At 60.3% G+C, this 56,030-nt stretch carries 55 protein-coding genes and 2 pseudogenes (2 of these 57 running past the window's edge); 33 read left to right on the top strand and 24 right to left on the bottom strand.

All coding sequences use genetic code 11. From position 1 onward, the window contains the following. The 6 genes in view from odhB to sucC are tightly spaced (at most 10 nt apart) and all read right to left on the bottom strand, a layout consistent with a single transcriptional unit that may run on beyond the window. A protein-coding gene (odhB, locus tag IMCC21224_RS05790; RefSeq protein ID WP_047994541.1) for a 2-oxoglutarate dehydrogenase complex dihydrolipoyllysine-residue succinyltransferase crosses the window boundary here: on the bottom strand, window positions 1-1,411 show its 5' portion. The gene continues 101 nt to the left of window position 1, outside the view; 1,411 of the gene's 1,512 nt are visible here — the first part of the coding sequence; it begins with the start codon at window positions 1,409-1,411; its stop codon lies beyond the left edge, outside the window. 3 nt (window positions 1,412-1,414) lie between these two features. After that, entirely contained in the window at window positions 1,415-4,387 is a 2,973-nt protein-coding gene (locus tag IMCC21224_RS05795; protein WP_047994542.1) for a 2-oxoglutarate dehydrogenase E1 component, read from the bottom strand. Continuing rightward, window positions 4,384-4,908, bottom strand: coding sequence for a DUF805 domain-containing protein (locus IMCC21224_RS05800; RefSeq protein ID WP_047994543.1), 525 nt, complete (start codon window positions 4,906-4,908; stop codon window positions 4,384-4,386). The genes IMCC21224_RS05795 and IMCC21224_RS05800 overlap by 4 nt, the downstream gene beginning before the upstream one ends. A 1-nt stretch (window position 4,909) precedes the next feature. Next, window positions 4,910-5,797: a succinate--CoA ligase subunit alpha gene (sucD, locus tag IMCC21224_RS05805; RefSeq protein WP_047994544.1), complete on the bottom strand. Its 888-nt coding sequence runs from the start codon at window positions 5,795-5,797 to the stop codon at window positions 4,910-4,912. A gap of 10 nt (window positions 5,798-5,807) precedes the next feature. Next, entirely contained in the window at window positions 5,808-6,227 is a 420-nt protein-coding gene (locus tag IMCC21224_RS05810) for a hypothetical protein (protein WP_047994545.1), read from the bottom strand. 4 nt (window positions 6,228-6,231) lie between these two features. After that, window positions 6,232-7,425 carry an ADP-forming succinate--CoA ligase subunit beta gene (gene sucC / locus IMCC21224_RS05815; RefSeq protein WP_047994546.1) on the bottom strand — a complete coding sequence of 398 codons (1,194 nt, stop codon included), beginning with the start codon at window positions 7,423-7,425 and terminating at the stop codon, window positions 6,232-6,234. Between the two features lie 262 nt (window positions 7,426-7,687). Here sucC and IMCC21224_RS26395 point away from each other — a divergent pair, with 262 nt between their 5' ends. Next, window positions 7,688-8,752: a glycosyltransferase family 2 protein gene (locus IMCC21224_RS26395; protein ID WP_053078906.1), complete on the top strand. Its 1,065-nt coding sequence runs from the start codon at window positions 7,688-7,690 to the stop codon at window positions 8,750-8,752. Between the two features lie 20 nt (window positions 8,753-8,772). Here the strand turns inward: IMCC21224_RS26395 and mdh are convergent, their stop codons facing one another. Further along, entirely contained in the window at window positions 8,773-9,735 is a 963-nt protein-coding gene (gene mdh, locus IMCC21224_RS05825) for a malate dehydrogenase (protein ID WP_047994547.1), read from the bottom strand. Between the two features lie 167 nt (window positions 9,736-9,902). Between mdh and IMCC21224_RS05830 the strand changes: the two genes are divergently transcribed. Continuing rightward, a complete protein-coding gene (locus tag IMCC21224_RS05830; protein ID WP_047994548.1) occupies window positions 9,903-10,658 on the top strand; it encodes a sulfite exporter TauE/SafE family protein in 756 nt (251 codons plus the stop codon). A 37-nt stretch (window positions 10,659-10,695) separates the two neighbouring features. Here the strand turns inward: IMCC21224_RS05830 and IMCC21224_RS05835 are convergent, their stop codons facing one another. Continuing rightward, a complete protein-coding gene (locus IMCC21224_RS05835) occupies window positions 10,696-11,007 on the bottom strand; it encodes a hypothetical protein (protein WP_047994549.1) in 312 nt (103 codons plus the stop codon). Between the two features lie 266 nt (window positions 11,008-11,273). Between IMCC21224_RS05835 and IMCC21224_RS05840 the strand changes: the two genes are divergently transcribed. The 4 genes from IMCC21224_RS05840 to IMCC21224_RS05855 are packed head-to-tail and all read left to right on the top strand — an operon-like array spanning window position 11,274 to window position 13,921. Further along, window positions 11,274-12,131 carry a CoA ester lyase gene (locus tag IMCC21224_RS05840; protein ID WP_047994550.1) on the top strand — a complete coding sequence of 286 codons (858 nt, stop codon included), beginning with the start codon at window positions 11,274-11,276 and terminating at the stop codon, window positions 12,129-12,131. 3 nt (window positions 12,132-12,134) lie between these two features. Continuing rightward, complete coding sequence (locus tag IMCC21224_RS05845) at window positions 12,135-12,680, top strand: NnrU family protein (RefSeq protein ID WP_047994551.1); 546 nt, start codon at window positions 12,135-12,137, stop codon at window positions 12,678-12,680. Window positions 12,681-12,684: 4 nt separating this feature from the next. After that, entirely contained in the window at window positions 12,685-12,888 is a 204-nt protein-coding gene (locus tag IMCC21224_RS05850; protein WP_047994552.1) for a DUF1737 domain-containing protein, read from the top strand. 1 nt (window position 12,889) lies between these two features. Continuing rightward, the gene (locus IMCC21224_RS05855; protein WP_047994553.1) at window positions 12,890-13,921 is read left to right on the top strand and encodes a MaoC family dehydratase; all 1,032 of its coding nucleotides are present in this window, start codon (window positions 12,890-12,892) and stop codon (window positions 13,919-13,921) included. Window positions 13,922-13,970: 49 nt separating this feature from the next. Here the strand turns inward: IMCC21224_RS05855 and IMCC21224_RS05860 are convergent, their stop codons facing one another. Then, a complete protein-coding gene (locus IMCC21224_RS05860; RefSeq protein WP_047994554.1) occupies window positions 13,971-14,810 on the bottom strand; it encodes an intradiol ring-cleavage dioxygenase in 840 nt (279 codons plus the stop codon). A 283-nt stretch (window positions 14,811-15,093) separates the two neighbouring features. Between IMCC21224_RS05860 and sdhC the strand changes: the two genes are divergently transcribed. From sdhC to IMCC21224_RS05890, 6 genes are read left to right on the top strand one after another with little or no spacing between them, the layout of a single operon-like run. Beyond that, window positions 15,094-15,477 (top strand): succinate dehydrogenase, cytochrome b556 subunit, encoded by a 384-nt coding sequence (gene sdhC / locus IMCC21224_RS05865; RefSeq protein ID WP_047994555.1) that lies wholly within the window; start codon window positions 15,094-15,096, stop codon window positions 15,475-15,477. 10 nt (window positions 15,478-15,487) lie between these two features. Further along, a complete protein-coding gene (sdhD, locus tag IMCC21224_RS05870) occupies window positions 15,488-15,859 on the top strand; it encodes a succinate dehydrogenase, hydrophobic membrane anchor protein (protein WP_047994556.1) in 372 nt (123 codons plus the stop codon). 16 nt (window positions 15,860-15,875) lie between these two features. Further along, a complete protein-coding gene (gene sdhA / locus IMCC21224_RS05875) occupies window positions 15,876-17,678 on the top strand; it encodes a succinate dehydrogenase flavoprotein subunit (protein WP_047994557.1) in 1,803 nt (600 codons plus the stop codon). Further along, window positions 17,678-18,094: a hypothetical protein gene (locus IMCC21224_RS05880; protein WP_047994558.1), complete on the top strand. Its 417-nt coding sequence runs from the start codon at window positions 17,678-17,680 to the stop codon at window positions 18,092-18,094. Before sdhA ends, IMCC21224_RS05880 begins: the two co-directional genes overlap by 1 nt. Further along, window positions 18,073-18,411, top strand: a complete 339-nt coding sequence (locus IMCC21224_RS05885) for a hypothetical protein (RefSeq protein WP_231582021.1) — start codon at window positions 18,073-18,075, stop codon at window positions 18,409-18,411. Before IMCC21224_RS05880 ends, IMCC21224_RS05885 begins: the two co-directional genes overlap by 22 nt. Before the next feature lie 9 nt (window positions 18,412-18,420). Continuing rightward, a complete protein-coding gene (locus IMCC21224_RS05890) occupies window positions 18,421-19,200 on the top strand; it encodes a succinate dehydrogenase iron-sulfur subunit (protein ID WP_047994559.1) in 780 nt (259 codons plus the stop codon). Window positions 19,201-19,551: 351 nt separating this feature from the next. Here IMCC21224_RS05890 and IMCC21224_RS28455 read toward each other — a convergent pair. Then, window positions 19,552-19,744, bottom strand: a pseudogene (locus IMCC21224_RS28455) (IS5/IS1182 family transposase); the annotation flags it as partial. Between the two features lie 425 nt (window positions 19,745-20,169). Here IMCC21224_RS28455 and IMCC21224_RS05900 point away from each other — a divergent pair. Together IMCC21224_RS05900 and dacB are read left to right on the top strand one after the other, a co-directional pair. Continuing rightward, complete coding sequence (locus IMCC21224_RS05900; RefSeq protein WP_047996905.1) at window positions 20,170-20,778, top strand: nicotinate-nucleotide adenylyltransferase; 609 nt, start codon at window positions 20,170-20,172, stop codon at window positions 20,776-20,778. A gap of 258 nt (window positions 20,779-21,036) precedes the next feature. Further along, entirely contained in the window at window positions 21,037-22,536 is a 1,500-nt protein-coding gene (gene dacB, locus IMCC21224_RS05905; RefSeq protein WP_047994560.1) for a D-alanyl-D-alanine carboxypeptidase/D-alanyl-D-alanine-endopeptidase, read from the top strand. Between the two features lie 250 nt (window positions 22,537-22,786). On the opposite strand, the gene IMCC21224_RS05910 is transcribed toward dacB, so the two are convergent. Next, entirely contained in the window at window positions 22,787-23,188 is a 402-nt protein-coding gene (locus tag IMCC21224_RS05910; protein ID WP_047996906.1) for a tellurite resistance TerB family protein, read from the bottom strand. A 153-nt stretch (window positions 23,189-23,341) separates the two neighbouring features. Here IMCC21224_RS05910 and IMCC21224_RS05915 point away from each other — a divergent pair, with 153 nt between their 5' ends. The 3 genes from IMCC21224_RS05915 to IMCC21224_RS05925 all read left to right on the top strand — a co-directional run bounded on the left by IMCC21224_RS05915 (window position 23,342) and on the right by IMCC21224_RS05925 (window position 27,857). Beyond that, window positions 23,342-24,907, top strand: coding sequence for a lysine--tRNA ligase (locus IMCC21224_RS05915; protein WP_047994561.1), 1,566 nt, complete (start codon window positions 23,342-23,344; stop codon window positions 24,905-24,907). A gap of 18 nt (window positions 24,908-24,925) precedes the next feature. After that, the gene (locus IMCC21224_RS05920) at window positions 24,926-25,393 is read left to right on the top strand and encodes a DUF4864 domain-containing protein (protein ID WP_369796008.1); all 468 of its coding nucleotides are present in this window, start codon (window positions 24,926-24,928) and stop codon (window positions 25,391-25,393) included. Between the two features lie 178 nt (window positions 25,394-25,571). After that, window positions 25,572-27,857, top strand: a complete 2,286-nt coding sequence (locus IMCC21224_RS05925; protein ID WP_047994563.1) for a glycosyl hydrolase family 28-related protein — start codon at window positions 25,572-25,574, stop codon at window positions 27,855-27,857. 75 nt (window positions 27,858-27,932) lie between these two features. Here IMCC21224_RS05925 and IMCC21224_RS05930 read toward each other — a convergent pair whose 3' ends face one another. After that, window positions 27,933-28,415: a HugZ family protein gene (locus IMCC21224_RS05930; RefSeq protein ID WP_047994564.1), complete on the bottom strand. Its 483-nt coding sequence runs from the start codon at window positions 28,413-28,415 to the stop codon at window positions 27,933-27,935. A gap of 188 nt (window positions 28,416-28,603) precedes the next feature. On the opposite strand from IMCC21224_RS05930, the gene parA reads away from it, so the two are divergent. The 5 genes from parA to IMCC21224_RS05955 all read left to right on the top strand — a co-directional run bounded on the left by parA (window position 28,604) and on the right by IMCC21224_RS05955 (window position 31,559). Further along, complete coding sequence (gene parA / locus IMCC21224_RS05935; RefSeq protein ID WP_047994565.1) at window positions 28,604-29,245, top strand: ParA family partition ATPase; 642 nt, start codon at window positions 28,604-28,606, stop codon at window positions 29,243-29,245. 28 nt (window positions 29,246-29,273) lie between these two features. Continuing rightward, window positions 29,274-30,116, top strand: a complete 843-nt coding sequence (locus IMCC21224_RS05940; RefSeq protein ID WP_047994566.1) for a DUF6206 family protein — start codon at window positions 29,274-29,276, stop codon at window positions 30,114-30,116. Window positions 30,117-30,170: 54 nt separating this feature from the next. Beyond that, window positions 30,171-30,488 (top strand): antibiotic biosynthesis monooxygenase, encoded by a 318-nt coding sequence (locus IMCC21224_RS05945; protein WP_047996907.1) that lies wholly within the window; start codon window positions 30,171-30,173, stop codon window positions 30,486-30,488. A 66-nt stretch (window positions 30,489-30,554) separates the two neighbouring features. After that, window positions 30,555-30,962 carry a universal stress protein gene (locus IMCC21224_RS05950; RefSeq protein ID WP_047994567.1) on the top strand — a complete coding sequence of 136 codons (408 nt, stop codon included), beginning with the start codon at window positions 30,555-30,557 and terminating at the stop codon, window positions 30,960-30,962. A 48-nt stretch (window positions 30,963-31,010) separates the two neighbouring features. Further along, on the top strand, window positions 31,011-31,559 hold the full coding sequence (locus IMCC21224_RS05955; protein ID WP_047994568.1) for a hemerythrin domain-containing protein: 549 nt from the start codon (window positions 31,011-31,013) through the stop codon (window positions 31,557-31,559). Between the two features lie 110 nt (window positions 31,560-31,669). Here IMCC21224_RS05955 and IMCC21224_RS05960 read toward each other — a convergent pair whose 3' ends face one another. Continuing rightward, window positions 31,670-32,056 (bottom strand): excinuclease ABC subunit B, encoded by a 387-nt coding sequence (locus IMCC21224_RS05960; RefSeq protein ID WP_156178149.1) that lies wholly within the window; start codon window positions 32,054-32,056, stop codon window positions 31,670-31,672. A 99-nt stretch (window positions 32,057-32,155) separates the two neighbouring features. Then, window positions 32,156-34,342, bottom strand: a complete 2,187-nt coding sequence (gene uvrB, locus IMCC21224_RS05965; protein ID WP_047994570.1) for an excinuclease ABC subunit UvrB — start codon at window positions 34,340-34,342, stop codon at window positions 32,156-32,158. Window positions 34,343-34,538: 196 nt separating this feature from the next. On the opposite strand from uvrB, the gene IMCC21224_RS05970 reads away from it, so the two are divergent. The 4 genes from IMCC21224_RS05970 (at window position 34,539) to serA (ending at window position 39,084) form a co-directional block, all read left to right on the top strand. Beyond that, window positions 34,539-34,850, top strand: a complete 312-nt coding sequence (locus IMCC21224_RS05970; protein ID WP_047994571.1) for an ETC complex I subunit — start codon at window positions 34,539-34,541, stop codon at window positions 34,848-34,850. Window positions 34,851-35,056: 206 nt separating this feature from the next. Further along, a complete protein-coding gene (locus IMCC21224_RS05975) occupies window positions 35,057-35,983 on the top strand; it encodes an MYG1 family protein (protein ID WP_047996908.1) in 927 nt (308 codons plus the stop codon). Window positions 35,984-36,230: 247 nt separating this feature from the next. Beyond that, window positions 36,231-37,412 (top strand): phosphoserine transaminase, encoded by a 1,182-nt coding sequence (locus IMCC21224_RS05980; RefSeq protein ID WP_047994572.1) that lies wholly within the window; start codon window positions 36,231-36,233, stop codon window positions 37,410-37,412. Window positions 37,413-37,488: 76 nt separating this feature from the next. Next, window positions 37,489-39,084, top strand: a complete 1,596-nt coding sequence (gene serA, locus IMCC21224_RS05985; protein WP_047994573.1) for a phosphoglycerate dehydrogenase — start codon at window positions 37,489-37,491, stop codon at window positions 39,082-39,084. A gap of 99 nt (window positions 39,085-39,183) precedes the next feature. Here the strand turns inward: serA and IMCC21224_RS05990 are convergent. Beyond that, window positions 39,184-40,223: pseudogene (locus IMCC21224_RS05990) on the bottom strand (cytochrome d ubiquinol oxidase subunit II). Beyond that, window positions 40,198-41,586 (bottom strand): cytochrome ubiquinol oxidase subunit I, encoded by a 1,389-nt coding sequence (locus tag IMCC21224_RS05995; RefSeq protein ID WP_047994574.1) that lies wholly within the window; start codon window positions 41,584-41,586, stop codon window positions 40,198-40,200. Before IMCC21224_RS05995 ends, IMCC21224_RS05990 begins: the two are co-directional and overlap by 26 nt. Window positions 41,587-41,842: 256 nt before the next feature. Between IMCC21224_RS05995 and IMCC21224_RS06000 the strand changes: the two genes are divergently transcribed. Next, window positions 41,843-42,277 (top strand): universal stress protein, encoded by a 435-nt coding sequence (locus IMCC21224_RS06000; RefSeq protein WP_047994575.1) that lies wholly within the window; start codon window positions 41,843-41,845, stop codon window positions 42,275-42,277. Window positions 42,278-42,317: 40 nt separating this feature from the next. Beyond that, window positions 42,318-43,883, top strand: a complete 1,566-nt coding sequence (locus tag IMCC21224_RS06005) for a sodium:alanine symporter family protein (RefSeq protein ID WP_047994576.1) — start codon at window positions 42,318-42,320, stop codon at window positions 43,881-43,883. Window positions 43,884-43,982: 99 nt separating this feature from the next. Here IMCC21224_RS06005 and IMCC21224_RS06010 read toward each other — a convergent pair whose 3' ends face one another. The 4 genes from IMCC21224_RS06010 to puuE all read right to left on the bottom strand — a co-directional run bounded on the left by IMCC21224_RS06010 (window position 43,983) and on the right by puuE (window position 48,187). Then, window positions 43,983-45,338 (bottom strand): uracil-xanthine permease family protein, encoded by a 1,356-nt coding sequence (locus IMCC21224_RS06010; protein ID WP_047994577.1) that lies wholly within the window; start codon window positions 45,336-45,338, stop codon window positions 43,983-43,985. A gap of 65 nt (window positions 45,339-45,403) precedes the next feature. Continuing rightward, window positions 45,404-45,901 carry an ureidoglycolate lyase gene (locus tag IMCC21224_RS06015; protein ID WP_047994578.1) on the bottom strand — a complete coding sequence of 166 codons (498 nt, stop codon included), beginning with the start codon at window positions 45,899-45,901 and terminating at the stop codon, window positions 45,404-45,406. 37 nt (window positions 45,902-45,938) lie between these two features. Beyond that, window positions 45,939-46,754, bottom strand: coding sequence for a bifunctional allantoicase/(S)-ureidoglycine aminohydrolase (locus tag IMCC21224_RS06020; protein ID WP_047996909.1), 816 nt, complete (start codon window positions 46,752-46,754; stop codon window positions 45,939-45,941). A 17-nt stretch (window positions 46,755-46,771) separates the two neighbouring features. Then, the gene (gene puuE / locus IMCC21224_RS06025; RefSeq protein ID WP_047994579.1) at window positions 46,772-48,187 is read right to left on the bottom strand and encodes an allantoinase PuuE; all 1,416 of its coding nucleotides are present in this window, start codon (window positions 48,185-48,187) and stop codon (window positions 46,772-46,774) included. A 154-nt stretch (window positions 48,188-48,341) separates the two neighbouring features. Here puuE and uraH point away from each other — a divergent pair, with 154 nt between their 5' ends. The 4 genes from uraH to IMCC21224_RS06045 all read left to right on the top strand — a co-directional run bounded on the left by uraH (window position 48,342) and on the right by IMCC21224_RS06045 (window position 51,436). Further along, entirely contained in the window at window positions 48,342-48,701 is a 360-nt protein-coding gene (uraH, locus tag IMCC21224_RS06030; RefSeq protein ID WP_047994580.1) for a hydroxyisourate hydrolase, read from the top strand. 95 nt (window positions 48,702-48,796) lie between these two features. After that, a complete protein-coding gene (smpB, locus tag IMCC21224_RS06035; protein ID WP_047994581.1) occupies window positions 48,797-49,270 on the top strand; it encodes an SsrA-binding protein SmpB in 474 nt (157 codons plus the stop codon). Between the two features lie 109 nt (window positions 49,271-49,379). Beyond that, on the top strand, window positions 49,380-50,252 hold the full coding sequence (gene sseA, locus IMCC21224_RS06040; protein WP_047994582.1) for a 3-mercaptopyruvate sulfurtransferase: 873 nt from the start codon (window positions 49,380-49,382) through the stop codon (window positions 50,250-50,252). Beyond that, window positions 50,252-51,436 carry an amino acid aminotransferase gene (locus tag IMCC21224_RS06045; protein ID WP_047994583.1) on the top strand — a complete coding sequence of 395 codons (1,185 nt, stop codon included), beginning with the start codon at window positions 50,252-50,254 and terminating at the stop codon, window positions 51,434-51,436. The genes sseA and IMCC21224_RS06045 overlap by 1 nt, the downstream gene beginning before the upstream one ends. A gap of 164 nt (window positions 51,437-51,600) precedes the next feature. Here IMCC21224_RS06045 and IMCC21224_RS06050 read toward each other — a convergent pair whose 3' ends face one another. Genes IMCC21224_RS06050 through IMCC21224_RS06065 form a run of 4 tightly spaced genes read right to left on the bottom strand, consistent with a single transcriptional unit; the run spans window position 51,601 to window position 55,514 of the window. Next, a complete protein-coding gene (locus tag IMCC21224_RS06050; RefSeq protein WP_197089170.1) occupies window positions 51,601-52,506 on the bottom strand; it encodes a metal ABC transporter permease in 906 nt (301 codons plus the stop codon). Continuing rightward, window positions 52,506-53,711, bottom strand: a complete 1,206-nt coding sequence (locus IMCC21224_RS06055; protein WP_047994585.1) for a metal ABC transporter permease — start codon at window positions 53,709-53,711, stop codon at window positions 52,506-52,508. The genes IMCC21224_RS06050 and IMCC21224_RS06055 overlap by 1 nt, the downstream gene beginning before the upstream one ends. A gap of 6 nt (window positions 53,712-53,717) precedes the next feature. Beyond that, complete coding sequence (locus tag IMCC21224_RS06060; RefSeq protein WP_047996910.1) at window positions 53,718-54,494, bottom strand: metal ABC transporter ATP-binding protein; 777 nt, start codon at window positions 54,492-54,494, stop codon at window positions 53,718-53,720. Between the two features lie 60 nt (window positions 54,495-54,554). Then, window positions 54,555-55,514 (bottom strand): metal ABC transporter solute-binding protein, Zn/Mn family, encoded by a 960-nt coding sequence (locus IMCC21224_RS06065; protein ID WP_047994586.1) that lies wholly within the window; start codon window positions 55,512-55,514, stop codon window positions 54,555-54,557. Between the two features lie 202 nt (window positions 55,515-55,716). Here IMCC21224_RS06065 and deoC point away from each other — a divergent pair, with 202 nt between their 5' ends. Then, window positions 55,717-56,030: the beginning of a deoxyribose-phosphate aldolase gene (gene deoC / locus IMCC21224_RS06070; protein WP_047994587.1), read on the top strand. Its footprint extends 691 nt past the window's final position; the window shows 314 of its 1,005 coding nt (coding positions 1-314); it begins with the start codon at window positions 55,717-55,719; the stop codon falls past the right edge of the window.

A 56,030-nucleotide genomic window follows, 5' to 3' on the forward strand; every position in this document is an offset into this window, starting at 1 on the left:
ACAGGGCCAGATACATCATCGGACGGATCACCACCTGACCCTTGATCGCCATTGGACGGTCCTGGATCTTGTGCATGCCCAGAATGCCCGACTGCGGCGGGTTCAGGATCGGCGAAGACATGAGCGAGCCATAGACGCCACCGTTCGAGATGGTGAAGGTGCCGCCCTGCATTTCGGCCATAGACAGTTTGCCGTCGCGGGCTTTTGCACCCATCTCGGCAATTGCCTTTTCGATGCCGGCAAAGGACATCGCGTCAGCATCGCGGATCACCGGCACAACCAACCCGGTGGGTGTGCCCGCAGCGATGCCCATGTGGACAAAGTTCTTGTACACCACGTCGGTGCCGTCAATCTCGGCATTGACTTCGGGGACTTCGTTCAGGGCGTGGATACAGGCCTTGGTAAAGAACGACATGAACCCCAGCTTGACGCCGTGCTTCTTGAGGAACAGATCCTTGTATTCGTTGCGCAGGGCCATAACCTCGGTCATATCCACCTCGTTGTAGGTGGTGAGCATGGCTGCGGTGTTCTGACTTTCCTTGAGCCGCTTGGCGATGGTCTGGCGCAGGCGCGTCATCTTGACCCGCTCTTCGCGCTCGGTGTCACTTGCGGCGACAGGGGCACGCGGGGTGGGCGCGCTCGCCGCAGGCGGCGGGGCCGAAGCCGCGGACACTGCACGGGCGACGTCATCCTTCATCACCCGGCCATCACGGCCCGAGCCAGTGACCTGATCCCGCGAAAGACCTGCCTCGGCCATGGCCTTTTTCGCCGAGGGGGCGTCTTCGACATCCCGGCCCGTGGAGGCCGACGGGGCGGGTACCTCAACAGACTTAGGAGCGGGAGCAGTCGTGCCGCCCGAGCCCGAGATAACTCCCAGCTTGCCGTTGGCCTGCACTGTGGCGCCTTCGGCTGCGCTGATCTTGGTCAGGACGCCCGCGACCGGCGCCGGAACCTCGACCGAAACCTTGTCGGTTTCCAGCTCGCACAGCATTTCGTCCTGCGCGACGGTGTCACCCTCTTTCTTGAACCAGTTCGATACCGTGGCTTCGGAAACGGATTCACCCAAGGTCGGCACCATCACGTCGGTTTCGGCGGCGTCGTCATTGGCCGATTTTGGGGTGTCTTCTGCTTTGGCCGGGGCTTTGGCTGCTTTGGCCGGGGCCGCGGCGCTGTCGCCTTCGGCAATATTGGCAAGCAGGGCATCAACGCCGACAGTTTCGCCTTCGGCGGCGACGATATCGGCAAGGGTTCCCGCAATGGGCGAAGGCACCTCGACCGTAACCTTGTCGGTTTCCAGTTCGCACAGCATTTCGTCGACCGCGACGGCATCACCGGGTTTCTTGAACCAGGTGGCCACAGTCGCCTCGGTCACGGATTCGCCGAGTGTGGGGACTCGTACTTCGGTTGTCATCGCTTAATTCCCTTTGATCGTCAGTGCCTCGTCGACGAGTGCAGATTGCTGTGATTTGTGCATGCTGGCCAGACCCGTCGCGGGCGAGGCAGAGGTGTCGCGGCCGACGTAACGCGCGCGCGGATACTGCGCCTTGATCCGGCCCAGAACCCATTCCAGGTTCGGCTCCATAAAGGTCCAGCCGCCCTGGTTCTTTGGCTCTTCCTGGCACCAGATCATCTCGGCCTGGGTAAAGCGTTCCAATTCCTTGACTGCAGAGATCGCGGGGAAGGGATAAAACTGCTCGAACCGCAGGATGTAAACATCTTCCAGGCCGCGTTCGTCACGTTCTTCGAGCAGGTCGTAATAGACCTTGCCCGAACACATAACGACCCGCTTGATTTTGTCGTCAGCCACCAGTTTGGTTTCAGAATTGCCCTGCTGGGCGTCATCCCACAGCACCCGATGGAAGCTGGATCCGGTCTGGAATTCCTCAGCCTTGCTGACGGCCAGTTTGTGGCGCAGCAGCGATTTCGGGGTCATCAGGATCAGCGGTTTTCGATAGCTGCGGTGCAACTGGCGGCGCAGAATGTGGAAATAGTTCGCGGGCGTGGTGCAGTTGGCGACAATCCAGTTGTCCTGACCGCACATTTGCAGGAACCGTTCCAGTCGGGCAGACGAGTGTTCCGGCCCCTGACCTTCAAACCCATGCGGCAGCAGGCAGACAAGCCCGGACATCCGCAGCCACTTGCTTTCTCCAGAGGACACGAACTGGTCGAACATGATCTGCGCGCCGTTGGCAAAATCGCCGAACTGCGCTTCCCACAAGGTCAGCGCGTTGGGTTCGGCCAATGAGTAGCCATATTCAAACCCAAGTACGGCATATTCCGACAGCGCGCTGTCGATAACTTCGTAGCGCGCCTGACCTTCGCGGATGTGGTTCAGCGGATAATACCGTTCCTCGGTCACCTGATTGATCAGGCCCGAATGACGCTGGCTGAATGTGCCGCGTGTCGAATCCTGCCCCGAAAGACGCACCGGATACCCTTCGGTCAGTAGGGATCCAAACGCCAGAGACTCGGCTGTGGCCCAGTCAAAGCCTGTCCCGTTTTCAAACATCGCGGCGCGGGTTTCGAGCAGGCGACCCACCGTTTTATGCAGCGGGAATCCGTCGGGCGGAGAGGTCAGCGCGGTCCCGATCTGGGCCATTGTACTGGGCTCGATCGACGTTTTGCCACGCTGATACTTGCCTTGTTTCTGCCGGTCGAGATGCGACCAGCGGCCATCGAGCCAGTCGGCCTTGTTCGGCTTGTATGTCTTGCCAGCCTCAAATTCCTCGTTCAGCATGGACTGGAACGCGGCTTTCATATCCTCGATTTCGCCCTCGGGGATAAGCCCGTCCCGGACCAGCCGTTCTGTATAGAGCGTCAGCGTGGTCTTTTGTTTTTTGATCTTGGTGTACATCAGCGGGTTGGTGAACATGGGCTCATCGCCCTCGTTGTGACCGAACCGGCGGTAGCAGAAGATGTCGAGCACGACGTCTTTTCTGAACTTCTGGCGGAATTCGGTCGCGACCTTGGCAGCATGCACAACCGCCTCGGGGTCATCACCGTTGACGTGGAAAATCGGTGCCTCGACCACCAGCGCGTTGTCGGTGGGGTAGGGGCTGGAACGGCTGAAATGCGGTGCGGTGGTAAAGCCGATCTGGTTGTTTACCACGATATGCATGGTGCCGCCGGTGCGGTGGCCGCGCAGACCTGACAGGGCAAAGCATTCCGCCACGATGCCCTGACCGGCAAAGGCGGCGTCGCCGTGCAGCAGGATCGGCATGACAGAGGTGCGTTCGGCGTCGCTAAACTGGTCCTGCTTGGCGCGAACCTTGCCCAGCACTACCGGGTTCACAGCTTCGAGGTGCGACGGGTTGGCAGTCAGCGACAAATGCACCTTGTTGCTGTCAAATTCCCGGTCCGAAGAGGCCCCGAGATGGTATTTCACATCGCCCGATCCATCGACATCGTCCGGCTTGTAGCTGCCGCCCTGAAATTCATTAAAGATCGCGCGGTAGGGTTTCTGCATCACGTTGGCCAGCACCGACAAACGGCCACGGTGCGGCATCCCGATGATGATTTCCCTCACACCCAGGCTACCGCCGCGCTTGATCACCTGCTCCATAGCCGGGATCAGCGATTCACCGCCATCAAGGCCGAACCGTTTGGTGCCCATGTATTTCACGTGCAGGAATTTCTCGAACCCTTCGGCCTCGACCATCTTGTTGAGGATCGCCTTGCGGCCTTCGCGGGTGAATTTGACCTCTTTGCCGTAGCCTTCGATCCGTTCCTTGAGCCAGGCTGATTCCTCGGGGTTCGAGATATGCATGTATTGCAGCGCAAAGGTGCCGCAATATGTGCGTTTCACGATATCGAGGATTTGGCGCAGCGTAGCGATCTGCAGGCCCAGAACGTTGTCGATAAAGATCGGGCGATCCATATCGGTTTCGGAAAAACCGTAGGACCGGTGGTCAAGTTCGGGATGCGGCGCTGCTTCGTGCATGCCCAACGGATCGAGATCGGCAGCCAGATGACCGCGAATCCGGTAGGCGCGGATGATCATCAGCGCGCGGATACTGTCCAGCACGGCGCGCTTGACCTGTTCGTCATTGAGGCTGACGCCCTGTTCGGCGGCTTTGGCTGCGATCTTCTGACCGGCGGCTTTGGCTTCGACCGGGGGCGAGGGCATGGGCCATTCGCCTGTTAGCGCCGCGGTCAAGTCATCGCTGGGCTGCGGCGGCCAGTCACGGCGCGCCCATGAGGGGCCAGCGGCCTCAGTCCGGACCGAGGCAGTATCGTCGCCCATCGCCTTGAAAAACGCCTGCCAGCTTTCGTCTACCGCGCCGGGGTCGTTGGCATAGCGGGCGTACATCTGTTCGAGGTACTCGGCATTGTGCCCCTGCATGAAGGAGGAGGCGTGGAACTGGTCGTTGGGGGACTGGTCGGTCATTGTGTCACCTCGTTGGGGTTGGGACCGTATCGATTGGGACCGGGTTGTGATGGCAGCAGCAGCTGCGCCATCGTGTTCGAGAAATACATCAGCGTAACGCTAATCGCCGCCAGCCCGAGGACGGCCAACAGTGAGACGAGCAATTGGGAGAAGAACATCGCCGACAGCATCGCCGCCGCGTTGACGAGACCGCCCAAGGTCGGAAAGAGCCACAGGATCAACAGGAAGGTGAGGAAAATCGCCGCGGGCTTGAGCGGATCGAACATCAGCGTGCCGCTTTGTCCGACATCGTGCAGTCGACGCACGCCCGCCGCAGTAACGGGCAGATAGAACAGTGCGGTCGTGACATACAGTGCTTCGGGCACGGACTCTACCGACAGCACCGTGATCAGCATCGTTGCGACCGTGGCACAAGCCAGTATCGCTGTGGCCAGAGACCAAAGGTAGCCCGCGCGCGCAGTCCGGCCAAAAAGGTCGAATGATCTCCTGGATTCTCGGACAATCGCGCGCGCAGGGGTCATATCAGCCGAGCTCGATCGCCTTGAGCACAGCCTCACCCAGACCGGCAGGGCTTTCGGCGACGACAATCCCGGCGGCTTTCATCGCTTCGATCTTGCTTTCCGCGTCGCCTTTGCCACCGGCAACAATTGCGCCGGCGTGGCCCATGCGGCGACCCGGAGGAGCGGTGCGCCCGGCGATGAAACCGGCGGTCGGCTTCCAGCGGCCTTTTTTCTTTTCATCGGCCAGGAATTGCGCGGCCTCTTCTTCAGCTGAGCCGCCGATTTCGCCAATCATGATGATCGAATGGGTTTCAGGATCGGCCAGGAACATTTCCAGCACGTCGATATGTTCTGTACCTTTGATCGGATCGCCGCCGATACCAACGGCGGTCGACTGACCCAGACCGCTGTCAGAGGTTTGTTTGACCGCTTCGTAGGTCAGTGTCCCCGACCGGGACACAACCCCAACCGAGCCGCGTTTGTGAATATGGCCGGGCATGATGCCGATCTTGCAGGCGTCGGGCGTGATGACACCGGGGCAGTTCGGGCCGATCAACCGGGATTTGGAATTCTCCAGCGCCTTTTTGACCTTCATCATGTCCAGAACCGGAATACCTTCGGTAATGCAGATGATCAGTGCCATCTCGGCGTCGATGGCTTCAAGGATTGAGTCAGCCGCAAAGGGCGGCGGGACATAGATCACGGACGCGTTGGCGCCGGTGACATCCATCGCCTCGTGGACCGAGTTAAAGACCGGCAGGTCAAGATGCGTGGTGCCGCCCTTGCCGGGGGTCACACCGCCGACCATCTTGGTGCCATAGGCGATTGCCTGTTCAGAGTGGAACGTGCCCTGCGAGCCGGTGAGGCCCTGACAGATCACTTTGGTGTTTTCGTCGATGAGTACGGACATTTTGCTTTCCCTAATTCCGGAACCGCTCAGCTAGAACGGCTTCTTCGGCGCCGGTCAGGCGCATGATTTTGTCATTTCGATCGCGATGGATGCGGCCAAGACTCTCGATACCATCTGAACCTTCGACATAGCGGTAGGGCCCTAGATCGTCCGTGGTAAGCGGGTGGACGATGTGGGTTTCAATTTCTGCCAGCGAAAGGCGGTACGCGTCCTTTTTCCTGGAGGGATCGCGGACCTGTGGAATGGTAACAGCTTCAAAGGTGGTCAGGGTTGCGATCCCATGCAGCGCGCTCTTTGTTTCGTGATCGCCGAGCCAGATATAGACCGTCGCACCGGCATCGTCGGACACCAGCGCGGCGGACTTCATCCGAGGAACGACAGCAACACCGTCCCTCAGAGCCTCAGCTTTCACTTTCAAAACGAGCGCCACTACCTTAGCCCTTCACAGCCTTTACGATCTTCTGCGCACCATCCTTCAGGTCGTCCGCTGCGATCACGTCGAGGCCGGAGGTGCGGATGATTTCCTTGCCCTTTTCGACGTTGGTACCCTCGAGGCGGACAACCAGCGGAACCTTCAGGCCGACCTCTTTGACCGCGGCAATCACGCCTTCGGCGATGACGTCGCAGCGCATGATGCCGCCGAAGATGTTGACCAGGATGCCTTTGACTTGCGGGTCGGATGTGATGATCTTGAACGCCTCGGTCACTTTTTCCTTGGTGGCACCGCCACCGACGTCAAGGAAGTTGGCCGGCTCTGCGCCGTACAGCTTGATGATGTCCATCGTCGCCATGGCCAGACCTGCGCCGTTGACCATGCAGCCAATTTCGCCGTCCAGAGCGATGTAGTTGAGGTCGTATTTCGACGCCTCCAACTCCTTGGCATCCTCTTCGGTGGTGTCGCGCAGCTCGGCGATGTCGGCGTGACGATAAATCGCGTTGCCGTCAAAGCTGACCTTGGCATCAAGCACCTTGAGGTCGCCGCTGTCGGTGACGATCAGCGGGTTGATTTCAAGCATCTCCATGTCTTTTTCTATGAAGGCCTTGTACAGCAATTCCATCAAACCGACGCATTGCTTCATCGCCTTGCCGCTCAGGCCAAGGCTAAAGGCGATGCGGCGACCGTGGAAGGACTGATAGCCGGTCGCGGGATCGACAGAGAAGCTCAGGATCTTTTCAGGGGTGCTGGCCGCAACTTCTTCGATGTCCATGCCGCCCTCAGTCGAGCAGACAAACGACACGCGGCTGGTCTGACGATCCACGAGCAGAGCGAGGTAGAGCTCGGTTTCGATGCCCGAGCCGTCTTCGATATAGATGCGGTTGACCTGTTTGCCCGCCGGGCCGGTCTGATGTGTGACCAACGTGCGACCCAGCATCTTCTTGGCCTCTTGCGCGGCCTCTTCGACCGATTTGGTCAGGCGAACACCGCCCTTTTCGCCGGCGTCGGCCTCTTTAAAGGAACCCTTGCCGCGGCCGCCGGCGTGGATCTGCGCCTTGACCACCCAGAGCGGGCCGTCGAGCGCGCCTGCTGCGGTCTTGGCATCTTCGGCCTTGAGGACCACGCGGCCATCGGACACCGGGGCGCCGTAGCTGCGCAGCAGGGCTTTTGCCTGATACTCGTGGATGTTCATGAAACACTGTCCCGTCTTGCTGCGATTGCGTTCAGGTATAGGCACAGGCGCGATACCGTTTTAAGTCAAATGTTGCAGCAGGGTGGGTTTTGAGCGCATTTTCCGACATTTGTGATCACACGTTTGAATGCTGTGATCACAAAAAATGCACCACCCCTGTGCTTTGCTTGCAAAGTACCTTGAAAGGGAGATTCGCGCTGATGTTGTCAGCCTGTGGGTACAGCGTTAGACACATCCTGACATCAGGCAAGGAAAAACCAAGATGCAGCTTCTGGAACCGATGAGTGCCGAACGGCTGGCCCCCGGTGCCGTGCCGGTGGTGGTACTGTTGCATAACGAACTGAACATCCTGCCCGAATTTCTGGCGCATTACAGACAGATCTGTGATCCGGCGTTTCTGATCGTGGATGATCACTCGACCGACGGCAGCACCGAATATTTGACTGATCAGCCCGATGTGACAGTGTTTCGTCCGCGATCCGGGTCCACATTTGGCGCGCACAAGGCCGAGTGGCGCGGGGAGCTGTTGGATCATTACGGCACTGGAAAATGGTGTCTGGTGCCGGACTTGGATGAACATTTCCTGTGGGCGGGAATGGAGCATCAGACTCTTGCCGATTATATCGCTGCGGTCGAGGCAGAGGGGGCTAGGGCGGTGGCGACTTTGATGCTGGATATGTATGCTGACGCGCCGCTAAGCGCACACATGCACCCGGCAGAATCGGATATTTTGCTGCGTGAACGCTTTCCGCTGTTTGACGGTCCGGCGCCGTTTCCTGATGGATATTTTCGCAGGCCCCCGTCCGCCCGGCGGCGGGCTTTTCCGACGCCGCAGATCAGCTTTAGCGGTGGGGTGCGCAACCGGCTGTTCCATTTCCATCCCGAGCAGATCACAGCATTGCAACTTTGGGCGGCGCGGTTCCTTGGGTTGGATGGACCAGTGACGCCGGGGCTGGCAGATTTGCCCGGGTTGTGGATCGCCCGCCGGTTGCTGCGCGGGATGCTGAAGGGATCACTCAACACCACCAAACTGGGGTTGATCCGCTGGCAAAAGGGACTGCGGTTCAATGGGGGCGCGCACAAGCTGTCAGGGGTGGTGCCCCTGTCCGAGAGCATTGCGGTGTTTCTGCACTATCCGTTCACACGTGGCCGCGCCGGGGTCGAATACATTGCCGCACGTGGGCAACACGCCGAGGGGGCGCGGGCCTACAAGTCGTTGCTGGAGGGGGAAGGCCTGGATCATTCGCCGGTTTGTGCGACAACCCGCCGCTACGATGGGGTGGCGTCGCTGGCCGGGCTGATCCGGGATGTGCCGCCGGGGCGCTAAGGCCCCGGCAACGACTTGCGTCAGGCGAGCGAGGGATCAATGCCCTTGCACGCTTCGACCAGACCTTTGACGGCGTTGACCGAGCTGTCAAACATCGCCTGTTCGTCTTTGGTCATCTTGATGTCGGCGATGCGTTCGATGCCACCAGCACCGATCACAGTCGGCACACCGACGTAAAAGCCCTTGAGCCCGAATTCGCCATCACACCATGCAGCGCAGGGCAGCAGGCGTTTCTGGTCCTTGAGGTAAGCTTCGGCCATCTCAATGGCGCTGGTCGCAGGGGCGTAGAACGCCGATCCGGTTTTCAGCAGGCCGACGATCTCGGCACCGCCGTCACGGGTGCGCTGAACGATTGCATCCAGTTTCTCTTGGGTGGTCCAGCCCATGGCAATCAGATCTGGCAGGGGGATGCCGGCGACGGTGGAATACCGGGTCAGCGGCACCATGGTATCGCCGTGGCCGCCCAGAACAAACGCGGTTACGTCTTTCATCGAGACGTTGAATTCGACCGACAGGAAGTGGCGGAAGCGGGCGCTGTCAAGCACACCGGCCATGCCGCAGACTTTGTTGTGGGGCAGGCCGCTGAATTCGCGCAGCGCCCAGACCATCGCATCAAGCGGGTTGGTGATGCAGATCACAAAGGCGTCCGGCGCGTTCGCGGCGATGCCTTCGCCGACGGATTTCATCACCTTGAGGTTGATGCCCAGAAGGTCGTCGCGGCTCATCCCGGGTTTGCGCGGCACGCCGGCTGTCACGATGCAGACGTCGGCGCCGGCGATGTCGGCGTAATCGTTGGCACCCTTGAGCGAGGCGTCAAAGCCCTCGGACGGGCCGGATTCGGCGATGTCCAGCGCTTTGCCCTGGGGCGTGCCTTCGGCAATATCGAATAGGATGATGTCACCCAGTTCCTTGAGTGCTGCGAGGTGGGCAAGCGTGCCACCGATCTGTCCCGCGCCAATCAGGGCGATTTTGGGTCTGGCCATGGGTCTCTCTCCGGTCTGTTGGACTTTTTGCATGGCTAGTGCTTTGACGCGCCGCGCGCAAGTGCGCTGCGATGCGGCACAGCGCAGCAGTCGCACACCAAAAGGGGTGGCGGGGCGATCTGCGTGACGATAAACCTAGGGAGAAAAGGTATTTAGGGGGCGCCGCGATGGAGTTGATAAACTGGGCGACGCTGATGGTGGCGATCCCCGCAGTGATCTTTGCCGGCGTGTCCAAAGGTGGTTTCGGGTCGGGAGCGGCCTTTGCCGCAGCGTCGATTCTGGCGCTGGTGCTGGAGCCGGGACAGGCGTTGGGCATCATGCTGCCGCTGCTCATGCTGATTGATGCGGCCAGCCTGCGGGCCTATTGGAAGAAATGGAGCTGGCCCGATGCAAAGGTGCTGATACTGGGTATGGTGCCCGGCACGGTATTGGGGGCGCTGTTCTATGCCCGCGCAGATCCCGATTCGATCCGGTTGCTGATCGGGGTGATTTCTCTGGCCTTTGTCGGCTGGCAGATGGCGCAGAAGGCCGGGCTGATGCGGTTGAGCGAACGGCGTCTGGGGCCGCGCGCCGGTCTGCTGGCCGGGGTAGGGATTGGCATCACCAGCTTTATCAGCCATGCGGGCGGGCCGGTGGCGGCGGTTTATCTGCTGGGGCAAAAACTGCCAAAGACCACATATCAGGCGACCACGGTGCTGGTGTTCTGGGCAGTCAACCTATTCAAATTCAGCTTTTATGCCGTGATGGGCATCCTGACGTTCGACACGCTGGGAATCGATCTGGTGCTGGCGCCCTTTGCCATTCTGGGGACGTGGATCGGCATTCGTATCCACAAGATCGTGCCCGAGATGCTGTTCTTTGGGCTGACCTATGTCCTGCTGTCAATCACGGGGGTCAAACTGATCTGGGACGCCATCGGCTAAGCGCGCCGCCCCATGCTGGTGTCCCGTGATGCAGGTGTCAGGCATCATTGCCGGGGATTGGCAACGCTTCGGCCAGCGCCTCGAACGCCTGACCGCTGGCGATAAGGCAGGACTGACCGTCGGTGGCAGTTACGACAATGGTCCAGCTGCCGCTGTCATTTGAGGCAAAGACCTCAACCACTGCATTGTTGCTGCCCAGCCCGACGGATTGGCGGGTTTCGCCGAATTTCTCGCCAAGCCGCGCAATCACAACATCACGCGGGGCGCAATTCGACGTGGATTGCGCCGTAGCAGCACCAGGCAGGGCGGCGCAAAGCGCAAGAAGGTGCAGGGCAGTCATCAGTTTCATGGCGTCACCTTCTGGTTGACGGGCCTGACCTGCATCGCGGCAGGGGGCTGCTGAAATTTTTCAGTGACCGGTGATGCACTTGGAAAAGCGTCCGGCGGTGGCGCATCTGGCAGGCAAAGGCTGTGCGTGATCTCCTTACAAATGGTTAACGTGGCGCGTGGTTACGCCGATAAACATTAACTTGCTGCGGCGCGGCGTAATTCATGTTGCACTTTTCGAAAAAGTCTGCGCAATTCCACGCAACATTATTACGTCAGGAGAGTTTCATGGACACGCAAACACGCCCTTTCCGGTCTGTTCTCTATCTGCCTGCTTCAAACGAGCGGGCGATGGACAAGGCGCGCAAACTGCCGGTGGACGCGATTATCTTTGACCTCGAAGACGCGGTGGCAGCCGACGAAAAGTTGCGCGCCCGCGATGTGCTGGATGATGCGCTGGCGGCGGGCGGCTACGGCATGCGGATGCGAATCGTACGGATCAACGGGCTGGACAGCATATGGGGCAAGGCGGATGCCAATGTTGTGGCCGATATGGACTGCGACGCGGTGCTGCTGCCCAAGGTGGACGGGCCTGAACAAATTGACGCGTTGGCGCAACACACTGGCGATCTGCCGATCTGGGCGATGATGGAGACCCCGCTGGGTATGCTGAATGCCGCAGCAATTGCGGCGCATCCCCTTGTCGCCGGAATGGTCATGGGCACCAACGATCTGGCCAAAGAGCTGAACAGCCGCCCTCGTGCTGATCGTCTGCCGATGATGACCGGCCTCGGGCTGTGCCTGCTGGCCGCCAAGGCGCATGGGGTGGTGATCGTGGATGGCGTCTACAATGCCTTCAAGGACGAAGAGGGTCTGCGCGCCGAATGCAATCTGGGCCGCGACATGGGCTTTGACGGCAAGACGCTGATCCATCCTGCGCAGGTCGATGTGGCCAACGCTGCCTTTGGGCCCAGCGTCGAAGAGATCGAGTTGGCACAGCGCCAGATCGCCGCTTTTGACGCCGCGCAGAGCCGTGGCGAAGGCGTCGCAGTGGTCGATGGCCGCATCGTCGAAAATCTGCACGTTGCCACGGCACGTGTGCTTCTGGCAAAAGCAGCAGCAATAGAAGCCATTGCAGCGGAGTAGACTATGTCCCTTTTGATCATCGGCCTTGCCCTATGGGTGTTGGCACATTTCTTTAAGCGGCTGATGCCAGCGCAGCGCGCAAAAATGGGCAATGCGGGCAAGGGGGGCGTGGCGGCAGTGATACTCGTATCACTGGTGCTGATCATTCTGGGCTATCGCGCTGCGGAATTTGTGGTGGTTTGGTCACCGCCAGGTTTCCTTACGCATCTGAACAACCTGATGATGCTGGGTGCAGTATTCCTGTACGGGATGAGTGCGACGACAGGTCGGTTGCGCGGCAAACTGCGGCATCCGCAGTTATTGGCTGTGACAGTCTGGGCGGTGGCGCATTTGTTGGTCAACGGCGATTTGGCGTCAATCGCGCTGTTCGGCACTATGCTTATCTGGGCGCAGGCCGAAATTGCGCTGATCAACCGCGCCGAACCCTGGCGACGGCCAGAACCCGGTCCCGCGAAAAAGGACATCATTCTGGTGGTGATCACGCTGGTGATGTTCGGCTTGATCGCCGCGATCCACACATGGCTGGGCGTTTCGCCCTTTGGAGGCTGAGACTATGCGACTGTACCGACTGCTGACCGCCGACGACACTTCGGCCTTTTGCCATAAGGTTACCGAGGCGTTGAACAAGGGGTGGGAACTGCACGGCAGCCCGTCTTATGCCTTTGATGCCGCCAACGGGGTGATGCGCTGCGGTCAGGCTGTGATAAAAGAGGCCCCCGGGGCCTACGAGCCGGGCATGAAGTTGGGAGAGCAATAATATGGTCAAGACCAATGCCGGCCGCTTCTTTGAGGACTACCAGATTGGTCAGGTGATCGGCCACGCGGTGCCGCGCACTGTGTCAGGTGGCGAACGGGCGCTGTATCACATGCTTTATCCGGCGCGACATGCGCTCTACTCTTCGGACAGTTTTGCGCAGGCTTGTGGACTTGCGGGCAGCCCGCTGGATGATCTGGCCGCCTTTCATGTGGTGTTCGGCAAGACGGTTCCGGATGTGTCCCTGAACGCGGTTGCCAATCTCGGCTATGCCGAGGGGCGCTGGCTGAAACCGGTCTGGCCCGGCGATACGCTGCGGTCGGTGTCAGAGGTCATCGGGCTCAAGCAGAATTCGAACGGAAAGACCGGCGTGGTCTGGGTCCGCACCGAGGGGCTGAATCAGCACGACGAGGTTGTTCTGCGCTATGTCCGGTGGGTCATGGTCAAAAAACGCGATACCGACGCGCCCGCGCCTGACGCAGTCGTGCCCGATCTGGCGCCTGTGCTGGCAGTGGCGGATCTGGCAATTCCAAAAGGGCTGGATTTTTCCAACTACGACTTTGACCTTGCCGGAGAACCGCATCGCTGGGGCGACTACGAGGTCGGTGAAAAAATCGATCACGTGGATGGTGTCACGGTCGAAGAGGCCGAGCATATGATGGCCACCCGGTTATGGCAGAATACCTCAAAGGTGCATTTCGATGGCACCATGCGCGAGGATGGCAAGCGGTTGATCTATGGCGGGCATGTGATCAGCCTTGCGCGGACGCTGTCGTTCAACGGTCTGGCTAGTGCACAGATGATTGTCGGGTTGAATGCCGGCGCCCATGCCAATCCGTGTTTCGCAGGCGATACCGTCCGCGCCTGGTCCGAGGTTCTGGATAAGGCTGAAACCGATGTTCCCGGTGTGGGGGCAATCCGGCTGCGGCTGGTCGCAACCAAAGGCGGCGCTCCGTTCGATCTGCGCGGCGAAGATGGGAAATACTTACCCTCGGTGCTGCTGGACTTGGATTACTGGGCGCTGATGCCGGTCTGATCCGACGATCCCAAGTCGGGGACGGGCATGACTCCCGCCCCCTAAACCGTCAGGTTTTACCGCCGGGGATGAGGGCGGCCCCCAAGAGGGGGTCTGACGGATTGCGTTCGGATGATCGGCCGCCGCGTCCACCCGGAGGTGGGCCGGGCGGGCGAGCACCCGTCATACCAGTAGATGATCGTGCCATCGGGGCGACGCCGACGACCAGCGCCGCGACATAGCGATCAGCCTGTTCGGCAATCGCAGCAAAGGCACCATACCCCGCCTGTTGTGCGATGGAATCCGATGTGTTGACGGTATCGCGCGCACTGCCCCGACCGCCGTATTCTGCTACAGTGTCGTAAATGTATTGGCTCAGCGCGTCGGGTAGGAAAATCTGACTGGTCAGAATCGTCTCTGTATCCAGAAACACCTTGTAATGCAGATGTGTGGTTCGCCCCTTGTACCAGCCGGGATAGATCGTCTGAAACGTCACCAGTCCGGATGCGTCGGTCATCTGAGTGCCGCGCAAAAATGTCTTTGTACTGGTGTCGGCCAATGTGTCGCTGCCCTGATTGGCAAAGCCGGAATAATTTCCGGCGGCGTCGCAATGCCAGATATCGACGCGCGCCCCCTCAATCGGGACACAATCGGCGCTGACGACCTGTATCTTCATGTCGAGCGGGACGCCGGGCAGATCTTCGGTGATATCAGCGCGGACCAGCTTGGGGTCGATATAGTAGGGGCCTTCGGTCACTTCGGTCTGCACCATGCAGACATTGGCCGTCAACAGGCCCGCGGCCTGCGCTGCGTCTTGTGCCCGGGCAGCTGAGGCCAAGCCCACTGCCGGGCTGACAGCCAACGCCTGAAGCAGGCGGCGGCGGGTGGTGCGGGGGGGTACATTGTCCATGGCGTGTCCTTTGGTGTTTCCCATTTTACGCATCAGCGGCGCATTCCCGTCGCCGTCTTGGCGAATTGACCAACACACGGCGAAAAGAATCACCTTTTCGCCGTTCGGCTAGATGCACAAACTGAGGTCGTGGTTTTTTGTGATCACACGTTGCGACGCGTGATCACAAAAACTTCGCATTTGCAGCATTATTGAAAAAAACCATGCTTCCGCGTTGCCAGATCCCGTGACAGGGGTAAAAAAAGGTTTAGAACCGTTCTCAAGGGAACCGAAAGGACGCACAATGGCCGACGTGAACCGGGGCAATCGCCCGCTCTCTCCACATCTGCAGATCTATCGCCCGCAGCTAACATCGATGACGTCGATCCTGACACGGATCACTGGCAACGCGCTGATCGTGGGAATGCTGCTGTGTGTGTGGTGGTTGCTGGCTGCCGCGACCGGCCCCGATTATTTCGCAGTTGCGGATGCTGTCGTGAACGGATGGTTCGGCAATCTGGTGATGTTCCTGTCGCTCTGGGCGTTGTGGTATCACACGCTGGCCGGCGTGCGGCACCTGATCTGGGATCAGGCTGTCGGGCTCGACCTCGATACCGCCGAAAAACTTGGCTACGCGGTGATCGGCGGATCTGTGATCCTGACCATCCTCACCGTCTTTATCATCTGAGGAACGCATCATGGCTTATCTGACCGACCGCAAACGTGCCGTAGGCTGGGGCTCCGCGAAATCCGGCACCCAGCACCATTGGTTCATGACCGTGTCCGCGGTGGCGCTGCTGATCCTGATCCCGCTGTTCGTCTTTACCTTTGGCAGCATCCTTGGCGGCACCTACGAAGAGGTGACGGCCTATTTCGCACGGCCCTTCCCGGCAATTGTTGCGGCGCTGACCATTCTTGTGTCGTTCAAGCACTTCAACAGCGGCTTTCAGACGCTGATCGAAGATTACGTCCACGGGCCGATGGAAAAGGTCTGCATCATCGGCATGACCTGCCTGTCTTATGGCGCCGCGGCGACGGGCCTCTTTGCCATCGCCAAGCTGGCACTTTGAAATACCGGAGCTGACTATGGCTGAATATACCTACGAGACGCATGAATATGACGTCGTGGTTGTGGGGGCTGGCGGCGCTGGTCTGCGCGCCACGCTCGGCATGGCCGAGCAGGGGCTGCGTACTGCCTGCGTGACCAAGGTGTTCCCGACACGGTCGCACACCGTCGCGGCACAGGGCGGCATTGCCGCGTCGCTGTCCAATATGGGCCCCGATCACTGGCAGTGGCACATGTACGACACCGTCAAAGGGTCGGACTGGCTGGGCGATACTGATGCGATGGAGTACCTCGCCCGTGAGGCGCCCAAGGCGGTTTACGAGCTTGAGCATTACGGCGTGCCGTTTTCGCGCACCGAAGAGGGCAAGATTTATCAGCGTCCCTTTGGCGGTCACACCACCGAGTTCGGTGAAGGCCCGGCGGTGCAGCGCACCTGTGCTGCCGCCGACCGGACCGGCCACGCGATCCTGCATACGTTGTATGGTCAGTCGCTCAAGAACAATGCCGAATTCTACATCGAATATTTCGCCATCGACCTGATCATGACCGACGGTGTCTGCACAGGCGTGGTCTGCTGGAAGCTTGATGACGGCACGATGCATGTATTCAACGCCAAGACGGTTGTGCTGGCAACGGGTGGCTATGGCCGCGCGTATTTCAGTGCGACCTCGGCCCACACCTGCACCGGCGACGGTGGTGGCATGGTGGCGCGGGCTGGTCTGCCGCTTCAGGATATGGAGTTTGTGCAGTTTCACCCGACCGGCATTTACGGCGCCGGCTGCCTGATTACTGAGGGCGCGCGGGGCGAGGGTGGGTATCTCACCAATTCCGAAGGCGAACGGTTCATGGAGCGCTATGCGCCCAACTACAAGGATCTCGCGCCCCGCGATTATGTCTCGCGTTGCATGACGTTGGAGATCCGCGAAGGTCGCGGCGTCGGTAAGGACGGGGATCACATCCACCTGAACCTGTCGCATTTGCCCAAAGAGGCGCTACAACTGCGGCTGCCGGGAATTTCCGAATCCGCACGGGTTTTTGCCGGTGTGGACGTGACCAAAGAACCGATCCCGGTGATCCCGACCGTACATTACAACATGGGTGGCATCCCGACCAACTACTGGGGTGAGGTGCTGAACCCCACCGCTGACGATGCCAACGCAGTGGTGCCGGGCTTGATGGCAGTGGGCGAGGCGGGCTGCGCGAGCGTGCATGGGGCGAACCGCCTTGGGTCCAACTCACTTATCGACCTTGTGGTCTTTGGCCGGGCGGCTGCGATCCGTGCTGGCAAGGTAGTGGACCGGGACGCGCCCGTGCCTTCGACCAACGTGGCTTCGGTCGAAAAAGCATTCGACCGGTTTGACGGCTTGCGCCATGCCAGCGGGTCAATCGGTACCGCCGAACTGCGGCTGGAAATGCAAAAGACCATGCAGCGCGACGCCGCCGTGTTCCGCGAATCCGAGACGCTGTCGCACGGGGTAAAGGAAATGACCGCCATCGCCGGCAAGATGGGCGATATCAAGGTCACTGACCGCAGTCTGGTCTGGAACTCGGACCTGATGGAGACGCTGGAGCTGACCAACCTGATGCCCAACGCTCTGGCCACCATCGTCGGTGCCGAAGCGCGCAAAGAAAGTCGTGGTGCCCATGCGCACGAGGATCACGCCACCCGCGATGACGAAAACTGGCGCGTCCATACCATCAGCCGGGTCGACGGGCCCAATGTCACGCTGTCGCACAGGCCCGTCGTCACCGATCCGCTGACCACCGAGGCCGAAGGCGGCATCGCGCTCAACAGGATCGCGCCCAAAGAGCGGACGTTCTGATGCGCCGGGTGATGTCATCCGCTATCGTCGTGGCGGTTGCACTGTCGGGGGGCGCTGCTTTGGCGCAATCCGACTACGATGTCGCCTCGATCAGTCAACAGCGGGCGATGCTGGTTCAGTGTCAAAAGGACCTTGGCTATGGTGCTGCCGGGCTGACCATCGGAACCGATTTTGGATCGGGGGCGAAAAGGTCGGTTCAACGGCTTCGCGTCGTGCCGAACGCCCAGATCAGCCCGGCGGCGGCGTCTGAGATCAACCAATGCGCCGAATCGTCGGTGATCGGCACCAGCTATGGCCAACCCGCCCCAAAAGTGCGGCGCAAGGTGCCCATGGTCACGGTGGACCTTGTTGGCTGCACCCCCGATGCGCCAGCGCTTTATCGAGGGACGCTGTATTGCAACCGCAACAAATATTGACCTTGCAGCGCGGCATATCGGTGCTTGCGATACTGGCGCTTGTCGGCTGTACCGCGCAGTCTCAGGATCAGATCGCGCGCAATGCGGCACGGTCGTCCGTCAGCCGCGTGCTGGCTGAACGGTTCCCCGGTGTGCCGCTGCAACCGGCGGCTGATTGCGTGATCGACAATGCCAATGCCACGCAGATTCTTGCGCTGGCGGCTGATTCCGTGACCGGACCCAGCCAGAACACCGTCGAGATCGTGACCAACATCGTCTCGCAACCCGAGACCCTGACTTGCCTTGCAGCCGAAGGGCTGCCGGCGCTTTTGCGATAGGAGAGAGACATGGTACAACTGACGCTCCCCAAGAATTCCCGGGTTCAGACCGGCAAGACCTGGCCAAAGCCCGCAGGCGCGACAAACGTCCGCAAGTTCAAAATTTACCGCTGGAACCCGGACGACGGTAAAAACCCGCAGGTCGACAGCTATTTTGTGGATCTGGACACTTGCGGGCCGATGATCCTGGACGCACTGATCAAGATCAAGACTGAGATTGATCCAACCCTGACCTTCCGCCGGTCCTGCCGCGAAGGGATCTGTGGCTCTTGTGCCATGAACATCGGTGGGATCAACACGCTTGCCTGCATCTACGGTATGGACGAGGTCAAAGGCGACATCGCGATCTATCCGCTGCCGCATATGCCAGTGATCAAGGATCTGATTCCTGATCTCACGCATTTCTATGCCCAGCACGCCTCTATCATGCCGTGGTTGGAAACCAAGACCAACCGCCCCGCCAAGGAGTGGAAGCAGTCGATTGAAAGCCGTGAAAAGCTGGACGGATTGTATGAATGTGTGATGTGCGCCTGCTGCTCGACTTCGTGCCCGAGCTACTGGTGGAACGGCGACCGTTACCTCGGGCCGGCAGCGCTGTTGCACGCCTACCGCTGGATCATCGACAGCCGCGATGAGGCAACGGGAGAGCGTCTGGACGAGCTGGAAGATCCGTTCAAACTCTATCGCTGCCACACGATCATGAACTGCGCAAAAACCTGCCCCAAGGGACTGAATCCTGCGCTTGCCATTGCCGAAATCAAAAAGCTGATGGTGGAACGTACCGTCTGACCAGTTCTCTGGGATCTTGCGCCAAAGGGCGTATGGTATCGTGGAAAAAGGCTAACCTTTTTGGTGCCTTTTCCACGATATACCTGCAGATCACTGATCAGCTTACTCTCGGCTGCGGTTGGGCTCATCCGTCCGAGGCGCATTCAGTAGCGAAGCTCGCGCGACTGTAGATTTCCGAGGGCGGCTCTGGGCGGAATCCGCGCCTCACCAGATGTGATGACTGAACAACCGGCCTCCTCGGTCAGCCGGATCTGGGAACTCAGCCAGCGTCCAGACCCGCGAGCGTGGCAGATCAGTCGTGCAAACAGGCTTTTGTACTGCCAATCCGGCGCATCCTGTAAGCAGATACCAAATCAAGGACTGCGCGCCGATGTCGTCGCTGATCTGGCCAGCAGCCACGAACAGGTTGAACGGGCGTCCCTGGCCGTCGCACACCGCGTGCGGCTATGTGTTCATGCCGCTCTTCGCCCGATCAATCAGGTGGCAACGCCCTCTTATTCACGCCCATGCTGGTCGCCGTGCGGAGTGCTTGCAATTCGGCTGCGGCCATTGCCCGGCAGTCGATTGCGGGCAATCAATGGGAAGGGATCTGCCCGTCTTTTCCTCGCCGCGTCAGCTGGCCAATCCAATCCTGCTCCGGAAAGGACACCTGTCCCGGTCCATCACTTGTCCAAGGGCTTGTGGGGGGAGCCAGACACACCATCGCGCGCCATACAATCCGAAAAGGTCGCTCAAATCACCGCTCGATTTTCGATCGATGCTTCACGCCGCACGGCTGAAATCAATGCGCCCGAGCCTGGTAGAGCGGAAAACGTCTTCGACAAAAGCAGGACCATTTCAGGTTGATTTCGATATCTGGATTTGCGGCGCCGTTAGAATTTCGTTGAAATCAGTACAGCTTGCGTGTTTGTGCTCTGGGTGGGCCGTGTGCGCCCAAAAACGCGGATTGGGTGACAGGTGGTTTCAGAGATTCATAAGACCGGATTGTCGCTGCGTGCGGGGCAATGCGTGGGCCTGTTGGGTGGCAGCTTTGATCCGCCACATCAGGGTCACGTATTAATCACCCGTGAGGCGCTGCGTCGGTTCGGCCTTGATCGCGTGGTCTGGCTGGTCAGCCCAGGAAATCCGCTCAAGTCGCAAGGTCCGGCGCCATTGCCGAGCCGGATGACCGCCGCGCGCGCAATCATACAGCACCCGAGGGTCATAATCAGCGATGCCGAGGCAAGGCTTGGCACGCGCTATACTGCCGCCACGTTGCGCGCGTTGCAGGCGGCACATCCTGGGGTGCATTTTGTCTGGCTGATGGGCGCTGACAATCTGGCGCAGTTTCACCGCTGGGATCAGTGGCGCGACATACTGCGCAGCGTGCCGGTCGGGGTCATGGCGCGGCCCGGAGATCGAATATCGGCACGGATGTCACCTGCGGCGCGGCAGTTCCGGGCATATACACTGTCGTCGCGGGCCGCGCGGCTGTTGCCTAGGGCGGCACCACCGGCCTGGTGTTTCGTCAATGTTCCGATGAGCAACCTCAGCTCAAGTGCGATTCGGGCCAAAGGAAACATTGGCCCTGTTAGTTGAAGGCCTACGGTCGATTTGAGGCGCAATCGCGATAACCATTCGCAGAAGATGACGAAATCTTGTGCGCGGAAACCATCCAAAACCTTCGTGCAAAAGCAACGAGCCCTACTGCGCCGCAGTCAATGCCTTGGGCCCAATAAGAAACGCATATGCGCTGTGTTCGACGCTCAGATTTGCCCGTTGGATACACGATGATTTCAGATGCAATGCGCCTGAACGCGCTTGTCGGAACACCCGAATTGGGGATAGAAACGCGCCATGATGACACGCTATACCCGACGCAGTTTTATCACTGCGATAACGTCGGTGGCCGCATCTGCGGCGCTGCCTGCGCTGGCCAATGCACCACTTACGTCGTTGCGTCCGGCGGCGCGCGGCGAAGGTTTCCTGCAACGAACCGTCATCCCGGTCGAAACTTTGGTGAGCAAGGCGCGTTTAGACGGCGCTGTCGGATTTGCCGTGGCGGACGTGGCAACGGGACGAACCCTGGAGGATCTGAGTGGCGACCGGGGGTTGCCACCTGCCAGCGTGGCCAAGGCGCTAACAGCGTCATATGCGCTGGAAACACTGGGGACGGAGCACAAGTTTGTGACCGAAGTCGTGGCGGTCGGCGGTGTGGTTGATGGGGTGGTCCAAGGCGATCTGGTACTGGCGGGAGGTGGTGATCCAACGCTGGACACTGATGGCTTATCGCGGTTGGCGGCGGGTCTGAAAGAGGCCGGGATCCGCGAAGTGCGCGGCGATTTTCGGGTTTGGGGCGGACTGCTGCCATATACTCCGACCATCGACGCCGAACAGCCGGACCATGTCGGATATAGCCCGGCGGTATCTGGCCTGAGTCTGAACTACAATCGGGTGCATTTCGAATGGCGGCGCGGCAGCAACGGCTATGCGGTTAGCATGGATGCAAGATCTGCGACCTATCGGCCTGACGTGACCATGGCGCGCATGCAGATCGTTGAGCGCAAGGCGCCACTCTATACCTACAAGGATTTTGGTGGGCGCGACGATTGGACAGTCGCCAAGGGCGCGTTGGGCAAGGGTGGCGCACGATGGTTGCCAGTGCGTCAGCCTGAACTTTATGCGGGGCAGGTGTTTCAAACCTTTGCTGGATCGCATGGCATCAAGCTGGGCGCGCCGAAAAAGACCGCGACCCGGCCGGACGGGGACGTCGTGGCGCAGCTTGACAGCGCGCCGCTGCGGATCATCTTGCGGGATATGCTGAAATGGTCAACCAACCTGACCGCGGAAATGGTCGGTATGGCGACCACGTTGAAACGCCTGGGCAGTGTCGCGTCGCTGCGAGAGTCAGCGCAGGCGATGAATGATTGGGCGCACGACACGATGGGTTTGCAGCATGTGGCGCTGGTGGATCATTCCGGGCTGGGCGATGACAGCCGTGTTGCGGCCTCGGACATGATGGCCGCGCTGATAGATGTTCGCAAACGACTGGACCTTAAGCCTTTGCTCAAGTCGTTTGCGCTGCGCGACGCCAACCGCAAGGTGGTCTCGGACCACCCGCTCAAGGTACAGGCCAAAACCGGGACGTTGAATTTTGTCAGTGGATTGGCCGGGTTCGTTGATCTACCTGATGGGACGGAATTGGCTTTCGCCATTTTTGCGGCAGACATGCCTCGTCGCGACACGCTGACCCGCGCACAGCGGGAACGGCCCGAAGGTGCTTCGGCGTGGAACAGCCGGGCCAAAACATTGCAGCAGGGACTGATTGAGCGTTGGGGAACGCTCTACCATGGCTGAGGTGCCGAGCTTAGCGCGCCCCCTTATCGGCGTCCGCTCGGCCAAGTGCGCCAAACTATACGGCACCGAGAATGGGCAACAGGCAGAGCAACAGGGCAGCCGCAATTGTATATGTGAAACGGTTCATAATTGTCTCCGAAAAAAAGCGTAAAAATCGTTCAGGCGAAAATTGCCTGATCTCTAAATAGCATAGCACAAGGGTCTTTGTCAGTAGGGGAAACCCGACCTGATCGGCGCGGGAAGGATGGTATCAGGCGCGCAGATGGCGAACGCGGGCGCTGCGCTCGATAGCGGCAGCATGCAGGCGGTCGAGGTCCAGCTCGTAACGGATTTCCTCGAGCAGGCGCAATTCGCTGTCGTCCAGCATGCCATCGGCAGCCGCCACATCGCAGGCCAGCGCATAGGCGGTTTCAAACAGCCGTTCGGGTAGATTGTCGCGGATCAGGCCAAAGAGCGCGTCAAGCCCGTCTTCTTGTTCGAGCAGGTCGAACACCATCTGCGCCATGATGCTCATGCGGTCCCCGTCATAGCCGACGAAAATCGGCAGATGGTCGACGACAGACTGGATGACGATCAATTCGACTGTGCGCATCTCTTCGTCTGAGGCCGAGACGGCGATCATCAGCGCAACGAGGCAGTCCTGCGGGCTCATCGGGTGTTCGAACTGATCGGGCAAGGGCGTGCCTTTCTATGGCTGATGCATCTGATTTCGCTGCCGCAGAGAATATTGACCCTGCCGCGTCGCCACAATAGGTAGCGGTCGCACAACGTCCGCGCAATGCTGCGCGAAAAAGGAGTACCCGGAATGTCCGAATTGCGCGATGCCGCTATGACCTCGAAGGCCTGGCCCTTTGAAGAGGCACGCCGGGTGCTGAAACGGTACGAGAAGGCACCACCCGAAAAGGGATATGTGCTGTTCGAGACCGGATACGGCCCGTCGGGTCTGCCCCATATCGGCACGTTTGGCGAGGTAGCGCGTACGACGATGATCCGCCAGGCGTTTCAGCTGATTTCGGACATCCCGACGCGGTTGATTTGCTTTTCAGACGATATGGACGGGATGCGCAAGGTCCCAGAAAATGTTCCAGACCCGCGGCAGTTGGACGAGCATCTGCAAAAGCCGCTGACATCTGTGCCGGACCCGTTTGGGACACATGACAGCTTTGGCGCGCATAACAATGCGATGTTGCGGCGGTTTCTGGACACTTTTGGGTTCGAATACGAGTTCATTTCAGCGACGGAATTTTATGCCAGCGGCCAGTTCGATGAAATTCTGCTGCGCTGCGCCGAGCGGTATGACGAACTGATGGCGATCATGCTGAAATCGTTGCGTGATGAGCGTCAGCAAACTTATTCGATCTTTCTGCCGATCCATCCCGAGACGGGGCGCGTGCTGTATGTGCCAATCAAGAACGTCGATGCCGCCAAGGGCGAGATTACGTTCGACGATCAGGACGGGCGTGAATGGACGCTTCCGCTCACTGGAGGCAAGGTCAAGCTGCAGTGGAAGCCGGATTTCGGCGCCCGCTGGGCCGCGCTGGGCGTCGATTTCGAGATGTACGGCAAGGATCACAGCACTAATACGCCGATCTATGACGGGATCTGCCGGACGCTGGGCGTCAAGGCGCCAGAGCATTTCACCTATGAGCTGTTCCTTGACGATCAGGGGCAGAAGATCAGCAAATCCAAGGGCAACGGGCTGTCGATCGACGAATGGCTGACCTATGCGAGCACCGAGAGCCTGTCCTATTTTATGTATCTCAAGCCCAAGACGGCCAAGCGGATGCATTTTGATGTGATCCCAAAGGCGGTTGATGAATACCATCAACAGTTGCGGGCCTATGTGACGCAGGATGCGGCGGCGCGGGTCAACAATCCGGTGTGGCATATCCACGGCGGCAAAGTACCTGAATCGAAGATGGTGGTGCCGTTTGCGATGTTGCTGAACCTCGCGTCGGTGTCCGGGGCCGAGGACAAAGAGACGCTTTGGGGCTTTATCCGCCGCTATGCGCCTGACGCAAGCCCCCAGACTCATGCTGATCTGGATCAGGCCGCAGGCTTTGCCGTGCGCTATTATCAGGATTTTGTGAAGCCAGCCAAAGTGTTCCGTGCGCCTGACGAAAAAGAAGCGGCAGCGATGCGCGATCTGGTCGAGCGGCTGCGCGCTTACGATGGCCCGGTCGAGGACGAGGCACTGCAATCCATCGTCTTTGCCGTTGGGAAAGAACATGGGTTCGAACCGCTTCGTGACTGGTTCAAGGCGCTTTACGAGGTGCTTTTGGGAGCGAGCCAAGGTCCGCGCTTTGGCGGGTTTGTGGCGCTTTACGGCATCAAGGACAGCATCGCGTTGATCGAAAATGCGCTAAACTAGGTTCGGACAGGCTGCGCTTTGACCAAAGGCGCGGTCGCATTACCTTATTCTACATTCTTTGATGTGGAGAGAGTGATGCGTGGTTTCATGATTGGTTTGATAATGGCGGCCCTGTTCAGCGGAGCAGCCTTGGCCCAGACTTCGGACAATGCCGAGATTCAAGGTACGATCCGTTCGCAGATAGATGCCTTTCTGGCGGATGATCTGGACAGAGCTTTTGGTTATGCCAGCCCGACAATTCAGGGGTTGTTTGGATCGGCTGGTAATTTTGGCAAGATGGTTCAACAAGGGTATCCGATGGTCTGGCGGCCCGACGACGTCCGCTTTGGTTCGCTGCGCCAGATTGAGGGCAATATGTGGCAGCAGGTGATCGTGCGTGACGGGCAGGGCATGACCCATGTTTTGGACTACCAAATGGTGATGCAGGACGGGGAATGGCGCATTGGTGGTGTGCAGATACTGCAACAGCCTGAAGTCTCTGCCTGAGCGCTACGCCAACTTTCGGGGTTTGATCCGGCCTGCGCGTTCTTATCTGGCCGGGCGCGGTATCGCGGCGAAGATGCAACACCGACCGTTACGGTGGTGTCGGACGGCGTTAACCCGGCGGCACTAGGTCTTTTTCCAAAGCGGGGGCACCCCCTGTTGCGTGAGGAAAGGGACAGCAATGAACAAGGCGATTACCGAGGGCGTGGTGTTTATGCCAACGACGTTTGGCGAAGGACTGAGCGTCTGGTCGCGCGGGGACGGCGTGCCGGGGTCGAACACCTATGCCAGCCTCGCGACGGCGGCGTATGTCCCGGCAGATCAGGATTTTGCCGGTTGTCTTGAACTGCAAAAGACCGACGCTGTGCAGAAGCTCCGCTATATGGGTCAAACCGCGATTCTGCCGGGTTGCTATCTGCGGGTGACGGCGCGCGTCAAAGTGATCTCGGGGAATTTGCCGGCCGTGCGGATTGCGGGCTGGGCCGGGACCTCGGGCGGCGGTCATGTCGCGGGGCTGACCGAGGTCGGGCCGTCCACGGCGCTGACTGGCTACGGCGAAGTGGTCGAAGTCAGCGCCATCATTGGCACCGGCAATCGTGGCGGTGTGGACATGGTTTGGGGTATGCAGCCAACCTATGGTCATTTTGGACTGGATCTGACCGGACCAACGGGCGGCGTTGTTCGGATCGACGATATTGTCATCGAAGATATCACCGACGTCTTTTTGCGCGACCTGATCAACACCGTCGATGTTCGCGACTATGGTGCGGTGGGCAATGGCACGACCGACGATAGTGCCGCCTTTGAAGCGGCGGATGCCGACGCTGACGGGCGCGAGATATTTGTTTCGAAAGGTACCTTTTACCTTGGGCAGTCGGTGACCCTGGACAATCGGGTCGCGTTCGAAGGGTCGGTGACGATGCCGGTGGATGCGATCCTGTCGCTGACCCGGAATTTTGACCTGCCGGCGTACATTGACGCTTTTGGTGGCGACGAGGAGATGGCGTTAAAAAAGGCAATCCAGTCGCTGCTGAACAACGCCGATCACGAGAGTCTGGATCTGGGCGGGCGGCGGGTGTCACTGACCGAGCAGTTGGACGTCCAGGCGGCGGTGCCGAACCGCGACAGCTATGCCCAGCGACGTGTGATCCGTAACGGCCAGTTGCGTGCCGAAACCAGCGGCACCTGGGATCCGATCGTGGTGACCAGTCAGGCAAGCTATTCTGCGAGCAATTCGACACGGCTGACAGGCGTAACCAATGTGGCCAACGTGCGGGTCGGATCGTTGGTCGAGGGGGCAGGCGTCGGCCGTGAGATCTATGTCCGGTCCAAGAATATCGCCGCGCAGGAGGTCACGCTGTCGCAACCGCTATCGGACGCGCAGGGCACGCAGAACTATACCTTTACCCGGTTCCGGTATCTGCTGGATTTCAGCGGGTTCGACAGGCTCGATCAATTTGCGCTTGATGACATCGAATTCCAGTGTGCTGAGCTAGCCAGCGGGGTGCTGTTGTCGCCTTTGGGGACGATTATGCAGTTTTCGGGCTGCACCTTTAACCGGCCGGGGCATCGGGGCATCACGTCACCCGGTGAGGGGTGTCAGGGCATGCTGATCGACAATTGTCAGTTCATTAGCGCCGAAGGCGGGGTGTTGACGCAGAACCGCAAGTCTGTAGCGATCAATGCCAACGCAAATGACGTCAAGGTCCGCAATTGCCGTGCCTCGCAGTTCCGGCACTTTGTGGTGCTGAGTGGTGCGCAGTCGGTGGTGCAGGGCAATCATGTCTTTCAGGGTGATCCTGCATCAAGCGGTATCCGCAGCGCCGGTATTCTGTTGTGTCTGAAGGCGACCAACGCCACAATCACCGGAAATTACGTCGACAATTGCCATATCGAATGGACTAACGAACGTGAACCGGAACCGGATTACGTCAGTGGGTTCGGCTTTGCCGGCCTTACCATCACCGACAATGTGTTTCTGTCGTCGAACGTGGCGCCGTGGTTTTCGTTCATCGTGGTCAAACCCTATGGCACTGGCCATTTTCTGAACGGGTTTAACGTATCGGGGAACACGTTCCGCTGTGTTGGCACGACGATGAACAAAGTCGAGCGGGTCGATACCAGTTTTGCCGAGTTGGACCTGACCAAGATGAAGAAGGTATCGTTCAGCAACAACACCTTCAACAACATCGAATACGCGGTCGCCAACCCTGCGGTGGTTTCGCATTCGCAGAACACCCATGCGGCGGTCTGGCCTGTGTCGTTCGCCAACAAGCTGCCGTTCAACGGGTTGTCCAAGGACGTGGACGCGGTGGTGTTGCGTGGCCGGTTGCGCAACGAGGCGAATGTTAGCGCTTTTGACAATCCTCATACCGAGATCAGGCTGGGGCCAAACCAGGATCAGATCCATCTGACGTTTTCGGCGCCGATGCGGGGTGATGTGAACGTAACCGCGCGCATGGATTAACGCGTACTGTTTGACCGGCGCATCGCGGTGTGAAGGTCATTTGGGCTGTCCTTGGGGAGCAGGGCGGCCCTTTTTCTATGGAAGCAGGTCCTGTGGTGTCAGCTCAAACGCCTTGCCAAAGCCGCCATTCAGGAAGGCGGCCGAGATGTCGAACCGGAGCAGGGAAAAATCGGCAAATCCGATATAGAGTTTCGCCTTGGGTTGATGGGTCAGGTAGTGGGCGGCTAGCGTTGCGTGATCTGGCGTGCCATGCCGGATAAAACGCGCCGTGCCTTGCAGGCTTAGGCGCGGCCAGGTCAGCGGATCGCCGGTCTCACCCGGTTCGCCGAGCATGAGTGCGCATACCGGGTCAGATTTGAGCGCGCGGCTATGCTGTGACAGGTCCGACACTAGGCTAAGCGGCAGGCCGTCTGGCCCCGGCACGACCCCGATACGACTGACCATCGGCGCGCTGGTCGCAGGGTCGCGGGTCGCCAGCGCACCAAATCGGGCGTCGGAGATCAATGATTGGGCAAGCTGTCGTGCCTCATCATCGGTGTGGCGGATCGGCGATGTCATGCGCAATAATAGCGCGGTACGCCCTTAGCCGGTAGCCCTTGAAAGTGCCGCATATCCCACCGCGAAAACAGGGTGCCCGCGCTAAAGCCGGTTGGTTCAATGGGCTAACAGTCATGAATTGTGGTCAATCCCATGCCGCACGTGCGACACAGGAGGTGAATACAGGGGCGAATCAGGGAATTTTGGCCATGACAGGCTATGTCATCACGGTCGCGCAGCAAAAAGGCGGGTCAGGCAAGACGACGATGGCCGCCAATCTGGCCATCGGCTTTCGTCGCGCGGGCAAGAGTGTTGCGCTGATCGACACGGACCCGCAGGGGTCGTTGGGGCGCTGGTTTATGACCCGCCTCGATACCGACGAATCGCTGGTGGAGGGGATGGAGTTTGCCACTTCATCCGCGTGGGGGATCACCTATGAGATCCGCAAGCTGACCGACAATTTCGATGTGGTGATCGTTGATACGCCGCCCAAGGCGGACAGCGATCTGCGCCCGGCCCTGCGCGCGGCGGATCTGGTGATTGTTCCTGTCTCGATGAGCCACGTGGATCTTTGGGCGACCGAGGGGGTCCTGGATCTGACGCGCCGCGAGGACAAAGAGGCGCTGGTGGTGATCAACCGGGCGCGCTCGGGTACGCGGTTGTCGGCAGATGTGGCGCAGGCTGCGGCCAAGCTGACCGCGCGCATCGCTGCGACGCAATTCGCCAACCGGGTGATCTATGCCGAGGCGCTGGGCAAAGGGATGGGTGCTGCTGAAATTGGTAAGTCGCCGGCGCGCGATGAGGTGGATGCGCTCACTGCAGAGGTGGCGGAGCTGCTGGCGACCCGTTAAACAGGGCGCAACTGCCAAGGAGAGCCCGATGCATGACCTCGACGCGCTGCGCGCCCTGATCCGTTCCGACAGCGAGACGCGGGGCCAGACAATCTCGAAACTCGGGTATTTCTGTGCGCCGTTCCGGCCTGCGACGGGGCCATATCAGGACAAGGTGATCAAGGTGTACCGCGGCTTGCGCGATGCGGCGGCACTGGACCGGCTGGCGGTGTGTCATGACGACTATGTGGCGGCGTTGCTGCGGACCGGGGTGCCGATGCCGCAAACCGAATTCACGCTGCTCGACATCGACGGCGCGCGTATTCCCGTGATCGTTCAAGAGGCGCTGCCAGCTGACAGCATGATGCGACCGCAGATGCAGCGCGCGGACTTGCCGCAGACGCTGGCCATGATGCAGGCCGCAGGTGAAGTTATCGCCAGTTTCTGGAACAACGCTGACCAGATCGGCACGCGAATCGGTTTTCACCCCTCGATCCGCAATTTTGCGATTGTCGACGGCAGCGCGGTGTTTTTTGACACCTTCCCGCCGCTGATCCATTACAGCCGCGCGGAAATGGGCCGGATGCTGCTGCAATTTTCTGACAAGCGGCTGATGCGTCTGATCGGACCGCTGATGCAGACCCGTGTCACCGGAATTCAGGATGAATGGTATTCCGCGCCGGAAACGCTTGTCGGCTTGGTTGGCAGCGCCTGCCGTCTGCGCCCCGACGATGCTCAGGCCTATCTGGACTGGGGCAGGGGGTTTGCGCGGGACGAAATGCCACGTTGGGCGGATGCGGCACTGCGCGGCATGGCCGAACCGCCGCGCCTGCCGGGATACTGGACCGGATTTCGCAAGCTTTTGGGCCTGCAGGGCGAACCAAACGTCTGAGCATTAGGCAACCTGATGGATTGATGGCAATATGGGTCGACAATGGAGGATACCATGCCACAAATCACCTGTCCCACCGATATCCAGACGGTTTTGACAACGTTCGAAATGACCCCTGGCACCTGCCAGGATTTGCTGGACGAACTGACAGACGCCTATGACAGCTTTATCTCAAAGCAGACGGGGTTTCTGTCTGCGGGTCTGCATGTGAACGATGCCCAGACCAGAATCGCCAATTATTCGCAATGGGCCCGCCGCGAGGATTTTCAGGCTATGTTGCGCAGCACCGAAATGCGCGAACGCAATCGGCGGATTCATGCACTATGCCGCAGTTTCGAGCCAGTGATGTACGATGTGGCCGCCGTTTTCTGATCAGGATCAAGGCGCGCAGAGGCAATACGTCCCAAGATATCGCCATGAGACAAAGGAGTACCGCTCATGTACCGCAACATCCTTGTACCCGTCGCGATTGGCGACGAAGCTCGCTCCTCAGCCGAGCTTGACGTCGCCCGGAGCCTTCTGTCCGAGGGAGGGGTGATTACCCTCATCCATGTGGTCGAACCGATCCCGGTCTACGTGACCGCCTACGTCGCAGTGGATATCATGGCCCAGTCGCATGGCGCGATGAGGGCTGAACTGGAACAACTGGCCAAGGATCACGGTCCGGCTGAAACGCTGCTGATCGAAGGTCATCCTGGTCGCACGATTGTCGAACATGCCAAAACCAAGGCTGCGGATCTGATTGTCATGTCGGCACACCGGCCTGGCTTTGAGGACATTTTTGTCGGATCCACCACGACATATGTGGTTCGGCATGCCCCTTGTACGGTTCACGTTGTGCGGTGATTGACTTTGCCTCCGCTTGTGCCATGTGGCGGGGCGGAGGTGCGGCGCATGGATGATCTGAGCCTGGGGACCCGTCAGCAAATGCCAGAGGGGCTGCGTGCCCTGCTGGCCGAGTTTCCGCGTGACGGATGGGAACGGCATCGTCATTTTGCCGGTCTGGTGCAATTCTGGCTCGAACGGCATATGATGTTTCGCCAGTTGCGCACTGTGATGCAGCAGGATGTCGAGGCGGCGATGGACAAAAAGATGCCCGGGCGCGAGCAAGCCTCGCGCTTGTCGCGATTCGGCGGCATGATGGTCAGCCAATTGCACGGCCATCACCAGATCGAAGACGCGCATTATTTTCCGGTATTGGGCCGGATGGAACCCAAGCTGGGCAAAGGGTTCGACATTCTTGATGCCGATCATCACGCGATGGACGGGTTGCTGAACCGGTTCACTGAATCCGCCAATGCAGTGCTACAAGGCAAAGGCGAATTGGGAACATTCCGGCAAGAATTGCTGTCTTTTGGCACGCTGCTCGAACGGCATTTGGAGGACGAAGAAGACCTCATCGTGCCGGTGATCCTGCGCCACGGTCCGGGCAAGCTGGAATAGTGACCCGTCCGGGACTCCGCGGATCTCTGAGGGGATGTGTTTGGCGGACAGGCGGCATCAGTCACGCTTGATTGTGTGGACGGTCGCTCGCGATCAGTCCAGAAGGCGGGTCAGGGAGTAGTTTCGGCTTCGGCATAGACTGCCCGGCATTGCGTCGCACCGGCATCGGCGGACCGTTGCAAGCCGGGCAACTGATTGCGCAGATCCTGCGCGCGGCGCCGTACTTGTTCCAGATCGACATTTTCGCGCCGTGTCACGGTTTGGTACCGTTCCCGGAAACAGGGATAAAGTTCGCCGTCCGAGTCACGGCATCTTCCGAAATATGGCACTGAAACCTGAACCCGGCGCAGGGCGTATCCTCGCGCCAGCGTCGCCTCGGCCTGCTGCAACTCCGCAAAGGCGGCGCGGTAGGTCGCGCTGGCCTGATTCACGCAACGCTCGACCGGTGTTGCGCAGGCTGCAAGCAGCAGTAGCGGAAAGAGAAAGGCGAGTCGCATGTCACCAAGATAGTGATGGCACAACAATTGCCAAGTGTTCTGCTGTTTGGGGGCGGAAATCGGGACGTTGTCCGCCGTCCGTATGGTGACGCCTTTCTGTCAGCGCCCCCGTCGCGGCTTGCCTCCGCGCATGCCGCCCCGGCCGGCGGTTGAGCGGCCTCGTCCCTTGATCGCCTCTTCCGACGCCTTTTCAACCGCGTATTGCCGCGCCATCGGATCGTCCGAAATCGCGAGATCCACCGCCTCCAGCCGCTTGACCTCGTCACGCAGGCGGGCGGCCTCTTCGAACTCCAGATTCTCGGCGGCTTTGCGCATGTCGGTGCGCAGCCCCTCAAGCACAGTCTTAAGGTTGCCGCCGTGGGCCTTGTCGATCTTGGCTGTCACCCGGTTCATGTCGGCATCACCTTTGTAGAGCCCTTGCAAGATGTCATCGACATTCTTTTTGATCGTCGTCGGGGTGATGCCGTGTTCCAGATTGTAGGCAACCTGTCTGGCACGGCGGCGATCGGTTTCGCCGATGGCCCGTTCCATCGAGCCGGTGATGCGGTCGGCATACATAATCACCCGGCCTTCGGCATTGCGCGCGGCGCGACCGATGGTCTGGATCAACGAGGTTTCCGAGCGCAAAAAGCCCTCTTTGTCGGCATCCAGAATCGCGACCAGACCACATTCGGGAATATCAAGGCCCTCGCGCAGCAGGTTGATACCAATCAACACGTCGAACGCGCCCAGACGCAAGTCACGCAGGATCTCGATCCGCTCGATCGTGTCGATATCTGAGTGCATATAGCGTACGCGGATGCCCTGTTCGTGCATGTATTCGGTCAGATCCTCGGCCATGCGTTTGGTCAGCGTGGTGCAGAGGGTGCGGTAACCGTCAGCGGCAACTTTACGTACCTCGTCCAGCAGATCGTCGACCTGCATCTCGACCGGTCGGATTTCGATCTGCGGATCGACCAGACCGGTGGGGCGGATGACCTGTTCGGTAAACACGCCGCCAGTCTGCTCCATTTCCCACTTGGCCGGCGTGGCCGAGACAAACACCGATTGCGGGCGCATGGCGTCCCATTCCTCGAACTTCAGCGGGCGGTTGTCCATGCAGGACGGCAGGCGAAAGCCATGCTCGGCCAATGTGAATTTGCGCCGGTAGTCGCCCTTGTACATGCCGCCGATCTGCGGGACCGAAACGTGGGATTCATCCGCGAAAACAATGGCATTGTCGGGGATAAATTCGAACAGGGTGGGGGGCGGCTCACCCGGTGCGCGACCAGTCAGGTAACGGGAATAGTTTTCGATGCCGTTGCAAACGCCGGTGGCCTCAAGCATTTCCAGATCAAAATTACAACGCTGTTCCAGCCGCTGCGCCTCTAATAGTTTGCCGTCGTTCACCAGCTGGTTGAGGCGCTCTCGCAGCTCTTTCTTTATGCTGATGATCGCCTGAGTCATCGTCGGTTTCGGCGTGACATAGTGCGAGTTGGCATAGACGCGGATGCGGTCAAAGCGGCCAGTTTTTTCGCCGGTCAAAGGGTCAAATTCGGTGATCGCTTCCAGTTCTTCGCCAAAGAATGACAGCTTCCAGGCGCGATCTTCGAGGTGGGCGGGAAAGATTTCCAGCGAATCGCCACGCACCCGGAACGACCCGCGCTGAAAGGACGCGTCGTTGCGCCGGTATTGCTGCGCGATCAGATCCGCCATCACTTTGCGTTGGTCGTATTCCGAGCCAACAATCAGGTCTTGGGTCATGGCGCCGTAGGTTTCGACCGAGCCGATGCCATAGATGCAGGACACCGAGGCGACGATGATCACATCGTCACGTTCGAGCAGCGCCCGGGTGGCCGAATGGCGCATCCGGTCGATCTGTTCGTTGATCTGGGATTCCTTTTCGATAAAGGTATCGGACCGCGCGACATAGGCTTCGGGCTGGTAGTAGTCATAGAAGCTGACGAAATATTCGACCGCGTTGTCGGGAAAGAACCCCTTGAATTCACCGTATAATTGCGCGGCGAGCGTCTTGTTGGGGGCAAGGATAATGGCGGGGCGCTGGGTCTCCTCGATGATCTTGGCCATGGTGAATGTCTTGCCGGTGCCGGTCGCGCCCAGCAGAACCTGATCGCGTTCGCCCGCACGCACACCCGCCGCCAGGTCACGGATCGCGTTCGGCTGATCACCTGCAGGCTCAAATTCGGTGGCCATGCGAAAGGCGATCCCCCCTTCGAGCTTTTCGCGGGTCGGGGGTGCCGGGGCGTGCAGAACCGGCGCGGTCTTGTCGGAATGGGCAAAGGCCATGACGGTTCTCCTTGGGCTATGCCCTAAGATTGATCTTCTTTTGTTCGCCTTCAAGGGGGGCTGCTGACAACCACTGGCAGGAGCCGGGGTAAGTTGACGGATCAACCGACCACCGTTCCACGGCATATGACATTTTGCGGCTCTTGCCGAGCGGGCAATAAATGCCGATAAGAGGACAGATCAAGGAGTGGATGCCATGCGCGCGCGTATTTATCAGCCTGCCAGAACGGCCATGTCCTCGGGGCAGGGCAAAACCCGGCACTGGGTTCTGGACTATGCACCCGACTCCGCGCGCGAGGTTGATCCACTGATGGGCTGGACGTCGTCAAACGACACCCAGGCACAAGTGCGGTTGCGGTTCGACACGAAAGAAGCGGCGCTGGAATACGCCCGCGAGCATGGCATCAATGTCGACGTGTCTGACCCGAACAAGCGCAAACCGAATATCCGTCAGCGCGGCTATGCGGAAAATTTTGCTGTCAATCGCAAGAGCGTCTGGACGCATTAGTCGCTGTAGATCGGGGCAAAGCCATCTCGGAAACGGGGTGAAGATCCCGCAAGGCGGATGTCTATTCTACACGTTGTGGATCAATTTGCGTTGCGGCGCACGATTTGGTTTGTGACCGGTCCACACAGAATCACCCTCAGAACAACCCAAAGGGCGGCCAATTGGGTCGCCCAAATCAATTTAAGCCCGACTGGAGCCTGTATCTGATGACGATCACCCACCTTGTGACCCATTCCGGCGGCTTTCATGCCGATGAGCTATTGTCCTCTGTTATTCTGTCTCGGCTGTTTCCCGGGGCCGCCTTGATCCGCAGCCGGGACAAGACGTGGATCACTCCGGACAATGGCCGGATCATTTATGATGTTGGTGGGGATTTTGATGCCGGGGCACAGATTTTCGATCACCACCAGCGCCCCAATCCGCTGCGCGAAGATGGGCAACCTTACAGCTCTTTTGGGTTGATCTGGGCGCAGTATGGCCGCGATTATCTGCGTGCGATGGATGTACCTGAGCAAGACATCGAGGCGATTCACGCCTCGTTTGATCGCGGTTTTGTGCTGCCGATTGACCTCGTCGATAATGGCGCAGTCAACACATCCGAGGCGGGGCCGCTGTTTTCTGGCATGACGTTGCCGGTGTTGCTCGAAAGCCTGAAAACCGTGTTTGATGATCGCGAAGCGGACGCAGACGATCGTGCCTTTATGGCGGCATTGCCGGTGGCGCGCGCGCTTGTCGAAGCTCAGATAAACCGCAAAGCCGCCAAGTTCCGCGCCGAAGCCATGGTGATGAACGCCATCGAGGCCGCAGGCGAGGGCCGTGTGCTGGACCTGCCGATGGGCATGCCGTTCCGCGCCGCCGTTGAAAAGACCGGGGCAGATCACCTCCTGTTCGTCATTCACCCGCGCGGCAGCGATTGGACCCTGACGACGATTCGCGTGGGTGACGATACGTTCGACAACCGCGCCGACCTCCCCGCGGCCTGGGCGGGGCTGACCGACGCGGCGCTTGAAAACGCCAGCGGTGTCGCGGGCGCGAAGTTCTGCCACAACGGTCGGTTTATTGCGGTCGCTTCCTCCCGCGAAGCTGTGTTGAGAATGGCAGATATTGCCGTGGCCGAGGCTTTGGCTGAATAGCTTTCGCCCGGATGCCGGATCGCTTTGTCTTTCTGGGTGAAACTGCCGAAAGGGCAGACGGACTCGCCTGTGGCGAAAGCGCCAATGCGGTGGGCGGCTGATCCACGTCCCGTTTTGTGTCGCATTACGCCGCATGAAACTGCGGGAACAGAGTCAACAGGGCTTGCTTGTTGTATGCGGTTTGGATAATCCCGGCGGCGGGACACCCTTCCCCAACGAAGGGCGCTTATCTGGAAGGATAGCACCAATGGCTATTACACAACCGGCATCGCGCGGCGACGCGCGTAAACCTGACACGCGGCCAGCCAACCCGCGATTCTCGTCTGGCCCTTGCGCCAAACCCCCTGCATTCGAGCTGAGCAAGCTGGCTGACGCCCCTCTGGGCCGGTCGCATCGCGCAGGTGTTGGCAAGGCCAAACTCAAGGCGGCCATCGAAGGCACTCGCGAGATCCTGAACATCCCGGCAGATTATCGAATCGGTATCGTGCCTGCCTCGGACACAGGCGCGATGGAAATGGCGATGTGGTCGCTGCTGGGCGCACGTCCCGCGACCATGGTCGCGTGGGAAAGCTTTGGCGCGGGCTGGGTCACGGACGTGGTCAAGCAGCTCAAGATCGAGGCCGAGGTCAAGACTGCCGAATACGGTGATATCGTCGATATGGCAGCGGTGGATTACGACACCGACGTCGTGTTCACCTGGAACGGCACAACCTCGGGCGTGCGGATGCCGAACGGCGATGCGATTCCGGCGAACCGTGCCGGTCTGACCATCTGCGACGCGACTTCCGCGGCCTTTGCGCAGGATCTGCCGTGGGACAAGCTGGATGTGACGACCTTTTCCTGGCAGAAAGTGCTGGGCGGCGAGGCTGCACATGGCATGATCGTACTGAGCCCGCGCGCGGTTGAGCGGCTGGAAAGCTACTCTCCGGCTTGGCCTTTGCCCAAAATTTTCCGCATGACCAAAGGCGGTAAGCTGATCGAAGGCATCTTTGTGGGTGAGACGATCAACACTCCGTCGATGCTCGCGGTTGAGGATTATTTGCTGGCGCTCGACTGGGCGCGGACCGTCGGTGGGCTGAGTGGCCTGATGGCTCGCGCCAATGCCAACGCGCAGGCGATCTTTGACTTCTGCGATGCCAATGACTGGATTGCCAATCTGGCGAACGATCCAGCGACCCGGTCGAACACTTCGGTCTGTCTCAAGTTCACCGATGCGCGGATCACGGATGGTGCTGCTTTTGCGAAAGCGATCGCGAAACGGCTTGAGGCAGAAGGTGTGGCGCTGGATGTCGGGGCCTATCGTGATGCCCCGGCGGGTTTGCGGATCTGGTGTGGTGGTACGGTTGAGACGGCGGATATCGCCGCGATGCTGCCGTGGCTCGATTGGGCATTCCATGCCGAGATCGCGGCGCTGACCCAGCCAGCCTGAATCAGAATTTTCTGCGAAAATTCGTGGGCCGCGCCTGTGGCCCAAGCCTTTCCCTATTCTTTGAAGGACCACCAAAATGGCCCCCCGCGTACTCATCTCTGACAAACTCTCTGACGCTGCCGTGCAGATCTTTAAGGATCGCGGCATCGACGTCGATTTCCAGCCCGATCTGGGCAAGGACAAGGACAAGCTGGCCGAAGTGATTGGCCAGTATGACGGCCTTGCCATCCGGTCCGCCACCAAGGTGACGGAAAAGATCCTGGCCGCTGCGACCAACCTCAAGGTTATTGGCCGCGCCGGGATAGGGGTCGACAACGTCGATCGTGAGGCCGCATCCAAGAAGGGTGTGATCGTCATGAACACGCCTTTTGGCAACATGATCACAACCGCCGAACATGCCATTGCGATGATGTTCGCCGTGGCACGGCAAATCCCCGAGGCCAGCGCCTCGACCCACGCGGGCAAGTGGGAAAAGTCCAAGTTTATGGGGGTCGAGCTGACAGGCAAGACGCTGGGCGTCATTGGCGCCGGCAACATTGGCGGTATCGTCTGCGACCGTGCTCGTGGTCTCAAGATGAAGGTCGCGGCGTATGACCCGTTCCTGAGCCAAGAAAAGGCCGACAAGATGGGTGTTGAAAAGGTCGAACTTGAAGATCTGCTCAAACGTGCCGATTTTATCACCCTGCACGTGCCGCTGACCGACCAGACCCGCAACATCCTGAGCCGTGAAAATCTGGAAAAGACCAAGAAAGGCGTGCGGATCATCAACTGTGCCCGTGGCGGTCTGGTTGACGAACAGGCGCTGGCGGATCTGCTCACCTCGGGCCACGTGGCCGGAGCGGCGCTGGACGTTTTTGCGGTTGAGCCTGCCAAGGAGAACCCGCTGTTCGGCCTTCCGAACGTGGTCTGCACACCGCATCTGGGTGCCGCGACCACCGAGGCACAAGAAAACGTCGCGCTTCAGGTTGCCGAGCAGATGTCGGACTATCTGCTGACCGGGGCCGTGACCAACGCGCTGAACATGCCGTCGGTGACAGCCGAAGAAGCCAAGGTGATGGGCCCGTGGATCAAGCTGGCCGATCACCTGGGGGCCTTCATAGGCCAGATGACCGACGAGCCGGTCAAGGCGATCAACATCCTGTATGATGGATCGGTGTCGACGATGAACCTTGCGGCGCTGAACTGCTCGGTCATCGCAGGGATCATGAAACGTGCCAATCCGGATGTGAACATGGTCAGCGCGCCGGTGATCGCGGCTGAGCGGGGGGTCAACATCTCGACCACCAATCAGGCCAAGTCGGGCGCCTTCGACGGGTATATCAAGGTCACAGTGGTCACTGACAAACGCGAACGGTCGATTGCCGGCACAGTGTTCAGCGATGGCAAGCCGCGGTTCATCCAGATCAAGGGCATCAACATCGACGCCGAGGTGGGGGCGCATATGCTCTATACCACGAACGAGGATGTCCCCGGCATCATCGGTACGCTGGGAATGACCATGGGTGAGAACGGCGTGAACATCGCCAACTTTACCCTTGGCCGGTCGGCGGCCAAAGGAGAGGCGATTGCCCTGCTTTATGTCGACGACGTGGTGCCGAATGATGTGATCGGCAAGCTGCATGCGACAGGCATGTTCCGCCAGATCAAACCGCTGGTGTTTGACGTCGCCTGATTGACGGGGCCTGATTGACGGGGCCTGATTGACGGGGCTGTGAATGAGAATGGGCGCCGCGCTGATTGCGAGGCGCCTTTTTTCACGGGCGCCGCCGCCCTATTGGTAGCTGAGGGCCGTCGCCTTGCCGCGAAACACCGTATAGGCCAGTGCGGTATAGATCAGGATCATTGGCAACACGACGCAGGTGCCGGCCAGAATGATGATCAGACTTTCCGGCGCGCTCGCGGCCTCGTAGATGGTCAGCCGATCCGGCACCACGTAGGGGTAGAACGAATATGCCATCCCGGCAAAGCCAAGCACAAAGATCAGGATCGTCAGGACAAAGGGGACCCATGCGCCACGGTCGCCCTCGGCTGGCAATCTGCGCAAGGACCACCAGAGCGCCGCGATCAGCAGCAGCGTCACGACTGGCATAGGGGCCAGCAGCGCCACGTCCGGCCACGTGAACCATTTGTCAAAGATCCGCGCGCTCACAAGCGGCGAGGCCAGCGATACCGCGCCCATGCCCAGCACCACCCCCAGACGCCGCCGCGTGCCCAGTTGGCGGCCTTGCGCTGCAGCGCGCCTTCGGTCTTGAGGATCAGCCATGTTGCCCCGATGAACGAATACGCAACTGTCAGAAACACCGCTGTCAGCGTAGCAAAGCCGACGTGGAACAGCGTCCAGTCCAGCCCCATGATATACATGCCCAGCATCAGCCCCTGACACAGCGCGGTGATCAGGCTGCCTGTGAAAAACGCGTGGTTCCATAGCGGCTTCCAGCGTTCGGGAGCCTTGGCCCTGAATTCAAACGCCACGCCACGCAGAATCAACCCCATCAGCATCAGTGCCACCGGCAGATAAAGCGCGGTCAGAATGTCACCATGCGCAGCGGGAAATGCGACCAGAAGCAGGCCAATCGCCAGCACCAACCAGGTCTCGTTCGCGTCCCAGAACGGACCGATTGACGCGATCATCCGGTCCTTTTCCGCGTCATCCGCCAGGGGAAGCAGCACCCCCACGCCAAGGTCAAATCCATCCAGAACCACATAGATCAGGATGCTCAGCCCCATCAACGCGCCAAACACAAAAGGAAGCCAGACGTTCGGATCACCAAAGAGATACATCGCGCTACTCCGCCACAGCCGAAGCTGCATTCGCCGTCGCCTGACCCGAGGCCGGGCGCTGCCCGACCTTTTCGCCGCGTGCGGCCTTTCGTGCCAGATAGAACAGCACACTGATATACGTGCCCAAGAGCAGGGCATAGATCGCAAGATAGGCGATCAGCGTGGTCAGCACCATGCTAGCCTCGACCGGGCCCACAGCCTGTTCGGTGGTCAGAACGCCACTGACCAGCCAGGGTTGCCGACCGATTTCGGTCGTGTACCAACCCGCCAGCGTGGCGACCCAGCCCGAACCGGCCATTGGCACCAGCGCCCAGAGCAATGGGCGGGGCAGTCCCTCGATCCCGCGCCCGCGCAGTGTCAGCGCAACCGCGACCCAGCTGATGAACAGCATCGCAAAGCCGGTGCCGACCATCACGCGAAAGCTAAAGAACAGCGGCGCGACGGGGGGATGCATCACGGTGCCATCCGCGCTCACATAATCGTTTAACCCCGGCACGACGCCATCGGCGTGGTGGGTGAGGATCAGCGAGGCACCGTTCGGTACAGAAATCTCAAACCGGTTTTCGCGCGCGGCTTCGTCGGGAATGGCGAACAGCACCAGCGGCACGTTTGGCCCGGTGTCCCAGTTGGCCTCCATCGCGGCGATCTTTTGCGGCTGGTATTCCAGCGTGTTCAGACCGTGCATGTCGCCCGCCACGATCTGAATCGGGATCAGCGCGGCGGCCAGCCACAGCGCCGTCGTCAGCGCGGCCCGAACCGAGCGGCCATGATCCCCCAACAGCCAGCGAAAGGCGGAAAGCCCGGCAATCAGAAAGGCCACAGTCAAACCCGAGGCCAGCAGCATATGCGCCAGCCGGTAGGGCATCGACGGGTTGAACAGGATCGCCAGCCAGTCGATTGCGTGGGCCACGCCGTCGCGCATCTCGAACCCCACCGGGGTATGCATCCAGGAATTCAGCACGATGATCCAGAACGCAGACATTGTCGTGCCAAAGGCGACCAGGAATGTGGCCAGCGTATGCAGCCAGCCCGGCACTCGGGAAAACCCGAACAGCATGATGCCCAGGAACACCGCCTCAAGGAAAAAGGCGGTCAGCACCTCGTATGCCAGCAGCGGCCCCGCGATATTGCCGACGGTTTCCATGAAACCGGGCCAGTTGGTTCCGAACTGGAACGACATGGTAATGCCTGACACGACCCCCATGGCAAAGGTCAGGGCGAATACCTTGACCCAGAACCGATAGGCTTCCATCCACTTGATGTCGTCGCTGGCGGCGTAGCGCAGCTTGAAAAACAGCAGCACCCATCCCAGCGCAATGGTGATGGTCGGGAACAGGATATGGAACGAAATATTCGCGCCAAACTGGATTCGGGACAGGATAAGTGTGTCCATGAAGTCTGCCCTCCGGGCTTGTGGTACTGGTCTGCACTGCAAAGATAGGGAGTCGCAAGCCGTAGGCGACCCCCTGCGACAACAGGCGCAGGTTGCGCCTGTGCCGAGAACTTGACCGTTTGGTGACAATCCTAGCGCGAACATCGGTTCTGCGGTGTAAAAATGCGCATATGCATATTTTTTACCCGCAGGCGCAATAATTGGCGTTAGGCTTCCTGAACGTCACCAGAGACGTGGACACTAAGGGAGTTTTCATATGTCGGGTAAATTCGTCGTCGGATACGACGGCAGTGCAGCGGGCCGACGCGCGCTCGACTTTGCGCTGGACCGCGCAGAGACGCAGGGTGGCAGCGTTGTGCTGGCGCATGTGCTGGAATGGTCGCCCTATTCGTTCCTGACCCCGATGGAGCTGGAAGAGCGACACAAGCGCCGCGGAGAAGAGCTCGAGCGGGCCGAGACCGCGATCATGGCACCCATTCGCGACAAGGTGGCCGAACGTGGCGTGCCGGTCGAGACGGTGATCAAATACGGTCACATCGCGGAAAAGCTGTGCGAGATCACCAAAAGCGTGGGTGGAACGCAGATGGTCGTCGGCCGGGACGGCACCGGGGCGCTGGCGAGTCGTGTGTTCGGATCGGTCGCGGGCACATTGGTGCAGATTGCGCCGGTGCCCTGCACCATCGTCCCATGACCGCATAGGGCAACAAAAAACAACAGACAGGGATAGACACATGCAAACGATACCTCGCGCAGCGGTTGCTGCGACACAACGCGCGGCACTGGCTGCGGCAGCATTGGCGCTGGCCGCCGGGCAGGCCGGGGCGCAGTCGATTGACGATCAGGTGAATGCCATGTTCGCCTCGTCGACCGGCTGGTTCGTGAATTTCATCTTTAGCCCGTTCCCCGGAACATCGTTCCCGTGGATCGTTGGCTGGCTGGTCGTCGCGGCGACGGTTTTTACACTCTACTTTGGTTTTGTGCAGTTTCGCTACTTCGGACATGCTATTTCGCTGGTCAAAGGCGACTATTCTGATCCCGATGACGCGGGCGAGGTCAGCCATTTTCAGGCGCTGGCCACGGCGCTGTCGGGGACGGTGGGTCTGGGAAACATTGCGGGCGTCGCGGTGGCCATCGGCATTGGCGGACCCGGCGCAACCTTTTGGATGATCCTTTGTGGTCTGTTGGGCATGGCGTCCAAATTCACCGAATGTACGCTGGGCGTGAAATACCGCAACGAATATGCAGATGGCACCGTTTCGGGTGGCCCGATGTACTACCTGACCAAGGGGTTTGCCGAGCGCGGCACGCCGGGTGGCAAATTCCTTGCCGTGCTGTTTTCGATCTTCTGTATCCTTGGCGCGCTGGGCGGCGGCAACATGTTTCAGGCCAATCAGGCGCATGCGCAGCTGACCAACGTTCTGGGTGACTATCCGGGCTGGATCACTGGCGTGATCTTTGCTGGTATTGTGTTTGCCGTGATCATCGGCGGGCTCAAGTCCATCGCGCAGGTCACCGAAAAGGTGGTGCCGATCATGGGCGTGCTCTATGTCGGGACGGCGTTGATCATCATCCTGTTGAACTACGATCAGATCGGCTGGGCCTTTGGCCAGATCTTTGCCGGGGCCTTTACCGGACTGGGTGTTGCCGGCGGCTTTGTCGGGGCGCTGATCCAGGGCTTTAAACGGGCGGCGTTCTCGAACGAGGCGGGCGTTGGCTCTGCCGCGATTGCCCACTCGGCCGTGCGGACCAAGGAACCGATCACCGAAGGCTTCGTGTCACTGCTGGAACCGCTGATCGACACGGTGGTGATCTGCACGATGACCGCGCTGGTCATCATCATCACCGGTCAGCTTGTGTCTGATCCCGAAACCGGCCTGTATCTGCTGAACGACGCCGGCACGGCGATCAAGACGGTGGGTGATACGTCCGGTGTGGCGCTGACCTCGGCGGCGTTCTCGGCCTCCTTCGGCGGGTTCAAGTACATCCTTGCGATTGCGGTCATCATGTTCGCCTTTTCCACGATGATCTCGTGGTCCTACTACGGGCTCAAGGCGTGGACCTATCTGTTCGGTGAAGGCAAGACGACCGAACTGGTGTTCAAGGTGATCTTTTGCATCTTTGTCGTCATCGGCGCGGCGGCAAGTCTGGGACCGGTCATCGACTTTTCGGATGCGGCGATCTTTGCCATGGCGATCGTCAACATCACGGGCCTGTATTTCCTGATGCCCATCGTGATGAAAGAGCTGAAGAGCTATACGACACGGTTGAAGGCGGGCGAGATCAAGAAGTTCGTCTGATCCGTCGCGATTCTGTTACACGTGAAAAGAGCCGGGAAATCCCGGCTCTTTTTTTGTGCTTGCCCCGAGGGGTGTGACTGCGCATTTCCCGGTCGGGTGTTAGTCTAGATCTTCGGGCAGCAGCAGGTTCAGCACAATTGACAGAAACGCCGCTGGCAGCAGGCCACTGGTCAGCAGGATCTGCGCGGTCTTCGGCATGTGCTGCAGGGCGCCCGGCTCAAGCTGAAGACCAAGGCCGACCGATAGCGACACGGCAAAGATCACCATGTTGCGGCGGTTCCAGTTCACGTCAGACAGCATCGACACGCCGGCGGCGCAGACCATACCGAACATCACGATCACACCACCGCCCAGCACGTTGATCGGTACGGTCGACACGGCTGCGCCGACCTTGGGCACCAACCCGCAGAGGATCAGGAAAATGGCGCCGATGGTGACGACGTGGCGGCTCATCACGCCTGTCATCGAGATCAGTCCGACATTTTGCGAGAATGAGGTGTTGGGCAGACCGCCGCAGGTGCCGGCAATCGCGCTGCCCAGACCATCGGCAAAGGTCGCGCCGGTGATTTCCTCATCCGTCGCCTCGCGGCCTGCGCCGCCTTTGGTGATACCGGACACGTCACCGACCGTCTCGATCGCCGAGATAATCGCCATAAAGCACATGCCAATGATGATGGCGGTGTTGAACTCGATCCCCCAGCGGAACGGATCGGGCAGGGCAAAAGACGACGCCCGGCCGATATTGGCAAAGCTGACCTGCCCAAAGGCCATAGAGACCAGATACCCCGCGACCAGACCCACAAGGATGGCCGCGACCGACAGCAGCCCCCTGCCAAAGAACTTGATCGCCAGCGTCACAACGACAACGGTCAGCGCCGGGACCCAGAAGGCGAGCGTGCCGTATTCTGGGGTGCCGATCTTGGGGACACCACCGGCGGAATACTGGATGCCGACGCGGACCAGCGCCAGACCGATCATCAGCACGATCAGGCCGGTGACAAGCGGCGGCAGGGCAAACCGGATGCGCCCGATGAATGTTCCGATGACGGCGTGGAACAATCCGCCGATCATCACGCCAGTCATCAACCCGGCTAGACCGGCAGTGCCCTGTCCCGCCACGGCGGGGATCATGACCGGCAGAAAGGCAAAGCTGGTACCCTGAACAATCGGCAGACGCGCGCCAACCGGTCCAAAGCCGATGCACTGAAACAGCGTCGCGATACCGGCAAAAAACATCGACATCTGGATCATGTAGGTCATATCCGGAAAGCCGAGCGCCCCCTGATCCGAGCCAAAGCCAATTCCGGCTGCACCGCAGACGATGATCGCAGGGGTGACGTTGCTGGCGAACATCGCCAGAACGTGCTGAATGCCGAGGGGTACGGCTTTGGCCAGTGGAGGCGTATAATTCGGATCGGCGAGCTGCGCCGGAGTCCCGAGGCTTGCGTCAGTCATTGGATACTATCCCTTTCGTTGGTGTACGCCGCCTTCTTGCCGGGCGGTCGGATCTGGTTAAGGCGCTAGGCTCGCGCGTCTGTGTCGGTGATGGTGACTGGCTCTGTCAGCCGAAATTCTTCGAGGTTTGCGGTATCGCCGATGCGATCCACGACAGCAAAGAGGCCGGGTGCCGCAAGGGGCGTCAAGACGCCGTGCCATGTGCCGCGATGAAAATTTACGCCCTGGCCCGGATTCGCCAAAAATGCATGCAGCGGACCGGGTTTCGGGCCGGGCTCGGCCACAATCACCAGCCATGGATTGCAATGCATCGGCACAAACGCTTGCGAGCCGTCTGGATGCCGCTCGACCAGATCACAGACATAGGGCAGGCTGCGCGGGGTGGCGTCAAACATTGACAGGCCTGCGCGCCCGTCAGGCCCGAAATCCAGCGTTGCGCGGTCATGATAGCGACCGCAGAAGCCAGCATTGATGATCTTGTCCGGCGCGCCGCGCACCTCAAGCACATCGCCATATGGCGCAAATTCTTCGGTGGTGAGCGGGCGTACGGTGACTGCCTTCATGCGGACACTGCCATCAGCGCGGCGGACAAGTGCAGGTTCACAGGCTTAGCCCCGGGTGGCGGTTGACGTCCTTGTACAGCAGATAGCGGAACGGCTCGTCCCCGGTGGCGATGCAGGCCTGCGGGCAGAACGCGCGCAGCCACATGAAATCGCCGGGACCGACATCGACCCAATCGGTATTGAGCAGATAGCGCGCCGTGCCCTGCAACACGTAAAGCCCGTGCTCCATCACATGGGTTTCGGCAAAGGGAATGCGCCCGCCGGGCTGGAAGGTCACGATATTGGCGTGCATATCATGGCGCAGATCCAGCGGATCAATAAAGCGTTGTGTCGCCCATTTGCCATCGCAATCGGGCATCGCGGCCATGGGCACATCGCTTTCATGCACCACGCGCGCTTCGGGCGTCTGGATGCCACGCACCGCCGCATAGCGTTTGCGAATCCAGTGGATGCCGCAGGGTTCATCCGACACATTCCAGATCGTCCAGACCGCGCTGGGCGGTAGATAGACATACGATCCGGCAATCAGATCGTGGGAATCCCGCCCCAGCGTCAGCCGCGCCGCGCCAGAGGCGACAAACAGCACGGTCTGTGCCTCCATATCCGGCTCGGGCTGATTGCTGCCGCCGCCGGGGGCCAGTTCGATGGCATATTGCGCAAAGGTTTCGGCAAAGCCCGACAGGGGCCGCGCCAGGATCCAGGCCCGTGTCGACACCCATCCCGGCAGAAAACTGGTGACGATGTCACGCATGGTCCGGGCGGGGATCACCGCATAGGCGGTGGTAAAGATCGCCGCGCCCTCGGGGCTTTCGGATTGATCCGGTAACCCGCCGGGGGGAAAGGCATAGCGGATTCGGGGGGCTTCGTGTTTCACAGCATCTCCTCCAGCCGAAGTCGGGCGATGCGTTCGACCTGCGCGCAGGCTTCGGCAAACTCGGTCTCGGTGTCATTGTTTACGCGACGCTCAAAGGCGGCAAGGATCGTCGCGCGGGTGTTGTCGCGCACGGCAATGATAAAGGGAAAGCCGTGTTTGGTGGTATAGGCGTCGTTGAGCGCGGTAAAGGCGCTGCGTTCGGCATCCGTCAGCGCATCCAGTCCTGCGCTGGATTGCTCAGCGCTCGATTCGGCGGTCAGCCGTTTCGCCGCCGCCAGTTTGCCGGCAAGGTCAGGATGCGCCGTCAGCACACCAAGCCGCGCCTCACGCGGGGCAGACCGGAACATTCGCGCCAGCGCGTTGTGTAGCCCGGCGGGGCGGTCATGGGCCGCTCCCAGCTCGAGCTCCCAGGCCTGTTCGGCGATCCATGGGCTGTGTTCGAACACGCCGCCAAAGGCCGCGACAAAGGCGTCGCGGTCCATCTGGCTGGGGATCATCGCGGGTGTCACGGGCGGGTTTGTCGCGGTCCAGTGCTGTGCGATGTCGATGCGCCGCGGGCACCAGACGCCGGAATGCGCCTGAATATGGTCGATGAACCGCTTTAGTCCGGCAATCTTGCCCGGACGCCCAATCAGGCGGCAATGCAGACCGATACTCATCATCGCGGGGCGGCCTGCCTGACCTTCTGCATAGAGCGTGTCAAAGGCATCGCGCAGGTAGGTAAAGAACTGCTCGCCCGTGGTGTACCCCGGCGCGGTGGCAAACCGCATGTCGTTCGCCTCAAGCGTATAGGGAATAATCAGCTGATCGCGGGTGCCCACCTTTAGCCAATACGGCAGGTCATCGTCATAGGTGTCCGAGATGTAGTCAAAGCCGCCCTCTTCGGCGACCAGTCGCACGGTGTTTTCCGAACAGCGCCCAGTGTACCAGCCGCGCGGGCGGGTGCCGACCACTTCTGTGTGCAGGCGAATCGCCTCGGCGATGGCGGCGCGTTCCTCGTCTTCGGGCATATCGCGGTGTTCGACCCACTTCAGGCCGTGGCTGGCGATTTCCCAACCGGCGTCCTGCATCGCCTCAAGCTGCTCTGGGCTGCGGGCCAGCGCCGATGCGACGCCGTAGATGGTCAGCGGGATATCCGCGCCCGTAAACAGCCGGTGCACGCGCCAGAACCCGGCGCGTGCACCGTATTCATAGATCGAATCCATGTTCCAGTGACGTTGACCCGGCCAGGACGCGGCACCGGCGATGTCTGACAGGAACGCCTCGGATCCGGCATCACCGTGCAGGACGTGATTTTCGCCGCCTTCTTCGTAATTCAGGACAAACTGGACGGCGACGCGCGCGTCGTTCGGCCATTGGGGATGCGGCGGCTGTGCGCCATAGCCGATCAGGTCGCGCGGATATCTGTGCATTGAAGGGTCCTTTTGACGTGTTCCGCTTGTAATCCACAAAATCATCGCGGATTTTCAAGAAAATTCGCAAAGACCTTCGGTGATGGCAATGGGCGCGAGTCGCGCCTGCAATTGCGACACAAGGTCCCAAGACCGCCCGACAAAGGAGCATCGCATGTCCGAAGGCTATCTGACCACCCATGTTCTGGACACCGCACGCGGTTGCCCGGCAGCAGGGATTTCCATAGCGCTGTATCGCATCAGCGGCAACAGCCACACGAAGATCGCCGAGATGGTGACCAACAACGATGGCCGCACCGACAGCCCGATTCTGCCCAAAGGCAAAATGAGTGCGGGCGAGTACGAGCTGATCTTTGTCTGTGGACCCTATCTGGATGCGCACAAAATGACGGGCGGCGCGGTCAAGTTTCTTGACACGATTCCGATCCGGTTTGGCGTCGATGATGAGGCCGCGCATTACCACGTGCCGCTGCTGCTGTCGCCCTATGGATACAGCACCTATCGCGGCAGTTAGAGGCACCGACTAGAGACACCGACCGCGCCACCTTGTGAAGTCGGGTAAGATCCATACATGGACAGCATCGCAATCGCAGTGTAGCACGTCCCGTCATGGCCCAGACAAAGACAGACCCCAATTACAAAGTCCTCTCCGAGAACCGGCGGGCGCGGTACGATTATGCCATCGAGGATGACCTCGAATGTGGCATCATCCTGCAAGGCTCCGAGGTCAAGTCGCTGCGCGAGAATTCCGCCAATATCGCCGAAAGCTATGCCGCCGTGGATCAGGGAGAGCTGTGGCTGGTGAATTCCTACATCGCCCCCTACGAACGGGCGATGTTCAAGCACGAGGAACGCCGCCGTCGCAAACTGCTGGTCAGCCGCAAGGAACTGGCGAAGTTGTGGAACGAAACCCAACGCAAGGGCATGACGCTGGTGCCGCTGGTGCTGTATTTCAATCACAAGGGCATCTGCAAGATCAAGATCGGCATCGCCAAGGGCAAGAAGAACCACGACAAACGCGAATCTGACGCGAAACGCGACTGGGGCCGCCAAAAGGCGCGGCTGCTGCGTCAGAACAGCTGAACGCGGCCGCGCGAGACCGTTTGAATGTGCTCGGTCAGCTATGCGGCCCCGCACCCTTGCCAGCCCCCCCCGGCTAAATTATGCAGGTCGCAAAGCGAGGGGGCTGCCCATGCAACGCGACGATCCAAAAACGCTGGTCTCGACCGACTGGCTGTCCCGGCATCTGCGGGACCCTGACCTGCGCATTCTGGATGCGAGCTGGTATTTGCCGGATATGGGCCGCGACGCCCGTTCCGAATACGACGCGGCGCACATTCCCGGCGCTCGGTATTTTGACATTGATGACGTCAGCGACAGCCGTTCGGATCTGCCGCACATGGCCCCTCCGATTGAAAAATTCATGTCGCGGATGCGTGCCATGGGCGTGGGTGACGGTCATCAGGTGGTGGTCTATGACGGCGCCGGGCTGTTTTCCGCCGCGCGGGTCTGGTGGCTGTTCCGGCTGATGGGGCAGGTGGACGTGGCTGTGCTGGACGGCGGATTTGTCAAATGGCAGGCCGAGGGCCGCGATGTCGAGGACATGCCCCCCATCGTGCGTGACCGACACATGACGGTGCGGCGCCAGAATCAGATGGTCAAGGATGTGACGCAGGTCGCCTCTGCCTCCAAGCTGGGGGATTACCAGATTGTCGATGCGCGCTCGGCCCCGCGGTTTCGCGGCGATGCCCCCGAGCCACGCCCCGGTTTGCGTGCCGGTCATATCCCTGGATCCAGGAATGTGCCTTATGGCACGTTGTTGAACGCTGACAGCACGATGAAAGATCCAGCCGCTCTGAAGGCTGTGTTCGAGGCTGCGGGCGTAGATCTGTCAAAACCCGCGATCACCACCTGCGGATCGGGTGTGACCGCTGCGGTCCTGTCGCTTGCCCTAGAGATCATCGGCAAGACGGACCATTCCCTTTATGACGGGTCCTGGTCGGAATGGGGCATGTTCCCCACCGTTCCCGTCGAAACCGGCCCTGCCGCCACCGGAGACAACTGATGTTCGAGACGCTCAAAGAGCAACCCGCCGACAAGATCCTGATGCTGATCCAAGCCTTTAAGGAAGATCCGCGCGACACCAAGATTGACCTTGGTGTTGGTGTTTACAAGGACGCCAGCGGCAATACCCCGATCATGCGCGCGGTCAAGGCCGCCGAACAGCAATTGTGGGACGCCGAGCAGACCAAGGCCTATACCGGGCTTGCCGGTGATCCGGCCTTTGCTGATGCTATGGTATCACTGGTTCTGGGAGACGCGGTGCCGCGTGCCAATGTGGCTGCGGCCGCGACGCCGGGTGGCACTGGCGCGGTGCGTCAGGGCTTTGACATGGTGCGTCAGGCAAAAAAAGACGTGCGGGTCTTTGTTTCGAACCCGACATGGCCGAACCATTTGTCGATCCTGAAACATATGGGGATCACCATGGTTCCCTATCGCTATTTCGACGACGAAACCCGCGGCGTTGCCTTTGATGCGATGATGGAAGATCTGGATCAAGCCGGACCCGGTGACGTGGTGCTGCTGCACGGCTGCTGTCACAACCCGACTGGCGCGAACCTGAACATGGCCCAGTGGAAAGATGTCGTGGCGTTGCTGCTGAAAACCGGCGCGACCCCGATGATCGACATCGCCTATCAGGGCTTTGGCGACGGTCTGGATGCGGATGCCGAGGCAACCCGGCTGGTCGCCTCCTCGGTGCCGGAGTGCCTGATCGCGGCCAGCTGCTCCAAGAATTTTGGCATCTACCGCGAACGTACCGGCCTGCTTATGGCGGTGTCGCAGGATGCTGGCGCGAAAACGCTCAATCAGGGCACGCTGAACTATCTCAACCGCCAGAACTTTAGCTTTCCGCCCGATCACGGTGCGCGGCTGGTGACGATGGTGCTGAATGACGATGCATTGCGGGCAGATTGGATGGCCGAGCTTGAGGCCGTGCGCCTGTCGATGCTGGGCCTGCGTGAACAGCTGGCGTCTGAATTGCAGCGTCTGTCAGGCTCCGACCGCTTTGCCTTTATTGCGCAGCACCGCGGCATGTTCTCGCGCCTCGGGACCACGCCTGAGATGGTGGAAAAGCTGCGGGCAGACCATGGTATCTACATGGTTGGCGATTCGCGCCTGAACATCGCGGGTCTGAACAAGACGACAGTGCCGATCCTTGCAAAGGCAATCATCGACGTCGGGATCTGACGGCGCGGGGACGTACATCGCTCTGATCTTACTGAGGCGCGCGGTGGACTGACTTGGTAGGGCGCGCAGTTCTCTGACGCCTTGGCGCGATCTATTCGCGTTTACCCTACGTGACTCCCGCGTTGCCACCGATCAGGGTCGGCGGGGCGGTCTGATCCCAACCGTCAGTTGGTGCGGTGCGGGCCGATCACTGCTGTGATAGTCAGGATCAGGCCGGATACGGTGGCAATCATGCCTGCCGCCGAAACCGAATTGGTGCTGCCCAGCCACAACGGGCCGTATCCCGCCAGTACATACCCAAGCGTCGCCGAGAGAATGGCGAAGGCCAGGCTCCAGCCGATCTGGCGGCTCAGGCGATTGGTCATCATCCGTGCGGCGGCGGGTGGGCAGATGAACATGGCGATGACGATGATTGACCCCACGGCGTCAAAAGCGGCCACAGCCGCGATCGCCGCTGTCACCACAAGGCCAAGGCCCAGCGCAGGCACCGGGATGCCGAGGGTGCGGGCAAACCCCTCATCGAAGGTTGATAATTTCAGCGGTCGCCAGAAGAGCCAGATAAAGGTGATCACCCCCAGCAGGGTCAGTGCGATGCGGGTCAATTCAGGTGGCAGGCTTCGCAGCGCCTCGGGATCGGTCAGTGAGGACCAGCCAGAGGCTTCGATCCAGATCAGGCTTTCCAGGTTGCCATAAAGCGCGTGTTCGACATCCAAGTGCACCGACGATGTGTCGGTCTGTTCCAGCAGCAGGACACCCGCCGCGAACATTGCGGTAAACACGACGCCCATGGCGGCGCCGGCGTCGACGCGACCGAGGCGGCGGATCACTTCGATCAGCACCACGGCGACCAGCGCGGCGCCCGCTGCACCCAGCATCATCGGCCAGGCGGATATCTGTCCGGTGACGAGAAAGGCGACCACGATCCCCGGCAGGACGACATGGCTGATGGCGTCGCCGATCAGCGATTGTCGGCGCAGCAGCAGAAAGTTCCCCGGCAAGGCGCAGGCCACGGCGGCAAGGATGCCGATCAGCAGCGGCGTCAGGGACAGGGCGACAAATTCAGCACCCATCACGCGACTCCTGCGGGGTCTGCGGCCATGCGGCGGTCAAGTTCGGCGATTTGGTCAGGGGTCAGGACATCGGCAATCCCGGTGAGACCGTCATCGCGGGCGGCGAGTTCGGACAGATGCGCGCTGCCGCGCAGGGTCTGCCAGCGGCGTTCATCGTGCAGGGTCTCGACCGCGCGGGTGTGGCCCAAATCTGTGGCGACACCATCCGCGCGCGTCAGCCCGGCGCGGCACAGCAGTCGGTGGGTGAGACGCTCGTAGATCGGCTGCCCTTGCGCTAAGGCAAGCAGACCCTGGCGCAGATGCACCTCGCGCTGGAAACGCTGGTGGCGCAGGGCACCCGCCAGAACACCGCGACCGGGGGCCAGCAACAGCGACAGTACAAAAAGACCAAAGGCCACCAGCACGATGATCGGTCCGGTTGGCAGGGCGGGCGCGATCGCCGACACTGCCGCGCCCGCATAGCCTGACAGTCCACCAAAAAGCCCCGCCAGCAGCACCACGCGGTCCGCTCGATTGGTCCAGAATCGCGCCGTCACGGCGGGGATGATCAACAAGGCGACAATCAGAATCAGGCCCACGACCTTGAGTCCGACCACAGTCACGGCCATCACCAGCCCCATGATGGCAAGGTCCATCAGTGTGACGCGCACACCCTGAGTTTCCGCATATCCGGCATCAAAGGCGACCATCAGCAGCGGGCGGCGCAGGGCCAGAACACAGGCCAATACAGCAAGGCCACCGCCCGCGATCAGCAGCGCATCCTGATACAGCATTCCGGCGGTCGAGCCGAGCAGAAAACTCTCTAACCCGGCCTGACGCCCCGAAGACAATGTCTGGATGATCGTCAGCAACACGATGCCAAAGCCGAAGAACACCGACAGGACTGCACCAATGGCGGCATCTTCGTCCAGGCGGGTCTTGTTTGTCAGCCAGGTCACGGCCAGCAGGCCCAGCGTCGCCGATAAGGCAGACCCAGCCATCAGGCCAATCAGCGATCGGCCATCGCCGCCAAAAGACACCATGACAATAAAGGCCAGCGCCAGCCCCGGCAGCGTTGAATGGCTGACCGCATCCGACACCAGTGACCGTTTGCGCAGATAGAGGAAGGCCCCCGTCGCTCCGGCGGCGAGGCCAAGTGCCGCAGAGCCAAGCGCCACAAGGGTGGCGTTGTAACCCAGTTGCAAAAGTAGTGCGTCTGTCAGCATGTGACTTTAGGCATCCAGCGCCAGTTGCGTGATTTGTCCGTCGGCCAGCCGTCCGCCATAGGTCGCCTGTAATGCGGCGGCGCTAAAGGCCGTGGCGATCGGTCCTTCACCCATCTTGCGGCGGTTGATCAGGAAAATATTGTTGAAATAGGCCTGTACGGTCGACAGGTCATGATGCACGGCGACAACGGTCTTGCCCTCAGCGCGCAATGCCTTGAGCACGTCGATGATCGCGCGCTCGGTCGCGGCATCTACCCCGGCAAAGGGTTCGTCCAGCAAATAGAGGTCGGCCCCCTGGGCCAGCGCACGAGCCAGAAACACGCGCTGCTGCTGGCCACCGGACAACTGGCCGATCTGGCGCTCTGCAAACGCCTCCATCCCGACGCGGGACAGGCAGTCCATGGCGCGGGCGAGGTGGTGCGGGCGCACCCGGCGCAGCAGCCCCAATTCGCGGTAGAGACCCATCAGCACCACATCAAGGACCTCGGTCGGGAAATCCCAGTCGACGCTGGCGCGCTGCGGCACATAGGCGATGCGCTGGGCCTGTTCGCGCAGCGGCTTGCCAAACACCGTAACCTGACCCGAGAGCGGTTTGACGATCCCCAGTGCGGCCTTGAGCAGGGTCGATTTGCCGGCGCCGTTGGGGCCGATGATCGCGGTCATCTGGCCCTCTTGCACGGTCATGTCGACGGAAAAGACCACCGGGTTTTCACCGTACGATACGGTCATGCCACGCAAGGCGAGCGGGCTGTTGTCCAGTGCTGCGTCGGGGTCCGGCTGCATCAACGGGTCAGCGATGGCGCGTCCGTCACGTGCGGCGAGTTCCAGCGGAGCGGTCATGAGTTACGCCCCCGAGGCCAGTTTTCCGGACATGCCGGCTGGCGGGATATCCGCCCCCAGCGCGCGCGCGATCACGGTCACGTTGTGGTCAATCATGCCCTCGTAGGTGCCCTCATATGTGCCCGGCTCGCCCATGGCGTCGGAATATAGCTCTCCGCCGATTTCGACCTTGTGGCCGCGCGCCTCGGCGCCTTCGATCAGGGCGCGGATGTTGCGGTCGGAAACGGAGGTTTCGACAAACACAGCGCGGATGTCACGTTCGACCAGGATGTTGACCAGCTGGCCGATGCGCTGCAGGCCGGCCTCGCTCTGGGTGGAAATGCCCTGAATGCCCAGCACCTCAAAACCGTATTCGCGACCAAAATAGCTGAAGGCGTCATGGGCGGTGACCAGAACGCGCGTCTGCGCGGGAACCTGCGCCAGCGCCCGGGTCGCGTAGGCGCCAAGCGCGTCGACAGTTGCAAGGTACGTCGCGCCGTTGGCATCAAATTCGGCGGCGCGGTCGGGCAGGGCGGTTTTCAGCGCGTCGCGGGTGGCGATCACGGCATTGCGCCAGATCTGCGGCACCATCCAGATATGGGGGTCGACGCGCCCCTGATACTGCGCGTGGCGTAGCAGGGTATCGGTGGGGACGGCTTCGCCAACCGCCACAACCGATTTTTGCCCGGCAAGGCGCAGCAGGAATTCCTCCATCTGCGCTTCGAGGTAGAGACCGTTCCAAAGCGCCAGATCGCTGCGGGTGAGGGCGACAATATCGCTGCGGGTCTGACGATAGCTGTGGGGATCGACGCCGGCCCCCATAAGCGCGGTCACATCCGCAGCTGCGCCGCCGATGTTGCGGGCGGCATCGGCAATCATGCCGGTGGTTGCAACGACGTTTAACCGCTGCTGGGCCAGCGCGCTGCGCGGCAAAAGCGCGGTGGCGGTAAGGCTGGCAAGAGCAGAGCGGCGGGTTAGGCGCATATGGGTGGTCCCTCTATGATGTCTCGAGAATGAATATGCGAGTCATTCGCAAAAGGTCAAGCTTGTTGCGAGTGGTTCGCAATATCATTGTCATATTTGCCGCAATTTCTGGCATATCGGGTGCAAACGGTCTTTGCGGCGCCCTTGCGTCAACGTCAGTTGCGTGCGACTCTGGGGCAAACGCAGACACGCAGGGCGGATCATGCAGGTTACTAACTCCCTAAAATCGCTACCGGTTCCGCAGTCGGCGGAGCCGCGCAATCCGGGAATGGATCTGGATCTGGACTGGGTGGCGCGCGCCACCGCCAACCGGTCGGCGATTGAGCGCCGCGCAGCGAGTCTGCCGGGGCGGCGATCAGTCAAGAAGGATCATCAGGCGGCGTGGCTGGCGCGGGCGGTGTCCTGCATCGACCTGACCACGCTTGCTGGCGATGACACTGCGGGGCGGGTGCTGCGGCTTTGTGCCAAGGCACGTCAGCCTGTGCGCGCGGATCTGCTCGATCAGCTTGGCCTGCC

The sequence above is a fragment of the Puniceibacterium sp. IMCC21224 genome, assembly GCF_001038505.1.
Lineage (GTDB): Bacteria > Pseudomonadota > Alphaproteobacteria > Rhodobacterales > Rhodobacteraceae > Puniceibacterium.

Bases quoted from the DNA above. Each gene is read 5' to 3' on its own strand.
- IMCC21224_RS05795 (WP_047994542.1), bottom strand. From the start codon at position 4,387: ATGACCGACCAGTCCCCCAACGACCAGTTCCACGCCTCCTCCTTCATG.
- IMCC21224_RS05800 (WP_047994543.1), bottom strand. From the start codon at position 4,908: ATGACCCCTGCGCGCGCGATTGTCCGAGAATCCAGGAGATCATTCGAC.
- sucD (WP_047994544.1), bottom strand. From the start codon at position 5,797: ATGTCCGTACTCATCGACGAAAACACCAAAGTGATCTGTCAGGGCCTC.
- sucC (WP_047994546.1), bottom strand. From the start codon at position 7,425: ATGAACATCCACGAGTATCAGGCAAAAGCCCTGCTGCGCAGCTACGGC.
- IMCC21224_RS26395 (WP_053078906.1), top strand. From the start codon at position 7,688: ATGCAGCTTCTGGAACCGATGAGTGCCGAACGGCTGGCCCCCGGTGCC.
- mdh (WP_047994547.1), bottom strand. From the start codon at position 9,735: ATGGCCAGACCCAAAATCGCCCTGATTGGCGCGGGACAGATCGGTGGC.
- IMCC21224_RS05830 (WP_047994548.1), top strand. From the start codon at position 9,903: ATGGAGTTGATAAACTGGGCGACGCTGATGGTGGCGATCCCCGCAGTG.
- IMCC21224_RS05835 (WP_047994549.1), bottom strand. From the start codon at position 11,007: ATGAAACTGATGACTGCCCTGCACCTTCTTGCGCTTTGCGCCGCCCTG.
- IMCC21224_RS05840 (WP_047994550.1), top strand. From the start codon at position 11,274: ATGGACACGCAAACACGCCCTTTCCGGTCTGTTCTCTATCTGCCTGCT.
- IMCC21224_RS05845 (WP_047994551.1), top strand. From the start codon at position 12,135: ATGTCCCTTTTGATCATCGGCCTTGCCCTATGGGTGTTGGCACATTTC.
- IMCC21224_RS05850 (WP_047994552.1), top strand. From the start codon at position 12,685: ATGCGACTGTACCGACTGCTGACCGCCGACGACACTTCGGCCTTTTGC.
- IMCC21224_RS05855 (WP_047994553.1), top strand. From the start codon at position 12,890: ATGGTCAAGACCAATGCCGGCCGCTTCTTTGAGGACTACCAGATTGGT.
- IMCC21224_RS05860 (WP_047994554.1), bottom strand. From the start codon at position 14,810: ATGGACAATGTACCCCCCCGCACCACCCGCCGCCGCCTGCTTCAGGCG.
- sdhC (WP_047994555.1), top strand. From the start codon at position 15,094: ATGGCCGACGTGAACCGGGGCAATCGCCCGCTCTCTCCACATCTGCAG.
- sdhD (WP_047994556.1), top strand. From the start codon at position 15,488: ATGGCTTATCTGACCGACCGCAAACGTGCCGTAGGCTGGGGCTCCGCG.
- sdhA (WP_047994557.1), top strand. From the start codon at position 15,876: ATGGCTGAATATACCTACGAGACGCATGAATATGACGTCGTGGTTGTG.
- IMCC21224_RS05880 (WP_047994558.1), top strand. From the start codon at position 17,678: ATGCGCCGGGTGATGTCATCCGCTATCGTCGTGGCGGTTGCACTGTCG.
- IMCC21224_RS05890 (WP_047994559.1), top strand. From the start codon at position 18,421: ATGGTACAACTGACGCTCCCCAAGAATTCCCGGGTTCAGACCGGCAAG.
- dacB (WP_047994560.1), top strand. From the start codon at position 21,037: ATGATGACACGCTATACCCGACGCAGTTTTATCACTGCGATAACGTCG.
- IMCC21224_RS05910 (WP_047996906.1), bottom strand. From the start codon at position 23,188: ATGAGCCCGCAGGACTGCCTCGTTGCGCTGATGATCGCCGTCTCGGCC.
- IMCC21224_RS05915 (WP_047994561.1), top strand. From the start codon at position 23,342: ATGTCCGAATTGCGCGATGCCGCTATGACCTCGAAGGCCTGGCCCTTT.
- IMCC21224_RS05925 (WP_047994563.1), top strand. From the start codon at position 25,572: ATGAACAAGGCGATTACCGAGGGCGTGGTGTTTATGCCAACGACGTTT.
- IMCC21224_RS05930 (WP_047994564.1), bottom strand. From the start codon at position 28,415: ATGACATCGCCGATCCGCCACACCGATGATGAGGCACGACAGCTTGCC.
- parA (WP_047994565.1), top strand. From the start codon at position 28,604: ATGACAGGCTATGTCATCACGGTCGCGCAGCAAAAAGGCGGGTCAGGC.
- IMCC21224_RS05940 (WP_047994566.1), top strand. From the start codon at position 29,274: ATGCATGACCTCGACGCGCTGCGCGCCCTGATCCGTTCCGACAGCGAG.
- IMCC21224_RS05945 (WP_047996907.1), top strand. From the start codon at position 30,171: ATGCCACAAATCACCTGTCCCACCGATATCCAGACGGTTTTGACAACG.
- IMCC21224_RS05950 (WP_047994567.1), top strand. From the start codon at position 30,555: ATGTACCGCAACATCCTTGTACCCGTCGCGATTGGCGACGAAGCTCGC.
- IMCC21224_RS05955 (WP_047994568.1), top strand. From the start codon at position 31,011: ATGGATGATCTGAGCCTGGGGACCCGTCAGCAAATGCCAGAGGGGCTG.
- IMCC21224_RS05960 (WP_156178149.1), bottom strand. From the start codon at position 32,056: ATGCGACTCGCCTTTCTCTTTCCGCTACTGCTGCTTGCAGCCTGCGCA.
- uvrB (WP_047994570.1), bottom strand. From the start codon at position 34,342: ATGGCCTTTGCCCATTCCGACAAGACCGCGCCGGTTCTGCACGCCCCG.
- IMCC21224_RS05970 (WP_047994571.1), top strand. From the start codon at position 34,539: ATGCGCGCGCGTATTTATCAGCCTGCCAGAACGGCCATGTCCTCGGGG.
- IMCC21224_RS05975 (WP_047996908.1), top strand. From the start codon at position 35,057: ATGACGATCACCCACCTTGTGACCCATTCCGGCGGCTTTCATGCCGAT.
- IMCC21224_RS05980 (WP_047994572.1), top strand. From the start codon at position 36,231: ATGGCTATTACACAACCGGCATCGCGCGGCGACGCGCGTAAACCTGAC.
- serA (WP_047994573.1), top strand. From the start codon at position 37,489: ATGGCCCCCCGCGTACTCATCTCTGACAAACTCTCTGACGCTGCCGTG.
- IMCC21224_RS05995 (WP_047994574.1), bottom strand. From the start codon at position 41,586: ATGGACACACTTATCCTGTCCCGAATCCAGTTTGGCGCGAATATTTCG.
- IMCC21224_RS06000 (WP_047994575.1), top strand. From the start codon at position 41,843: ATGTCGGGTAAATTCGTCGTCGGATACGACGGCAGTGCAGCGGGCCGA.
- IMCC21224_RS06005 (WP_047994576.1), top strand. From the start codon at position 42,318: ATGCAAACGATACCTCGCGCAGCGGTTGCTGCGACACAACGCGCGGCA.
- IMCC21224_RS06010 (WP_047994577.1), bottom strand. From the start codon at position 45,338: ATGACTGACGCAAGCCTCGGGACTCCGGCGCAGCTCGCCGATCCGAAT.
- IMCC21224_RS06015 (WP_047994578.1), bottom strand. From the start codon at position 45,901: ATGAAGGCAGTCACCGTACGCCCGCTCACCACCGAAGAATTTGCGCCA.
- puuE (WP_047994579.1), bottom strand. From the start codon at position 48,187: ATGCACAGATATCCGCGCGACCTGATCGGCTATGGCGCACAGCCGCCG.
- uraH (WP_047994580.1), top strand. From the start codon at position 48,342: ATGTCCGAAGGCTATCTGACCACCCATGTTCTGGACACCGCACGCGGT.
- smpB (WP_047994581.1), top strand. From the start codon at position 48,797: ATGGCCCAGACAAAGACAGACCCCAATTACAAAGTCCTCTCCGAGAAC.
- sseA (WP_047994582.1), top strand. From the start codon at position 49,380: ATGCAACGCGACGATCCAAAAACGCTGGTCTCGACCGACTGGCTGTCC.
- IMCC21224_RS06045 (WP_047994583.1), top strand. From the start codon at position 50,252: ATGTTCGAGACGCTCAAAGAGCAACCCGCCGACAAGATCCTGATGCTG.
- IMCC21224_RS06050 (WP_197089170.1), bottom strand. From the start codon at position 52,506: ATGGGTGCTGAATTTGTCGCCCTGTCCCTGACGCCGCTGCTGATCGGC.
- IMCC21224_RS06055 (WP_047994585.1), bottom strand. From the start codon at position 53,711: ATGCTGACAGACGCACTACTTTTGCAACTGGGTTACAACGCCACCCTT.
- IMCC21224_RS06060 (WP_047996910.1), bottom strand. From the start codon at position 54,494: ATGCAGCCGGACCCCGACGCAGCACTGGACAACAGCCCGCTCGCCTTG.
- IMCC21224_RS06065 (WP_047994586.1), bottom strand. From the start codon at position 55,514: ATGCGCCTAACCCGCCGCTCTGCTCTTGCCAGCCTTACCGCCACCGCG.